General features: G+C 37.1%; 57 protein-coding genes, 1 tRNA gene and 1 riboswitch (2 of these 59 cut by a window edge). Of the genes, 20 read left to right on the top strand and 38 right to left on the bottom strand.

Annotated elements, in window-relative coordinates; genetic code table 11:
• The 11 genes from J5J03_RS18410 to J5J03_RS18360 all read right to left on the bottom strand — a co-directional run.
• Window positions 1-375 carry the 5' end (the start) of a LuxR C-terminal-related transcriptional regulator gene (locus tag J5J03_RS18410; RefSeq protein ID WP_231710823.1) on the bottom strand. 2,244 nt of this gene lie to the left of the window's left edge, so 375 of the gene's 2,619 nt are visible here — the first part of the coding sequence; it begins with the start codon at window positions 373-375; its stop codon lies off the left edge, out of view.
• A 116-nt stretch (window positions 376-491) separates the two neighbouring features.
• A complete protein-coding gene (locus tag J5J03_RS18405; protein WP_208591696.1) occupies window positions 492-1,181 on the bottom strand; it encodes a DUF4386 domain-containing protein in 690 nt (229 codons plus the stop codon).
• A 262-nt stretch (window positions 1,182-1,443) separates the two neighbouring features.
• Window positions 1,444-1,516, bottom strand: a tRNA-Ala gene (locus J5J03_RS18400).
• Window positions 1,517-1,565: 49 nt separating this feature from the next.
• A complete protein-coding gene (locus tag J5J03_RS18395; RefSeq protein ID WP_208591694.1) occupies window positions 1,566-2,342 on the bottom strand; it encodes an ABC transporter permease in 777 nt (258 codons plus the stop codon).
• Window positions 2,342-3,250 (bottom strand): ABC transporter ATP-binding protein, encoded by a 909-nt coding sequence (locus tag J5J03_RS18390; RefSeq protein WP_208591692.1) that lies wholly within the window; start codon window positions 3,248-3,250, stop codon window positions 2,342-2,344. Before J5J03_RS18390 ends, J5J03_RS18395 begins: the two co-directional genes overlap by 1 nt.
• Window positions 3,251-3,436 (bottom strand): PLDc N-terminal domain-containing protein, encoded by a 186-nt coding sequence (locus J5J03_RS18385; RefSeq protein ID WP_208591690.1) that lies wholly within the window; start codon window positions 3,434-3,436, stop codon window positions 3,251-3,253. It lies immediately after the preceding gene.
• Between the two features lie 107 nt (window positions 3,437-3,543).
• Window positions 3,544-4,380, bottom strand: a complete 837-nt coding sequence (locus J5J03_RS18380) for a dimethylarginine dimethylaminohydrolase family protein (RefSeq protein WP_208591688.1) — start codon at window positions 4,378-4,380, stop codon at window positions 3,544-3,546.
• Between the two features lie 495 nt (window positions 4,381-4,875).
• Window positions 4,876-6,171, bottom strand: a complete 1,296-nt coding sequence (locus tag J5J03_RS18375) for a DUF4179 domain-containing protein (RefSeq protein WP_208591687.1) — start codon at window positions 6,169-6,171, stop codon at window positions 4,876-4,878.
• Window positions 6,171-6,677, bottom strand: coding sequence for an RNA polymerase sigma factor (locus tag J5J03_RS18370; RefSeq protein ID WP_208591685.1), 507 nt, complete (start codon window positions 6,675-6,677; stop codon window positions 6,171-6,173). Before J5J03_RS18370 ends, J5J03_RS18375 begins: the two co-directional genes overlap by 1 nt.
• A 226-nt stretch (window positions 6,678-6,903) precedes the next feature.
• Window positions 6,904-7,404, bottom strand: a complete 501-nt coding sequence (locus J5J03_RS18365; RefSeq protein ID WP_208591683.1) for a hypothetical protein — start codon at window positions 7,402-7,404, stop codon at window positions 6,904-6,906.
• Between the two features lie 119 nt (window positions 7,405-7,523).
• On the bottom strand, window positions 7,524-9,650 hold the full coding sequence (locus J5J03_RS18360; RefSeq protein WP_208591681.1) for an ATP-dependent Clp protease ATP-binding subunit: 2,127 nt from the start codon (window positions 9,648-9,650) through the stop codon (window positions 7,524-7,526).
• A gap of 552 nt (window positions 9,651-10,202) precedes the next feature.
• Here J5J03_RS18360 and J5J03_RS18355 point away from each other — a divergent pair.
• Window positions 10,203-11,549 (top strand): hypothetical protein, encoded by a 1,347-nt coding sequence (locus J5J03_RS18355; protein WP_208591679.1) that lies wholly within the window; start codon window positions 10,203-10,205, stop codon window positions 11,547-11,549.
• Here J5J03_RS18355 and J5J03_RS18350 read toward each other — a convergent pair.
• A complete protein-coding gene (locus J5J03_RS18350) occupies window positions 11,546-12,424 on the bottom strand; it encodes a DNA-3-methyladenine glycosylase family protein (RefSeq protein ID WP_231710822.1) in 879 nt (292 codons plus the stop codon). The genes J5J03_RS18355 and J5J03_RS18350 overlap by 4 nt on opposite strands.
• Before the next feature lie 79 nt (window positions 12,425-12,503).
• On the opposite strand from J5J03_RS18350, the gene J5J03_RS18345 reads away from it, so the two are divergent.
• Both J5J03_RS18345 and J5J03_RS18340 read left to right on the top strand, forming a co-directional pair.
• The gene (locus J5J03_RS18345; RefSeq protein ID WP_208591674.1) at window positions 12,504-14,027 is read left to right on the top strand and encodes a Ppx/GppA family phosphatase; all 1,524 of its coding nucleotides are present in this window, start codon (window positions 12,504-12,506) and stop codon (window positions 14,025-14,027) included.
• 96 nt (window positions 14,028-14,123) lie between these two features.
• A complete protein-coding gene (locus J5J03_RS18340; protein WP_208591672.1) occupies window positions 14,124-16,220 on the top strand; it encodes an RNA degradosome polyphosphate kinase in 2,097 nt (698 codons plus the stop codon).
• Between the two features lie 123 nt (window positions 16,221-16,343).
• Here J5J03_RS18340 and pdaA read toward each other — a convergent pair whose 3' ends face one another.
• The 16 genes from pdaA to J5J03_RS18260 all read right to left on the bottom strand — a co-directional run bounded on the left by pdaA (window position 16,344) and on the right by J5J03_RS18260 (window position 30,022).
• Window positions 16,344-17,138: a delta-lactam-biosynthetic de-N-acetylase gene (gene pdaA, locus J5J03_RS18335; RefSeq protein WP_208591670.1), complete on the bottom strand. Its 795-nt coding sequence runs from the start codon at window positions 17,136-17,138 to the stop codon at window positions 16,344-16,346.
• A gap of 56 nt (window positions 17,139-17,194) precedes the next feature.
• Window positions 17,195-18,499 (bottom strand): Na+/H+ antiporter family protein, encoded by a 1,305-nt coding sequence (locus tag J5J03_RS18330; RefSeq protein WP_208591662.1) that lies wholly within the window; start codon window positions 18,497-18,499, stop codon window positions 17,195-17,197.
• Window positions 18,500-18,523: 24 nt separating this feature from the next.
• Window positions 18,524-18,673, bottom strand: a complete 150-nt coding sequence (locus tag J5J03_RS18325) for an SE1561 family protein (RefSeq protein ID WP_208591660.1) — start codon at window positions 18,671-18,673, stop codon at window positions 18,524-18,526.
• A 419-nt stretch (window positions 18,674-19,092) separates the two neighbouring features.
• Window positions 19,093-19,860, bottom strand: coding sequence for a YfkD family protein (locus tag J5J03_RS18320; protein ID WP_208591658.1), 768 nt, complete (start codon window positions 19,858-19,860; stop codon window positions 19,093-19,095).
• 58 nt (window positions 19,861-19,918) lie between these two features.
• The gene (locus J5J03_RS18315; RefSeq protein WP_208591656.1) at window positions 19,919-20,311 is read right to left on the bottom strand and encodes an OsmC family protein; all 393 of its coding nucleotides are present in this window, start codon (window positions 20,309-20,311) and stop codon (window positions 19,919-19,921) included.
• Window positions 20,312-20,336: 25 nt separating this feature from the next.
• The gene (locus tag J5J03_RS18310) at window positions 20,337-20,768 is read right to left on the bottom strand and encodes a GtrA family protein (RefSeq protein WP_208591654.1); all 432 of its coding nucleotides are present in this window, start codon (window positions 20,766-20,768) and stop codon (window positions 20,337-20,339) included.
• The gene (locus tag J5J03_RS18305) at window positions 20,765-21,907 is read right to left on the bottom strand and encodes a glycosyltransferase family 4 protein (RefSeq protein WP_208591652.1); all 1,143 of its coding nucleotides are present in this window, start codon (window positions 21,905-21,907) and stop codon (window positions 20,765-20,767) included. The genes J5J03_RS18310 and J5J03_RS18305 overlap by 4 nt, the downstream gene beginning before the upstream one ends.
• A gap of 30 nt (window positions 21,908-21,937) precedes the next feature.
• Window positions 21,938-23,086 carry an NAD-dependent epimerase/dehydratase family protein gene (locus J5J03_RS18300; protein ID WP_208591650.1) on the bottom strand — a complete coding sequence of 383 codons (1,149 nt, stop codon included), beginning with the start codon at window positions 23,084-23,086 and terminating at the stop codon, window positions 21,938-21,940.
• A gap of 595 nt (window positions 23,087-23,681) precedes the next feature.
• Entirely contained in the window at window positions 23,682-24,350 is a 669-nt protein-coding gene (locus tag J5J03_RS18295) for an amino acid ABC transporter permease (RefSeq protein WP_208591648.1), read from the bottom strand.
• 11 nt (window positions 24,351-24,361) lie between these two features.
• Window positions 24,362-25,249, bottom strand: coding sequence for a transporter substrate-binding domain-containing protein (locus J5J03_RS18290; protein ID WP_208591646.1), 888 nt, complete (start codon window positions 25,247-25,249; stop codon window positions 24,362-24,364).
• Window positions 25,250-25,510: 261 nt separating this feature from the next.
• Window positions 25,511-26,365 (bottom strand): YihY/virulence factor BrkB family protein, encoded by an 855-nt coding sequence (locus tag J5J03_RS18285; RefSeq protein WP_208591644.1) that lies wholly within the window; start codon window positions 26,363-26,365, stop codon window positions 25,511-25,513.
• Window positions 26,358-26,645 carry a hypothetical protein gene (locus J5J03_RS18280; protein ID WP_208591642.1) on the bottom strand — a complete coding sequence of 96 codons (288 nt, stop codon included), beginning with the start codon at window positions 26,643-26,645 and terminating at the stop codon, window positions 26,358-26,360. Before J5J03_RS18280 ends, J5J03_RS18285 begins: the two co-directional genes overlap by 8 nt.
• Before the next feature lie 72 nt (window positions 26,646-26,717).
• Window positions 26,718-27,197, bottom strand: coding sequence for a low molecular weight protein-tyrosine-phosphatase (locus J5J03_RS18275; RefSeq protein ID WP_208591640.1), 480 nt, complete (start codon window positions 27,195-27,197; stop codon window positions 26,718-26,720).
• Window positions 27,198-27,244: 47 nt separating this feature from the next.
• A complete protein-coding gene (locus J5J03_RS18270) occupies window positions 27,245-28,909 on the bottom strand; it encodes a putative bifunctional diguanylate cyclase/phosphodiesterase (RefSeq protein ID WP_208591638.1) in 1,665 nt (554 codons plus the stop codon).
• Between the two features lie 90 nt (window positions 28,910-28,999).
• Window positions 29,000-29,368 (bottom strand): DnaJ family domain-containing protein, encoded by a 369-nt coding sequence (locus J5J03_RS18265; RefSeq protein WP_208591636.1) that lies wholly within the window; start codon window positions 29,366-29,368, stop codon window positions 29,000-29,002.
• 6 nt (window positions 29,369-29,374) lie between these two features.
• Entirely contained in the window at window positions 29,375-30,022 is a 648-nt protein-coding gene (locus J5J03_RS18260; protein WP_208591634.1) for an MOSC domain-containing protein, read from the bottom strand.
• A 138-nt stretch (window positions 30,023-30,160) separates the two neighbouring features.
• Between J5J03_RS18260 and J5J03_RS18255 the strand changes: the two genes are divergently transcribed.
• The 3 genes from J5J03_RS18255 (at window position 30,161) to J5J03_RS18245 (ending at window position 31,973) form a co-directional block, all read left to right on the top strand.
• Entirely contained in the window at window positions 30,161-30,295 is a 135-nt protein-coding gene (locus J5J03_RS18255; protein ID WP_208591632.1) for a YflJ family protein, read from the top strand.
• 394 nt (window positions 30,296-30,689) lie between these two features.
• Window positions 30,690-31,700 (top strand): rod-share determining protein MreBH, encoded by a 1,011-nt coding sequence (gene mreBH / locus J5J03_RS18250; RefSeq protein WP_208591629.1) that lies wholly within the window; start codon window positions 30,690-30,692, stop codon window positions 31,698-31,700.
• A gap of 36 nt (window positions 31,701-31,736) precedes the next feature.
• Entirely contained in the window at window positions 31,737-31,973 is a 237-nt protein-coding gene (locus J5J03_RS18245; RefSeq protein WP_208591627.1) for a DUF2164 domain-containing protein, read from the top strand.
• Window positions 31,974-32,012: 39 nt separating this feature from the next.
• Here J5J03_RS18245 and J5J03_RS18240 read toward each other — a convergent pair whose 3' ends face one another.
• On the bottom strand, window positions 32,013-32,738 hold the full coding sequence (locus J5J03_RS18240; protein WP_208591625.1) for an anti-sigma factor: 726 nt from the start codon (window positions 32,736-32,738) through the stop codon (window positions 32,013-32,015).
• A complete protein-coding gene (locus tag J5J03_RS18235) occupies window positions 32,738-33,298 on the bottom strand; it encodes an RNA polymerase sigma factor (RefSeq protein WP_208591623.1) in 561 nt (186 codons plus the stop codon). Before J5J03_RS18235 ends, J5J03_RS18240 begins: the two co-directional genes overlap by 1 nt.
• 121 nt (window positions 33,299-33,419) lie before the next feature.
• Between J5J03_RS18235 and J5J03_RS18230 the strand changes: the two genes are divergently transcribed.
• Genes J5J03_RS18230 through J5J03_RS18220 form a run of 3 tightly spaced genes read left to right on the top strand, consistent with a single transcriptional unit; the run spans window position 33,420 to window position 36,561 of the window.
• A complete protein-coding gene (locus J5J03_RS18230) occupies window positions 33,420-34,580 on the top strand; it encodes a COG1470 family protein (RefSeq protein WP_208591621.1) in 1,161 nt (386 codons plus the stop codon).
• A 3-nt stretch (window positions 34,581-34,583) separates the two neighbouring features.
• The gene (locus J5J03_RS18225; RefSeq protein ID WP_208591619.1) at window positions 34,584-35,546 is read left to right on the top strand and encodes an ABC transporter ATP-binding protein; all 963 of its coding nucleotides are present in this window, start codon (window positions 34,584-34,586) and stop codon (window positions 35,544-35,546) included.
• A 28-nt stretch (window positions 35,547-35,574) separates the two neighbouring features.
• A complete protein-coding gene (locus tag J5J03_RS18220) occupies window positions 35,575-36,561 on the top strand; it encodes an ABC transporter permease (RefSeq protein WP_231710827.1) in 987 nt (328 codons plus the stop codon).
• Between the two features lie 151 nt (window positions 36,562-36,712).
• Here the strand turns inward: J5J03_RS18220 and J5J03_RS18215 are convergent, their stop codons facing one another.
• From J5J03_RS18215 to J5J03_RS18205, 3 genes are all read right to left on the bottom strand, one after another.
• Window positions 36,713-37,312, bottom strand: a complete 600-nt coding sequence (locus J5J03_RS18215; RefSeq protein ID WP_208591615.1) for a hypothetical protein — start codon at window positions 37,310-37,312, stop codon at window positions 36,713-36,715.
• A 59-nt stretch (window positions 37,313-37,371) separates the two neighbouring features.
• Window positions 37,372-37,824, bottom strand: a complete 453-nt coding sequence (locus tag J5J03_RS18210; protein WP_208591613.1) for an immunoglobulin-like domain-containing protein — start codon at window positions 37,822-37,824, stop codon at window positions 37,372-37,374.
• A 187-nt stretch (window positions 37,825-38,011) separates the two neighbouring features.
• Entirely contained in the window at window positions 38,012-39,628 is a 1,617-nt protein-coding gene (locus J5J03_RS18205) for an RICIN domain-containing protein (protein WP_208591611.1), read from the bottom strand.
• 388 nt (window positions 39,629-40,016) lie between these two features.
• Here J5J03_RS18205 and J5J03_RS18200 point away from each other — a divergent pair, with 388 nt between their 5' ends.
• Window positions 40,017-40,898 (top strand): DMT family transporter, encoded by an 882-nt coding sequence (locus tag J5J03_RS18200; RefSeq protein ID WP_208591601.1) that lies wholly within the window; start codon window positions 40,017-40,019, stop codon window positions 40,896-40,898.
• A gap of 108 nt (window positions 40,899-41,006) precedes the next feature.
• On the opposite strand, the gene J5J03_RS18195 is transcribed toward J5J03_RS18200, so the two are convergent.
• Window positions 41,007-41,777 carry a TIGR01457 family HAD-type hydrolase gene (locus tag J5J03_RS18195; protein ID WP_208591599.1) on the bottom strand — a complete coding sequence of 257 codons (771 nt, stop codon included), beginning with the start codon at window positions 41,775-41,777 and terminating at the stop codon, window positions 41,007-41,009.
• Between the two features lie 252 nt (window positions 41,778-42,029).
• Here J5J03_RS18195 and zwf point away from each other — a divergent pair, with 252 nt between their 5' ends.
• From zwf to J5J03_RS18175, 4 genes are all read left to right on the top strand, one after another.
• A complete protein-coding gene (zwf, locus tag J5J03_RS18190) occupies window positions 42,030-43,511 on the top strand; it encodes a glucose-6-phosphate dehydrogenase (protein ID WP_208591597.1) in 1,482 nt (493 codons plus the stop codon).
• 68 nt (window positions 43,512-43,579) lie between these two features.
• Window positions 43,580-44,209, top strand: coding sequence for a cyclase family protein (locus J5J03_RS18185; RefSeq protein ID WP_208591595.1), 630 nt, complete (start codon window positions 43,580-43,582; stop codon window positions 44,207-44,209).
• A 244-nt stretch (window positions 44,210-44,453) separates the two neighbouring features.
• Window positions 44,454-45,008, top strand: coding sequence for a tyrosine-type recombinase/integrase (locus J5J03_RS18180; protein WP_208591593.1), 555 nt, complete (start codon window positions 44,454-44,456; stop codon window positions 45,006-45,008).
• Between the two features lie 106 nt (window positions 45,009-45,114).
• Window positions 45,115-46,578, top strand: coding sequence for a potassium/proton antiporter (locus tag J5J03_RS18175; RefSeq protein WP_208591589.1), 1,464 nt, complete (start codon window positions 45,115-45,117; stop codon window positions 46,576-46,578).
• A gap of 801 nt (window positions 46,579-47,379) precedes the next feature.
• Here the strand turns inward: J5J03_RS18175 and gndA are convergent.
• Together gndA and J5J03_RS18165 are read right to left on the bottom strand one after the other, a co-directional pair.
• Window positions 47,380-48,801, bottom strand: coding sequence for an NADP-dependent phosphogluconate dehydrogenase (gene gndA, locus J5J03_RS18170; protein ID WP_208591586.1), 1,422 nt, complete (start codon window positions 48,799-48,801; stop codon window positions 47,380-47,382).
• A gap of 172 nt (window positions 48,802-48,973) precedes the next feature.
• The gene (locus J5J03_RS18165; protein ID WP_208591585.1) at window positions 48,974-49,705 is read right to left on the bottom strand and encodes a Cof-type HAD-IIB family hydrolase; all 732 of its coding nucleotides are present in this window, start codon (window positions 49,703-49,705) and stop codon (window positions 48,974-48,976) included.
• Window positions 49,706-49,917: 212 nt separating this feature from the next.
• Between J5J03_RS18165 and J5J03_RS18160 the strand changes: the two genes are divergently transcribed.
• Window positions 49,918-50,190, top strand: a complete 273-nt coding sequence (locus J5J03_RS18160; RefSeq protein WP_153835491.1) for an ACT domain-containing protein — start codon at window positions 49,918-49,920, stop codon at window positions 50,188-50,190.
• A gap of 12 nt (window positions 50,191-50,202) precedes the next feature.
• A complete protein-coding gene (locus J5J03_RS18155) occupies window positions 50,203-51,564 on the top strand; it encodes a PFL family protein (protein ID WP_208591576.1) in 1,362 nt (453 codons plus the stop codon).
• A 157-nt stretch (window positions 51,565-51,721) separates the two neighbouring features.
• On the opposite strand, the gene J5J03_RS18150 is transcribed toward J5J03_RS18155, so the two are convergent.
• The gene (locus J5J03_RS18150; RefSeq protein ID WP_208591574.1) at window positions 51,722-51,931 is read right to left on the bottom strand and encodes a DUF6366 family protein; all 210 of its coding nucleotides are present in this window, start codon (window positions 51,929-51,931) and stop codon (window positions 51,722-51,724) included.
• 344 nt (window positions 51,932-52,275) lie between these two features.
• On the opposite strand from J5J03_RS18150, the gene J5J03_RS18145 reads away from it, so the two are divergent.
• From J5J03_RS18145 to J5J03_RS18130, 4 genes are all read left to right on the top strand, one after another.
• Entirely contained in the window at window positions 52,276-52,944 is a 669-nt protein-coding gene (locus J5J03_RS18145; RefSeq protein WP_208591572.1) for an SIMPL domain-containing protein, read from the top strand.
• A 169-nt stretch (window positions 52,945-53,113) separates the two neighbouring features.
• Window positions 53,114-53,220, top strand: a riboswitch (SAM riboswitch).
• An 89-nt stretch (window positions 53,221-53,309) separates the two neighbouring features.
• The gene (locus J5J03_RS18140) at window positions 53,310-54,335 is read left to right on the top strand and encodes a methionine ABC transporter ATP-binding protein (RefSeq protein ID WP_208591564.1); all 1,026 of its coding nucleotides are present in this window, start codon (window positions 53,310-53,312) and stop codon (window positions 54,333-54,335) included.
• Window positions 54,328-54,996: a methionine ABC transporter permease gene (locus tag J5J03_RS18135; RefSeq protein ID WP_208591554.1), complete on the top strand. Its 669-nt coding sequence runs from the start codon at window positions 54,328-54,330 to the stop codon at window positions 54,994-54,996. Before J5J03_RS18140 ends, J5J03_RS18135 begins: the two co-directional genes overlap by 8 nt.
• A 30-nt stretch (window positions 54,997-55,026) precedes the next feature.
• Window positions 55,027-55,911, top strand: a complete 885-nt coding sequence (locus J5J03_RS18130) for a MetQ/NlpA family ABC transporter substrate-binding protein (protein WP_208591552.1) — start codon at window positions 55,027-55,029, stop codon at window positions 55,909-55,911.
• 84 nt (window positions 55,912-55,995) lie between these two features.
• Here J5J03_RS18130 and J5J03_RS18125 read toward each other — a convergent pair whose 3' ends face one another.
• On the bottom strand, window positions 55,996-57,671 hold the 3' portion of the coding sequence (locus J5J03_RS18125; protein WP_208591550.1) for a methyl-accepting chemotaxis protein. It continues 46 nt past the right edge of the window; only the last 1,676 of its 1,722 coding nucleotides appear in the window; the start codon falls outside the window, past its right edge; it ends in the stop codon at window positions 55,996-55,998.

Raw genomic sequence — 57,671 nt, 5'->3', positions numbered from 1 at the left:
TGGTAAATTGGATATTTCATCAACTATATGAGTCATGATCGTTTCCACTGAAAGTGGCTGTGAAGAATGAACTAATGGAAGGAGTCTCACTCCAATCGACTTTGAGATGCTCTGTAGTGCTAAGATGAGGTAGGTTAAAAAACGATTGGGGGCATTATCTTCTTGGTCTATCGAGAACCAAGAAGTCTCACGTTTGCATGATGTTAGCCATTCGCTGATCAAAGTTGTTTTTCCGAATCCTGCCGGTGCTGAAACCAGTGTTACTTTACGATCAAGGCCTTCACTCAGTATTTCACTCAACCGTGTGCGAGGCACCATATGCTTACGCAGTTTAGGAATATGAAGTTTGGTACCTATTATGCGATCATCCTTCAATTGAACATCACCACATCTTTCGATCGAGCTGCTTTTATCTTAGATTAACTCGAAGAGCGGAAAATTGCAATTAAGTAGCCCTTGCTCACGCAAGGGCCCTGCTTACTGTATCCAAATTAGGATGGGAATCCTTTTCTACCTCTAATAAATAGCCAGATAATCAATAGCAGTTCTCCGATGAAAGTATACATTGATAATTCAAAGCTATAAGTTTCAAAGAGAATCAAGCCAAATGAATCAATGATATATCCTAACGCTGCAATGAGGATTAAAATTCCTAATAATTTTGGAAAATAAATGGACTTAATCATCATGTAACCAAGAACGAGCAAATGGAGACCAAAGATGATAAGAGCAGTATTCCATCCGTTGTTAAACGCATTAAAGTATAACATAGCCTGAGCACTTCGCTCTGCCTCTTCCCATCCAATTAAGAATTCGTCATCGGTCAATATTCTTAATGCGTTATAAAGCTGGTGCACAGCAACTCCAAACATACCTGCATACACAACTCGGAAGCTTGCTGCTAGCAAGGAGAGTGTATCATGAACTGGCTTAAAAACCGTATAGAGTGACCAAGCTACAATGACATCGAGGATCACTACAACGATAAGGCTGGCAATCGCACTGCGAAACACTCCTTCAGAACCCAAAACATTTACTGCTGTTTCTGTCGCTTCGTCAAATACTATTAAACTTTGGAACACAAATAAATAAGCGAAGGGGCCAAGCATGGCCATCATAAGCAAACTGAATGCCGCAATGCTAGCTGCCTTCTTCTGTGACGCTTGTTGTTCTATTATCATATACTCACATCCTTATGTTGTCTTTATTTATAGATTAGTTGACAACACGCTGATGTGTATAGACACTAAAGTGTTTTTTTATTTTCTGGACAACGAAGAAATGTTTACAGGAAAATCCACATACAGAAAAACTAAGACTGATACTATCAACAAGCAAAGTTTATACTTGATGATAGTAAAAGATAACAAACGCTACCTTCTTTCCTCTTATAGGAGATGGAAGGTAGCGTTAAAGCTAATACTAACAAGCATTTTAAATAGATGGAGCATAGCGGGCTCGAACCGCTGACCCTCGCGCTGCCAGCACGATGCTCTCCCAGCTGAGCTAATGCCCCGTATCTCATGATTCTATTATAATAAAAAAAGAGTCCGAATGCACGAACTCTAATCAGCCATTTCTTTCGTTTTTAAAATGAAATTAGATGCGACCAGTAATATGACTGACAATCCTAACGTAATGCCAGCCGCTCCCCATAAATCATTCGGGATTGCTCCTTCTGCCAGCATAGTTGTGATGTGCTCACTAATACTATTTGGAAACCATGGCATCCGGAAAGAAAAAATCTGATTAATCGCTGACATTGCCATAATCGTTATAAGCGACAATGTTAATACAAGTCCAGGTATTTTAACTACCGTATTATAAAGAAAAGTTAATGTCACTACAAAAATCAGCCAAATAAAATAAAACAAAAACAACCCGATGAATTGTGACGCACTTAGATCACCAAATAAAAGATTCACATAGTACCAGCTTGTTAACATACCAATCAAATAAGCTGTAAATACTAATAATAATTTCGCTGCCCATTTTGCAGAGATATAAGTAAAATAACTTACTGGTTTAACTAATACCAATTCAGCCACACCACTTTTTCTTTCACCTGCAATTACAGCCATTGAGATTGCCACAATGACAAGAACACCAAGCATACTAACTTCTGTCAAACTGAACATTATTGCCTCAGTTGGTCCTAATTCCGGTCCTTCAATCACGGTTCCTTCCGGCACACCACCAACCGCATCTAATATTTGCGGCAAATAATAGGTTGACAATGGATCCATAATACAAATGATAATGAACACAAGTGGTACCCAAACCCATTTGAAATTGCGCCAGTCTTCTAATAATTCCTTTTTAAAAATTGTGATCCATTGCATTATTTTTTCACCACTTTCATAAATAAATCTTCCAGTGTTGTCTTACTTAGCGCTAACTTCTCAAGCGGCCAATCCTCTTCTAGTACTTTCGTTAATATTTCTTTCCTGGCTAACTCGATATCTTCTACGACAACATGGACTTCTCCTTTTTCTTGAAAAACATCTTGTACCGATGAAAAAGCTTGGAGCGTTTCCAAATATGTAGCAGAATCACCACGTAATGCGATTTCAAACTTAGCGGATTGATGCCTTTGTCGTAATGCATCAATCGATCCTGATTCGAGTATTTCTCCTTGATGCATTAATAATAAATCATCACAAATTTCCTCTGCGTCTCCTAATATGTGTGTGGAAAAAAGGACCGTTGTTTGTGTTTTTAATTCCTCCATTAATGTTAATACTTCACGACGTCCAATCGGATCTAGTGAGGAAACTGGCTCATCCAGCATAAGTAGTTGTGGACTATGAATCATCGCTTGAGCTATCCCTAGACGTTGCTTCATCCCACCTGAATATTTACCGATTCGTTGATTACGAGATTCATAGATTGCTACTTTTTTGAGGAGTTGATCTGCTTTTTCTGATGCTTCTTGTTTTGTTAAATGTGCGAGCTGACCAACATAAACGAGAAATTCCTTCCCTGTCATCCATGGGTGAAAAACCGGATATTGCGGAAGATAGCCGATATATTTTCGAATATCTTCTCCTTTTTGTGATCCAGAAAAGTTAATGATTCCTGAAGTTGACTTCAACAACCCAGAGAGCATTCTTAATGTTGTTGTTTTACCCGCACCGTTCGGACCGAGCAGTGCAACACATCTGCCTTTTTCTAACTGAAAATCAAGACCTTTCACGATGGTTTTACCTTTAAACGCCTTTGTCAGTTTTTCGACTTCAATTACTGTCATTTAATATTGTCTCCTTCCAACAATAAAGAATAAAATCGGACCAATAAAACTAATTAAAATAATAATTGCTGCCCACATTGGCTTGGGGCCATTTGTTTGTTCTGTTTTTAAGAGGGCTATAATTGCGACAATCATTAATAAAAATTGAATAATAATTAACGGAGCAAGCATCATGAAAACATCCATTGCGTTCACCTCCTATAAGAGATACGTTACTTGTTAGGAAATAGTTTCAGATTATTTGTTAATTTATTGTAATAATAAAAAAAAGCATACCTGTAATGGCATGCTTGTCATGATGATTTCTCTCTCTCAATCGGAAGTGTACAACAGCGGAAGGAACCTCCAGATTTAATGATTTCAGAAAAAGGTACTTCAACCACTTCAAAGCCTTTTTCTGTTAACTGCTTATTCACCTGTTTATTTTCGGGCAATGAAATGATTTTACCCTCTCCGATTGAAAAAACATTGGTACCAAGTGTAAACTGTTCATCATCGCTGACTTCAATTAAATCATATTCATTGTGAAGTATGTTACGTTCCCTTTCATTAAATGCATCATTATAAATAAGTCCTACCTTATCACTGACAATATTAAAACAACAATCCAAATGCAAAATATCTTCACGAATCTCAACAGCAACGACTTCTTTATTTGGTAACTGTCTTTGCAAATCTTCAATCGCTTTTGTTGTGGTGCGAAGGCTTCTCCCTATATACACTTTCTCATTGGCAACAACCACATCCCCACCTTCAATGGAACGTGTCGTCAATGGAGTATAAGGCAAATTCTCATGGTCAAGGAATAGTTGTAAAACATCTATTTCAGGCTTTCTTATATTACGCCCCATCTCGCAAGTAAATAAGGTGTCCCCAGCCGCAAATCCAATATCTCTCGTAAAGACTTGTTCGTTCAGCTTAGAATCTGTCATTAGTTCGATCACTTCAATATTGAACTGCTTCAAAGTTTGGACAAAGCGTTCATGCTGCTCCATTGCGATTTTTACATCAATATTTTCATCTTCATAAAATTTTTGCGTTTCATTGATAACATTTTTGATTTCCATGTATTTGGGCGGACAGACAATCACTCTTTTTAAGCGATCATATTCATTTTGCTGAAAAATCATCGAGAAAAGCGCTCCCTTTTTTATTTATTATTATACCTAATTTATATTCATTCATTCTTAAGAAAAAAGTCTGTTACATGTTCTTACAGGTTCGTTTTACTGTGAAAAAGACCGTGTTAATCTTACTATAACTTAAAAAACAAGGCGGGAGGGTATTACTTTGAATAGTAAAAGAATGCAAAACCCTAACATTTTTACTTGTGTTATCTTGACGTTTAAGCTTATGTTTCAATAAAGTGAGACTATGATCAGGGTGTTCCTTGAAGCGGGGATCTTACAGACGGTTAGCACCGTGATAAATACTTATTAAGGAGGATCTTTTCATGAATCGTCCCAAAAGAAAAAATCCGAACTTGTTCACATGCATCATTTTAACATTTAAAGTCATGTTTCAGTAATCAAATGATTCATTCTTTCATACAGATAAAGTAATATCCTGATAATAAGCACGGTTGGTTCGTCAATAGACTGCCAATCGTGCTTTTTCTTTATAGATTAATTGAGCGGTATTGCCACTTTCTGCTCTATCCAGTTCGGATATCCACTTAATTTAATATCGATAATTCGTTCGTCGGTTTGGATTGCTTTTTTAAAGATACTTGTTTTTTGGTTTGATTGATGACTGAAACTTGATCTGATTTGCTCAATCCTGTTTCCATCCACGTCCAAGATCTCACCGAATGGGTTCATATGATAGTTTTCCATTTTATCCATTGAGATCGAGAGCCAGCCATTTTCATATGTTAGATCATAAAACATATCATATGGGTCATGAAGAATTTGCTCCTTTTCCAAATCAAAACGGAAATAATCTTCATCTCTTTTAACAGCCTGTATTTCAGAGAAAGTGAGCGATAATGATTCTGGCTGTTCAAAATAATTACTTTGCAAATAGACTTCATAGTTCTCATCCTCGATGGTTCCGCTTGCTGTCATACCATTTCGGATACCTGACCATTCTTCTCCTTTTTCATCAACAAGTGTAATATCATCAATAGAAAGTATTCGCATATCATTTTCAGGATCTGCATAGAGATTAACCGTTGTTCGGAGTGGTTGAATCATTACAGAATTTATATGGACCTTCTGACCTACTATCTTAACTGTTTCGTCCACCTGATACTGAATCGATTCTTTGGTATTTTCCGCATGAAAATCAATCGAAATAGTTTCCCTTAATTGATTGCCGACACCATTATCCAATGTTTCGACTCCAACTACTTCTGTTGTAAAGGTAAAGTCATCAAATGGGATCGGATCTTCTGTATAATATTCTATTGTTCCTTGTACTTCATTCTGTGGATGGTAGCTTTTAGAATGGTAAGTAAGTTCCTCTTCTTTATCATCGGTAATTTTACTATTTTCAAGGCGGACGCGTTCAAGGCCTTTATCACTAGAAATCGTATAAAAAAGTACCAGGCCATGCGCATCTCTAATTACTCCATCTAATGTTAATGTCAGATCCCCTTTTGTTACGGACTTATTGATCACTTGAAAGTAGTCATTCTCGATCGCTGCTTTCTGTCCTTTATCAAATTGAACGAGCTCGATCAATTTTTCCATTCCGGGGTACTTCGCTACTTGTGCGGCAAAGGTAGGAGATGCATTAATGATCGTTATAAATGATAGGAAGATAATGGCTACTGTTACAACTGGAGTAATCCCCCACCTTTTCCAAAATTGTTGCTTTGCTGCTTTTTGCATACCTGCCTCAATTGCTTGGTCCAACTCATGATCTCTTACTTCTAAAACATCATATTGCTTTTTCCACTCTTTCAGCTGCTTTTTCATCATAGCTCCCCTCCTTCGTCTACCAATTGACGTTTTAACTTTTCTAATGCACTGTAAACCCTAGTTTTTACAGTACTCTCTAATATCTTTAATTGCTCTGCCAATTCCGGAAATGTCATACCATGGAAATATTTGAAATAAATCAGTTCCTGATCCGCCTTTTTCAAATGATGAATCGCATCTTCAAGCCAAATACTCATCGAATTATCTACTGAGGCTTTGTTTTCAAGCTTGCGGTCATCTGTTAGTCGCTTGGATTTTTTCAAGACATCATTACAGTAATTAATCATGATCCGAATCAGCCATGTTTTGACATAACGAATGTCTCTTAGCTGCTTACGTTTTTTATAAGCACGAAAAGTTACTTCCTGTATCGCTTCTAATGCTTCTTCTTTATTTTTCAAAAAGGCCATCGCAGTGCGAAACAAATCTGCACGGTATGTAGTGATGATGTACACGAACGCATCATTGTTTTTGCGAAAATCCTTTTTGGTGACATCAGTCATTACACTACCCCCTTTTCTTTCTCTATCTTATCTATTAGACGCAGAGAAGTACAAAAAGTTTGGATGGATTAAAATTTTATGGCCACTTTCGGGAGTTTTATGGCCATTTTTCGTGATTATATGGCCACTTTTGAGTACTTTATGGCCACTTTCCATGGTTTTATGGCCACTTCTAATCTTTTTATGGCCACTTTCCGATTATGTAAACAAAAAAATCACCCCACATTTATGCGAGATGATTTTTATTCTTAGTTGTGAAGCTAATATAGATTGTTAAGAGCATACAAAGCAATAAAAGCGAATGAAAGATAACATGGAGTGTATTCGGGACAATTCCATTGATTTCCGGTAAAAATGAGTGTGTATCTCCAAACATTTGCTGGTATCTATCCACTCTTTCTTCTGCTCCATAACCAAAAAAGTATGGAATCCACCAATCTAAAAGTGCTCCAACAAAAATAAAAGATTGATGAATAATTAACCAGAGCCTAATCCAGATTGGATACCTCTTGCCAATAAATATTAATACAATACTTAGTAAGATTAAAATTTGGACAGCACCTATTAAGGTAACAGTCAATATTTCATTGAAACTACGATCGACCGAAATAGCATCAACATCATTAAGTGGACCAAGCGGAACTAAATCTTGAACAATCATAAAAATAAGAATTAAACTCAAGCCTAAGACTAGCAACTTTTCTGCAGTTCGAATTTCTCTTTTCAACTCTTTCCCCCCCACAAGTGTAACTTTAGGCCTAGTAGGAATCTTTTGTAAAAGAGAGGCAATACATTTTAAATAATTTTATCAAAACTTTACGTAAAGAAAAAAGCACTAGCTAAATACTAGCTAGCGCTCTTCTTCACAACGATATCTTCGTTTTCAAATACGATCTCTATTTGTTTTACATCCTCTTCTTCCAAGACAAGGTCTGTGATGCCGTCTTCTACTTTATCCTGGATAACACGACGTAATGGACGTGCACCGAAGCGAGGATCATAGCCTTTATCAGCTAGAAATTTCTTCGCCTCATCACTTACGGTTATTGCAAGATCAGATTCTTCTAATTGTTCGCTTAATTCTGCGATCATAAGGTCTACAATTTCGAGTAGATCTTCTTGCTCTAATTCATTGAATGGAATAATCGCATCAAAACGGTTCAAGAATTCTGGTTTGAAATAGCTGCTTAAGTTTTCTAGTGTTGAAACAGCTTCATTGTTGTCGCTGTTGAAGCCAACCGTAATTTTCTTCACCCCAGTACCAGCATTACTTGTCATGATAATCACAGAGTCTTTAAAACTTACCGTTCTGCCATGACTATCAGTTAGCTGACCATCTTCCATGATTTGCAGGAACATGTTCTGTACATCTGGGTGTGCTTTTTCGATTTCGTCTAATAGAATCAAACTGTAAGGATTGTGACGAACTTTTTCTGTTAATTGTCCTGCTTCTTCATGACCTACATATCCTGGAGGTGAACCGATAATTTTAGATACGGCATGTTTCTCCATATATTCGCTCATATCAAGACGAATCATCGCATCTTTTGTACCGAACAGTTCTTCTGCTAGTGCCTTGGTTAGTTCTGTTTTACCGACACCAGTTGGTCCAACAAAAAGGAAGGAACCAATCGGACGATGTTTAGGTTTCAAACCAGCACGGCTGCGACGAACCGCTTTGGCTACTTTATCAACAGCAACTTGTTGGCCAATTACTTTTTGGCTTAAGTTGTCCGCTAAGTTTTTCATTTTGGATTGTTCGTCTGCCTGGATTTTACGAACCGGGATTCCGGTTTTCTCTTCAATGATTAATTGAATGTCTTCGACTGTTACTTCTGCTTTTGGAGCTTCTTTTGTTTCTGCTAATTTTTTCTCAAGTTTGATCTCTTGATGTCTTAAGTTAGCTGCACGTTCATAGTCTTCTTTTTCAGCAGCCTCCATTTTTTCTTTGCTGATTTCATCAAGACGTTTCTGTAACGCTTCGTGATCTGACTCACTTACATCTAGGTTGAGACGTGCACCTGCTTCATCAATTAAATCAATGGCTTTGTCTGGTAAGAAGCGGTCCTGAATATAACGTTTAGACAATGTAACCGCAGCACGTAAGACTTCATCAGAATAGCTTACTTGATGATATTTTTCATAGCGTTCTTTTAATCCTTGCAGAATTTGCTCTGCTTCATCTAATGATGGCTCTTTGACCATAATTGGCTGGAAACGACGCTCTAATGCTGCGTCCTTTTCAATTTGGCGGTACTCTTTTAATGTCGTCGCACCGATTAATTGTAATTCACCTCGTGCCAATGCTGGTTTTAAGATGTTTCCGGCATCCATTTGAGAACCTTCTGTCGTTCCTGCACCTACAAGCAAGTGAATCTCATCAACAAAAAGGATAACATTTTGACGTTCTTGTAGTTCCGTTACTAATTGTTTCATTCTCTCTTCAAATTGACCGCGTATTCCAGTATTAGCGACTAATGATGCAACATCCAGGATATAAATTTCTTTGTCCAACAGTTTAGTTGGCACGTTTCCTTCTGTTACTTTTAATGCTAATCCTTCTGCGATTGCCGTCTTACCAACACCAGGTTCCCCGATTAAAACTGGGTTATTTTTGTTGCGACGGTTTAAGGTTTCAATGACACGTTTAACCTCTTGGTCACGTCCGATGACGGGATCAATCAATCCTGCTCTTGCAGCGTCTGTTAGGTTTTTGCCTAATTGATCTAGCAGACCATTACCTTTTCCACCCTGTCTTGATTGTGTTTTAGCATGTGCTTGGTTGGAACCATTTGCTCCTCCGGAAAAGAAATTTTCAAAGTCTTGTCCCCCAAACATACCAGATGGATTTTTCATTTGATTTTTTATATCTTGAAAGCATGATTCACAAACATGTAAAGATTCGGTTTGATCATTAAATCGAAGGTTTACATTTATCGTTGCTTGATGAATACCACATTGTTGGCATTTCATTTGTTATTCCTCCTTCAATTTTTTATATAGTGAGACTATGATCAGCGTGGGGGGAATGACCCCACTGATCATTAGCGAAACTTATCAGGGTGTTAGCGTCTGTTAACTCACTCTTATCTTCTTTGTTTTACTTGAAGCTTGAAGTGGTAGGCTTACAGACGTTAAGGTCAATTTTGACTTTGACTATATTTGACCTTTCTTGTCTACTATTATAATCTGACCTTTTTTGACTTTCAAGATCTTTGCTCAAAAAAATTTTAAACAAATAAAAAACAACCCACAAAAGTAGATTGCACGCTTTCTCTATATGTTTTTATATCACAACACCAAAAGGTATAAACACAAGCAATAAAGCTAAGAGTATCGACCATAAAACTTCTTTTATCACAGATATCCTCCTAGTAAGCTTTTCGTTCATCGTATCATATTTCGAGACAACTGCTTATACTTTGCAAGGAAACATTACAAAGAATTTACAATCACAACATTCTTTTGCCTTCAGATTATTTATGCTACACTAGAGGTAACCCGTAAGGAAAAGGAGTTGTTTCATTGATGACAACCATCCAGCTAATGCATAATAAAAAGACAATGCGTTTTGAAGTAGTACAATTGACCGTATATAAACAAGCAAAAATCGTAGAAGCTACCGGTCAAAAAAATCAATCATATTATTTATTTTTTTACAAAGACCGCTATATTAACGCAAAGAAAACGACTTCTATAAGACTACAATCCTTTCTAAAAAATGCTCTCCAATATGGATATACATTCACTGCTGATCATCCATTAACAAAAGCACTGCTCAATGAAGAAAATGCTTATCGCCTTACTTCCAATAATCAAATGGTACAAAAACTAACCAACAAATACAACGAAATAGAAATGCTCTATGTACTGGCGATGTTCGATAACTATGTCAATGAAAAGAAGATCCAGGCACTCTGCAAGAAGACATTTTACAATTACCGAAGGAATGGCCAGTTAAAGAAAGCATTCCGAATTCTTGTCAACTATGGGCAAGTACGCCCAAACGACACGTTCGCCAAAGATATGCTGCATCATTTTGACTTCCAAAAATATAAAGACCAATACCAAAACCTTGATCAACTTACAATAGAATGGTCAGATCCTCTTTATTTAGAATCCGTTTATTTCGAGCAGAATTTCCCTGACACTGTCATAAAATCTATTATCGAGCAATATCATATAGATAATCGAAAATTTGATCAGCTTTGCCTCTTTTACATGAAGTGTTCATCCCTACAAGCAGTAGCAAAAATGGATGAGTTAGCCCAAGAATTGCTTACTAAACAAGATCAAATTCGCTTATGGGAACAATTATTACTAGAATATCCTAAACCAAAAGAAATCATTGAAAAGCTCGTAAAACTGAATGGTTATCAAGCAATTTTAAGGTATTACGTTCACCATAATGAAGCGATTGAAGATCATGACCTGTTCGAAAAGGCTATTGACTCAGTTTCTAGTGAGCAATTAGCAAAGGATTATCAACCTTTATTACAAACTTTACTGACCTTATACAAAGAGGATGCTGCACAACTGGAGAGAGTTCTCCATTTAACCATCAAAAAGCTGTTACAGCATCTGCCTTTAAATGAAATCATCACATCACTACAAGATACAGAGCTACCAATTATGCAGAAACTAAAGAAAATGAAAAAGTTAACAGATAATCCAGACCAGCAATTTGCCTTAGGTGAAATCTACTTTGATCTGGAACAGTATGACCAAGCAATTGCTTGTTTCGAATGGGAAATGGAATTAACGCCAGATGACCCTGCACCAATTCAATACCTTTACAAAAGCTATTTAGCAAAAGGAGATAAGGAACAAGCAAACACCTATAAACAATTAATGGTCAACATACCTTCTTAGCCCTCTTCAATACTGCGCCATAACGTCATGGCAGCGTAAGAACGGTAAGGTTTCCAAGCTTGATTCCATTCATCAAGCTTGGCTGCAGTTGGCTTAGTTTCCAGGCCAAAATAAAGTTTTAATGCATTTTGAATGCCAATATCACTTGATGGAAAAAGGTCCTGTCTACCCAGTGAGAACATCAACCAATTTTGTACAGTCCATGCGCCAATTCCGCGGATTTTGGTTAATTGTTGCATCACTTCTTGATCGCTTTTGTCATAAAATGACGTTAGATTGAGCTCTTTTGCGACGATTTTCTTCGCGGTATCAATGACATATTCTGCTTTTCGCCTACTAAATTGCATATCTTGCAGCTCCTGATAAGGAATGATTGCTACCTTATCAGGTGTCGGATAAAACCAGACACCGTCTATTTGCTCGCCATAGGTTGTCACAAATCTTGCGGTTAACGTTTGGGCAAACGCCATATTTAGTTGCTGATGAATAATCGTTTTAACCAAATTACTAAATGGATCAAATTCTCGAATCAATGGTGTTGCTGGATAGGCTTCAAACAAGCCTGCTAAATCAGTTTCGGTAAAAAACTGCTGAATCATTTGTAAATCCTGATCCCAAGCAAATATATCAGCTATTTGGACAAGCAACTCATTCTTCCTTGCTGTGTCTTGTCCTTCTATTAAAAAGCTTGGTTTTGCTGTTGTGCCAGTTGCTGTCACGGTTACCACATGTTTTTCCTGATCGGTTCTTAATGGCACTAACACAGATCGCTTCTTGAAATCGACATAATTCAACTTATCCATCTCTAACCGAAATAGAAGATAATCAAAATCATAAGGCATTCCAAGTTCTATTTTTTCTTGCCACACTAGCATAACTCCTTCCAATATTTCAGAGTTTTCACTCTATTATGGTACAATATAGAAAAATTCACAACAATAATAGGGTGATAACATGCAAAAACAATATTACGCCATCATCGACATAGGTTCTAACACAATGCGACTAGTAATCTATTTAAGAGAAAAAGGCGGCAGATTAAAAGAAGTAGAAAATGTCAAAGCAGTTGCCAGACTACGTACATTTTTGGAAACAGATAATACGTTAAATTCGGCTGGTATCAAACGATTAATTACGACACTTCAGAGCTTTCAAGATGTATTAGCAACATATGAGTTACAAGAGACCGTTTGTGTCGCGACTGCGACGATCAGACAGGCAGAGAATCAAGAGGATATTTTGATCCAAGTAGAAAAACAAACAAGCATGACAATGCGGATTTTATCAGAAGAAGAGGAAGCCTATTACGGCTATTTAGCAGTTGTCAATTCCACCTCTATTGAAACAGGCATTACCGTTGATATTGGTGGTGGCAGTACGGAGGTTACTTATTTTGAAAATCGAGAATTAATTGAGTCACATAGTTTTCCCTTTGGTGCTTTAACCTTAAAAGAATTCTTTGCTAAGGAAATTCCTACTCGCGAGGAATTGCAAGCATTGCGAGATTATTTAGCAGATCAATTTACCACATTACCATGGTTACGTAATCGGGAAGTCCCATTGATAGCTATCGGGGGAAGTGCTCGGAACCTTGTGCAAATCGATCAAAACCTGAAGGATTATCCGCTTGCCGGCCTCCATCAATACAAAATGTATGATACGGACATCATCCATGTTAGTAACTATTTAACGTCACTTAAGCCAGAAAAGTTACCAAAAGTTGAAGGATTATCAAAAGACCGGGCAGATATTATTATACCTGCAATTGAAGTGTTCCACAGTTTATATAAAATGATTCAGGCAGACTGTTTTATTTTAAGTCGAAAAGGTCTGCGTGACGGTATCTTCTATGAGCAACTATCAAAGGAGATGGGATCTATCCTTTTTCCAAATGTGTTAGAGGATAGTATTCAAGAGCTGATCAATGATTTTGACCTAGATCCAAAACAAATTTTACACGTCCAATATCTTACACGTATACTTTTTGATTATTTAAAAGAAAATGGTCTTCTGCATTTAACGAAAAAAGATTGGACATTATTAAAAAGAGCAAGCTATTTATGCCATCTCGGAGAATATATCGATGCTGAATCAAGTGCACAGCACACCTTTTACTTACTAGCTAATCGAACAATCGATGGGTTAATGCACAAGGACCGCCTGCAACTGGCATTAATTGCTTCCTATAAAAACAAAACGATATTTAAACAATTTATCAAGCCTTATAAAAAATGGTTTCTAAAAGAAGAACAAAAAAAGCTGCGTCATTTAGGAGCGCTATTGAAATTTAGTTATTGTTTAGATGCTACCAAGCGTCAGGTTGTCAAACAAATGACTTGTGACAACAACAATGATACCTTGACGATAACGTTACATTGTGATGGTGACACAAAGCCTGAAGAGTATCAATCTGAGAAACAAAAGAAACATGTGGAGAAGGCGATTAAAAAAGATGTTGAGTTGAAATTTGTATTGTAAAGCATGAATTTACAAAATATTTACATTTCATTAACAAAATATTAGTTGTGAAACGTTATGATAATGGTAGAGATTGTCGAAAAAGGATGATGATTGATGTCAACTGTCAAACAAGAGAAGAATTTAGAACTACCAGCTTATTATAACAACCGTGAATTAAGTTGGCTTTCCTTTAATAAACGAGTACTTGAAGAAGCAGATGATGAAACGAATCCTTTATTAGAGAGATTACGTTTCCTTGCCATCTTTTCTTCTAATTTAGATGAATTTTTCATGGTACGAGTTGCCGGTTTAAAAGACCAAGTAAAAGCCGGTTTCAATCGCCCGGATAATAAATCTGGATTAACGCCGAAACAACAATTATCGAGAATTTCTAGCTTTAACCATGAACTTGTTGAACAACAATATGATTTATATAAAGAGCTATTACCAAAGCTAAAGAAAGAACGAATTTACATTGTAGATATGGAGGACTTAAACTCGCAAGAAATCAATCGATTGGAGAATTACTTTGAGGAAGAAATTTTCCCGGTATTAACTCCAATGGCGATTGATGCGTATCGAGCTTTCCCGATGTTATTAAATAAATCGATAAACCTCGCTGTACAGATTGAAGATGTTTATGATTTGGAGCATCAGCAAATAAAAACTGCGATTGTTCAAGTTCCCGCTTTATTGGACCGATTCATTGCAATCGGTGATAATCAACAATATATACTGCTAGAGGATTTGATTCGTTATTTTATTCATAAATTTTTCACTGGTTATCAAGTACTGTCTACCACCACTTTTCGTATCACACGAAATGCTGATATGACCATTCATGAAGAAGGTGCGCGTGACCTTTTGAAAGAAATTGAGAAGGAATTAAAGAAAAGAAAATGGGGAGCTGCTGTCCGCTTAGAGGTAGATGCACGTGAAAATAACCCCGATATGGTTGAATTTCTACTTCATGTGCTTGAGATTCATAAAAAAGACTTATATATCATCAATGGACCGCTTGACCTGACATTTTTACAGGATTTCTATGGTCATGTAAAAAAAGAATACGAGCATTTAGTATATGAAACGTTAATCCCTCAACCTGCCCAGGATATTCATGAGGATGAAAATGTCTTTGAGGCTGTGAGAAAAAGAGATTTATTTTTACACCATCCATATGAATCATTTGAGCCAATTGTGGATTTAATTCGTGATGCCGCGGATGACCCAGAAGTATTAGCGATTAAGCAAACATTGTATCGTGTCAGTGGTGGTTCCCCGATCATAGCAGGATTAAAACGAGCTGCCGAAAACGGAAAACAAGTTACCGTTCTAGTCGAATTAAAGGCACGGTTTGATGAAGAAAATAATGTCCAATGGGCAAAGGAATTAGAAAAAGCAGGCTGTCATGTTATTTATGGTATGATTTCATTAAAAACACACAGCAAAATCACACTTATTGTCCGTAAGACAGCAGGAGGAATTGAACGCATTGTTCATCTGGGAACAGGTAATTACAATGACCAAACGGCGAAATTTTATACCGATATGTCCTATCTCACGACTAAACGAAAATTCGGTGTAGATGCGACTAATTTTTTCAATTATTTAAGTGGTTATACCGAGAAGCCGACTTACCATCATTTATCGATGTCACCGTTTGATATCCGCAACGATCTCATGAATTATATTGATAAGGAAATCGAATTTCATAAACGTCATGGAAATGGCCGGATTATCGCTAAGATGAATTCCTTAACGGATAAACCATTGATTCAAAAATTTTATCAAGCGTCTCAGGCTGGAGTAAAAATCAATCTAATCATTCGAGGGATTTGCTGTTTACGTCCGGGAATCTCTGGTGTCAGTGATAATATCCAGGTTCAAAGTGTTGTAGGCAGGTTTTTAGAACATAGTCGTATTTACTATTTCCATCATAATGGGGAAGAGAAAATATTCTTATCTTCTGCTGATTTAATGACAAGAAACATGGTCAAACGTGTGGAATTAATGTTCCCGATTTTTGAAGGAAGAATCAAATCAAGAATTCTTTCCATTCTTGACATTACGCTGAAGGACACTGCCAAGGCAAGAGTCCAAGCACATGATGGTAGTTATTCACGTGTCAGATATCAAACAAGCGGTACTTTACTGGATAGCCAACTAATGTTATTCGATATGGCCTATAATGTGTTAGAAGATGAGGAATAAACGAACCCCCGTTTGGATAAATCAAACGGGGGTCGTTTAAAATCGGGCACTTTTTTTCATATATCGGGCGCTTTCTGTCGTATATCGGGCACTTTTGAATGGATATCGGGCGCTTTTTCCCCTTTATCGGGCACTTTTAGTGAATCCGATTAGTTCCTCAGGAAGCAACTGTTTTAACATGAGATCATCTAAACTTTTGAATTGGTATCCTTGTTCGCGCAAGTCTTCAATCAAATGTTCCAATGCATCAGCATTATCCTGAGAGACTGTGTGCATCAAGATGATTGCTCCTGGATGAATCTGATTCATCACTTGTTCGTAGGCATGCTTCCATCCTTTTTCTGATCCTTTGTTCCAATCGACAAAAGCCAGAGACCAAAATATATGGGTATAGCCTAGTTCATTTGCCCAGCTTAAGGAATCTTCGTTGAATGTTCCACTTGGAGCACGTATATATTGGACCACAGCTTCATCATCTATTTTTTTAATGTTCTTGGTTAATTTCGTAACATCTTTGGTAAACGTCTCCTTCGATACCTCTGTAAAGTCAAGGTGATCGTAAGAATGGTTACCAATGATATGACCATCTGCCAACATACGACGAACTAGTTCAGGTTGATCATCGACATAATGACCAGTTAAGAAAAAGGTTGCTGGTACTTCTTTTTCTTTCAATACATTTAAAATTTGCTCGGTGAAACCAGCTTCATAACCATTATCAAACGTTAAATAAACATGTTTATCACCAGATGGATCCATGTAATAGCTTTGATGCTTTTCTAATATTTGCTTGTACATACCTACGTCCGGCGGTTGTTGATTGGAACCTTTTTTATATCCCCAACCATAGCTGACAGCTCCTATTTCCATAGGGATAACCAGCAAGAACAACATCACCATTACGATTATTTTTTTCATATGATCACCTTTTTTATTTTTAGTTTAAGTAAAAATGATGTTCATATCCTATGATTTTATAAAATAATGCTGGCAATCCATCCAAATAAAAACAACGGAATATTAAAGTGGATAAAGGTTGGTACACATGTATCCCAGATATGGTGGTGTTTCCCGTCAGCACTTAATCCGGATGTCGGACCTAATGTACTATCACTGGCAGGGCTACCAGCATCCCCTAACGCGCCTGCGGTTCCGATCAATACGGCTATTGCCATTGGCGAGAATCCCGCTGCCATACAAATCGGAACATAAAGTGCAGCGATAATCGGGATCGTACCGAAGGAAGAACCTATGCCTAATGTGATTACTAAACCAACTAATAATAAAATAAAGGCGATAATGGCCTGGTGTTCTGCTAAAATATCAGAAGATGATGCTACTAAGGAATCTACAGCACCTGTTTTCTTCAGAATCTCTCCAAAACCAGCTGAAATAAGCATAACAAACGCAATGGTCCCCATCATACTGACCCCTTGCTGTACAAATGTATCTCCCTCACGTAATGGCACAGCAAATAGTAATACCATTAAAATAATCCCTGTCAGTGCTCCAATCACAAGACTTTCGGTAAAAATTTGTACAACTAATGCAACTAATATGGCTACAAGTGTTAAGCCGTGTTTATAATTAAATGTTACTTTTTCCTGAACATCACTTGTTACACTTTCAAACGCTAACCATTTCTTTGCTTCTCGAGGTTTGCGATACGTAATAAATACTGCTATCAATAAACCGATAACCATACCAATACCAGGTAATAGCATAGATAGAGCACTTTCCTTAATCGTAATATCTACACCATTACTGCTCATTCCCTTTTGTAGCGTTTGGTGAAAAACAAGGCCAAACCCTACTGGAATCATGATGTATGGTGCTTTAAGACCAAATGTCAAAGCAGTTGCTACTGCACGACGGTCCAATTGCATTTGATCAAATAATTTTAATAATGGTGGTATTAAAATCGGAATAAATGCGATATGTACCGGTACAATATTTTGTGAGAATGATGCAATTCCAGCGATAACTAATACAAGCATTGTTTTCTTACCTGTAAGTACTTTAATTAACGATTGTACCAATATCGAAGTAATCCCGGTATAACTGATCATAGTCGCGAAAACACCAAGCAGAATATAACTTAATGCCGTTTCTGCCTGTTCCCCCATCCCTTCAATTAACATTGTAACTGTATCCTGAATACTCATCCCTGCCATCAGCCCAGCTACTACCGCAGCGATAATAATCGCAAAAATAACATGAACTCTTAACAAACTTAGGGCAAGCATGACAATAACTGAAACGACAACTACCCATTCCATACTGTTTCCCTCTCCCTCTTTTTCTTAACCAAGATCTTTTTCTATTTTTTCGATCATCTGAATTAGTTGATCAACATCTTTAATTGACGTCTGTTCTGGATCCAAATGATCTAAACGTTCCATAAACTGCTCGAGCTGCATGCGAAGCTCTTTTATTTTCTCTCCGTTGCTCACAACAACACCCCTTTCCAACTTCCCCTACTCATCCTAATTGAAAAAAACAAACATGTCTAGCACTTTTTTAATAAGAAAAGCGTAGGGTGCTAGGAGCTAGACAAACACCCGAATTTTATACCTCCTCTCCTTAAGTAAGACTTCCATCACTGCTGCTTAGTTATCTTCCCACTCAGCCTTCAAGTTGAAGTGGAGGCATGAAGGATGTTCATTATCATTAAATCCTCAGTTGTACACATAAGGCGCTAACTGTTAGTATCATTTTGAAAGTTTGTGACTGCTAGGAGAAGCTCCGGAAAAATGTTTCGCTTTCCACTGGCATGACTTCAGCTAATTTATTGAAGAAAATTATTTTTCACCTTAAAACAAATAGAAATGCATGCATCCCTCATTTTTACGAGAAATGCATGCAATATACGTTATTTCGTCTCAAATGTAAAAGTGAGATGATTCGCAATCGGAATATGTGCCCCTATTTCCTGTTTAGTGACATTTTTAATAACAAGTTTCTTTTTTGATCCCTTTAATTCAAGGTATACTTCACCTAGTATGACTTGTCCTTCATCCTTCACTACGGGCATATTGGCTTTTAAAATTCCGGTTTTCGAAGGCGGAACAGTATATGTTTTACTAAGCTTTGTTTCCTTTCCAACTACTGCATGAAAGGTAAGAGGAAGGTCGTGCTGATCTCTTGCTTTTTGTAAAATCATTTGTTTAATCTGATCGGTTTGGTCGACTTTGGCTGTCAATGCGCCTTCTACGTGCTTTTCTTCTATTTGATAATAGAAAATTTCCTCATTCTTCTCACCATTAATATTATTCACTTCATTCGTATTTACTGTTTGAAAATCCCAATTAATCTTAGAAGATTCTGATTGATACGATAAAGGCCAATGTCCAAGATACACGTTAGCACGATAGCCAAAAGCAATTGGCGATGGATTAATGGTTGATTCATTCAATGATTTGATTAACAGTGGATTATCTATCTCAACATTAACATCCTCTAAGAGTTCCTTTACTAATTTACTCGGTTCGATCGATGTATCTTCTTCCGACATTTGTTTATAGCTGTTTTCATTTTCGATTGATACGAGATCATCTTGCTTTTCTTCTTTGGACTCTGCAATTAGCGGGATTGTTAACATCATTAAACATAAAATTACAGAAAGACCGAGTTTCTCCATTATTTGTTTCCGCTCCTTTTTTCCCTTAGTGTTACAAAAGGAGCGAAAACTATGCAAGCTAATTACTTAAATTCACGATTTCAAGTGTTTCTGTAATTTTCACACTATCTTCAATCGTCCGAATCATCGAACAATTCTTTCGGGCAATTTCCATGCTTTTTTCGATTTGATCTTTTTTCAGACCCACACCTTTTACAACAAACTGAAGATGAATTGATGTAATCTTGTTTGCTTCATCTGGTGATCTTTCGGTCTCTGCTGAAATCTTTAAATCATCAATCGTAATTCTTTTTTTATCCAATACTTTGCGAAATACCGAAGCACTACACCCTGCAACAGAAGCGACCATTAATTGGAACGGGCGGTAGCCCAATTCTTCATTTCCTGATATGTCTAATTCTCCGAATGGTAAAATGGTTCGAACGCCACCTTCTGATAAATAAAAATCCATCTGAATTCCTCCTTTAGTGTAGTATTCATTGTTTGTAATCTTTAAATACCATATACTTGATCATAAAAAAACTGGCTAAAGAGGATAAACCCATTGCTAAGGCTTTGGAAAGATTATATCGCCACCAATTTGGTATTTCCATTATAGCAAATAAGGAATTAGCCCCCAAGAAAACTAGGTTACTAATTCCTAAACTAATTAGTGCTTGGACAAAAAAAGCAATACGTTGATAAGAACTACCCTTTGAAGTGCGGTTGAAGGTAATGGAAGCATTCCAAATATAACTATTTAAGATTGCCAGGCAATAAGAGATACTATTGTATAAGAGAAGCATGGCAGATTTGTCAGTATGGAATAGCAATAACAGTAAGTTAAGCACACCTATGTCAATCAGCGCATTACTGACACCTATAATACTAAATTGAAAAAATTGAAAACGACCACTTTTTCGTTTCATGAACATTCCTTCTTATCGTAGTCTTTATGGTGTGAATCAATTACTTGTTGATAAAAAGCTAACGCCTGCTGTGACTGATCATCCCATCCCATTTCATGAATATCCTGCCAAGCTTTTTCCGCAAGCCTATTACGCAATGCTTCATTTTCTAGTCGTAATACCGTTTCTTTAAAGCTGTCCAGACGTTGAGGGTTATATAATAAGCCGTGTTTTTCATGTTCGATTTGCTCACGTGTTGGCCCGCTGTCCGCTGCAACAATTGGTAACCCTGATGCCATAGCTTCCATTAGTACTAATCCTAACGTTTCAGTTGTTGATGGAAATACAAACACATCACTAGAAGCATAGGCTTGCGCTAACTCTTCACCATGCATAAATCCGGTAAATACAGTATTTGTTCCTTGAAAATGTTGTTCCAATTCTGCTCGGTGAGGTCCATCACCTACAATCGCTAATACGAATTGGTCAGATTGTTCTAAAACTGTTCGGATCTTTTCTATTTCTTTTTCTGGTGCAAGTCTGCCAACATATAATAATAGCGTTTTATCATCGATTCCATTTGTTAATCGCGTCCGCATCTCCAGATCCGACTTCTTTGGATGAAAAAGGCTCGTGTCTACACCGCGTTTCCATACATGTACATTACGAAAATGCTGTTGGTCTAATTCTTGTTTCACGACATTTGATGTACAGAGGTTAATCGAAGCCTGATTATGTAATTTCCGAAAATACCACCAGAGAAACCCTTTAAATATTGATAAATGATAATACTCAGCGTACTTGGGGACCTGTGTGTGATACGACGCTATTAACGGATAGCCAAGTTTTTTGGCAAAGTGAACACCTGTGGCGCCAAGTAGCGCCGGATTGACTACGTGAATAACATCCGGATCGCATTCTATGATTAGCTTTTTCACGCGTTGGCTAGGTAAGGCAAAAGCTTTCGATCGATAAAACGGCAATTTACGAGCTGGTAACCCGATTACTTTTGCCCCTTCGAATTCATTTACTCCTAAATCCGGCGCAATTACCGTCACCTGATGTCCATTTTTTAAAAAATAGCGTATACTATTCGTTAACCTTGTTACCACACCATCTGTAGAGGGCAGAAATGTTTCCGTGATGATGAGTATGTGCATTACTAGATCACCCTTATTCTTCTAGTTCGATTATTTCCATTTCACTTGTGGAAAGATATTATTTTCGATAACTCGATCTTTATATGTTATTACAGCTCGTAAAATTTCTCTTATTACATTTTCGTCAAGAAGATAAGGTTCTAATCCAAGATCTTTTAATTTTGTATTGGCTGCTTGGAAAAAATGTTCTTCAAGCTCAACTCGTGGATTTTCTAAATGTGCTATATTTGTTTCAAAGCCTTCTTCTTGAGCAACTTTTTGAACTTTTTCTGCTAGATCTCCTACCGAGAACTGTTCAGTAAATTGATTGAATACGCGGAATTCACCGTGGTCTGCCGGGTTTTCCGCTGCTATCTCGATACAACGGACTGTATCCTTAATATTTAGAAATCCTCTCGTTTGTCCACCTTTTCCATACACTGTTAAATCTTGTCCAACTGTTGCCTGAATAATAAAGCGGTTTAAGGCAGTACCGAATACACCATCATAATCTAAACGATTAGTTAGGACAGGATCTAATTTTGTTTCGTCTGTTTCTAAGCCGTACACAATACCTTGGTTTAAGTCTGTTGCTCGAATCCCCCAGATTTTGCAGGCGAACATGATATTATGACTATCATGCACTTTCGATAAATGATAGAAAGAACCTGGCTGTTTTGGGAATGGTAAGGTATCTTTCCTTCCTTTATGTTCTATTTCGATATATCCTTCTTCAATTGGGATATTAGGTGTACCATATTCCCCAAGCGTACCTAATTTAATTAAATGACAATCCGGAACAATTTCCTTAATACCAAATAGTACATTTAATGTTCCAGTCACATTGTTTTCTTGTGTGTAGACTGCATGTTCTCTATCAATCATAGAGTATGGTGCAGAGCGTTGTTCGGCAAAATGAACAAATGCATCTGGTAGTTCTTGTTTTAACACTTCTTTCAAAAAGTCGTAGTGTGTTAAATCACCTTCATATAGATTGATTTGTTTACCAGTTAATTCTTGCCATTTTGCTACTCGCTCTTCTAAGGAAGCGATAGGTGTTAATGAATTGGAGTGCAGTTCATTATCAATTTTCCTTCTTACATAGTTATCAATAATTGAAACTTCATGTCCTTGTTTGGATAAATAGAGAGCAGTTGGCCATCCACAGAAGCCATCTCCTCCTGCCACAATAATTTTCATTCTTCTCCCACCTTCTCTTCTATAACATTAAAAATAAAAAACCTATAATTATATATATTAACATTCATTCAATATCATGAGGTAGTTTATTCTGAATTTTTACATAGTTTTTACTATTTTTAATCGCATGACCACCTTTAGTTTTCACATAAATCGATACTACCGTTTTTCCCTTCCTTTTACCTTTGTTCTATATAAAGAATACGATTCCCTGGTTTCCTATCTATTGTCCTCGAACAGGGGGCAATTCGAACATCTTGAATTGGGTGTGTATTTACAGAACGTGTATACTTTCTTTTTAAAAAAGGCTTGGGACAAAAGAGTAATTAGACAGGAAAAATCCGAACATTAATATCTAAGTACACATAACACTTCATATTTCGCTTTCACCTAAATGTCATAAGTCAACACCTGCTCAAAGCTTGCATTCGCAGTGCATCCTATACCGTGACGGCTTTTAGCTAACTGTGTGAAGAAGAACACTTCACACAGTAGATCTTCAGCTCACGTGCTCGTCATGAGGAGTCTGCGAATTTTGTCTACGCTTAGTCCAGATTGTTCGGATTCTCGTTCTACCTATTTAATTATGTCCCTCTTAGGGCTTCATAAATTTGCTGAATTTGTTTTCTAAACGTTCTTGAAAAACCGATATTAGGATACAAACCGGCCAGTAAATAAGTGCGACCAGTACATACATAGTCAATGAATCGAAGGAACGTCCTCCGGCAATTTGTGCCTTTTGAAAAAGCTCCGGCACGGTGATGACTGCTGCTAAGGATGTTGCCTTAACTAAATCTAAGAAGACATTTGTTAATGGTGGTAACGCAATTCGCGTACTTTGAGGTAAGATAATTTTCATTAAAGATTGCCAATAGCCAAAACCTAATGCCTTTGCAGATTCCCACTGACCTTTTGGCACACTATTAATAGACGATCGAATAACTTCCGCAATGTAGGCGGCACTGTTTAAACCAAAACCTAATATTGCTGCCATAATTGCTGGCATTTTCAAGTCGATCATTGGTAAGCCATAATATAAAATAAATAAAAAAACAAGAATTGGTGTCCCACGCATGAACGATATATAGACTCTGGCAGGATAACGTAAAAGAGTCATATCCGAGCTTCGTCCTAAGGATATAAATAATCCTAACACAAGCCCTAATCCCATACTTGCGAACGACACAATCAATGTCATCGGTAAACCACTTAAAATCAGTGGTAAGTTCTCTATCGCTAATTGGACATCAAAAAAATTTCCCATGGTATCACACCTTACAGATCAAGACCCTCAATTTCTTCGATCTCTTCCTCTGGTTTTTGTGAAGCATCTTCTTGATAAAACTCTATCGCTAATTCGCTTAAAGTTCCGTCCTCTCTCATTTCTGCTAGTGTTTCATTTATTTTTTGCTGCAATGTTTCTGCTTCTAAATCCATTACTACAGCTTGTTCTGTTGGATGGAACTTCAAATCCGGATGCAGGTGAATATCGAATTCAGGAAAGCCACCCACACCAAACTTTGATAAATAATAATCATTGACAATCACGTCTGTATTGCCATTATTCACATCACGTAAATAGGCTTCATTTGGTGCATTTCCATAAGTAACCACTTCTGCACCAAAATGTTCAGCGATCTGACTGTAAATCGTTGTCGCTCCACCACCAGCACGTTTACCTTCTAGGTCTTCCAAGCTCTCTATTCCTGAATTATCATCTTCTCGTACAACCATTGTCGAATAAGAATATTTATATGGTTCTGAAAAAGCAAATTGTTTTTTTCGATTATCTGTTGCTTCAATATCATTCACAGCTACATCAATTCTACCACTTTCAACCGCTGGCAACATACTGTCAATTCCCATTATTTCAAACCTAACCTCTAAGTCGAGACGCTCTGCTATTTCTTTCATAATTTCGACATCGTAACCTGTCAAGTTGTCATTTTCGTCATATGTAGAAGCACCAATTAAAGTACCTGATGTGCCTGCTACAATCTCACCTTTCTCCTGAATCTCGTCCCATTTTTCTGATTTAAGTTCTTCCGTAGCGTTCGTATTGTCGATCGCGTCGGAGGCTGTCTGATTCTCGTCACCTTCTCCACATGCAACAAGCAAACTAATAACAGTTACTAAACTAAATGATAGCAATAATTTCCTCATAAAAAACGCACCCCTTTATACTTGTTATATTATTTTTCTCTATTAAAAGATAACAGTTTATTTTTATTATTTCAATATTTTTAATATCTGTTTCATATATTTTTATATAACTGTTATATTCCATTTTTTTCAATATATTTAATGGAATTTGTGCTTGTGTAGCAAAACAAATAGGACTGCTCACTGTCAGTTCACGATTCACTTAATTGCAACCGATTAACTAACTTCAGTGAAACAGTCCTATCTTTCAATGAAGGATATTCAACTTGGATTTACTCTGTTCCTTTCCCTGTTTTCGATTTGTGCGTTAATTTCGCCTCCAGTGATGATAATCATTCCTGAGAGGTAGAACCAGATCATCAGAATAATCACTCCCCCGAGGCTGCCATATGTAGCTGAGTAGTTGCCCATCGATGTTACGTAGTAGGAGAAGGCGAGTGATGTTAATTGCCAACAAATAGTAGCAAATATGGCTCCAATGTAGATATGCTTAAAATAGACACGCTTACTTGGTGCCATTCGGTATAACATCGTTAAAACAATAAAGAAAATAATCGAGGAAATTACCCATCTTAAGGTGTTCCATATATCTAAGAACCCTTGTGATAATCCGAACAATGAAAAGAGGTACACTCCAATCATTTTTCCGAAAATCGGTAACAAAAAGGCGACAGAAATGACAAGCAGCATCGCGATTGTTAATATAATCGATATCCCTCTCATTACAATAAACGAACGTTCTTCCTCAATATTATAAGCTTTATTAAACGAGCGTACTAATGCGTTAATCCCATTTGATGCAGACCAAAGCGTACCGATAATCCCGATCGATAATAAGCCACCATTACGGTTGTTCATGATTTGTACAAGGTTATCATTTAACATGGTTACGATTTGCTCTGGTGCATACGTGGATATAAAATTCATGACGTTAATTTCATCAAATGGTAAATAACCAATTAATGTTATAAGGAAAATCATAAAAGGAAATAACGATAGCAGAAAAAAATAAGACAATTGCGCCGCTAAACCCGGGACATCGTCTCTCGTTATTCGCTCTATCAATTGCTTGATAAAACGAACTGAACGATTATTAGCAAATTGATTCTTAACCATTGTTGTCTCGTTTGTCTACTTTTTCTGTCAGTTCTTGCAATTGATGAAGCATGTTTAATGCAGAGGTTAGTCCTGTAGCAAGCTGTTCAGAACATTTGGCATAGTTTAGATTTAATTGATGGATTGCATTTGCTGGATTCTTAGCATAATAGGCCGCCTTGTTGCCACAAACCTGTAATTTCCTTGTCACATATGATCGCGTTTCTCGATCACTCAATGTAATAAGCCCTCCAACAACTGCTCCAGTAAGTATACCTTTGATTAATCTTTCTTTTCCCATGACTCTCAACCCCTCTGATCTTAGTTTTTCATGGCGCTAACCATCATGGGGTAAGCCCCCTTGATGAATGTCTCATTTTATGTCTAAATCATGCTTATTGGAAATGTACGCAAATAATTGCTCACAGCCTTCTTTCACTAACTCATACGTGTAATCAAAGTTTTTGGTGAAATATGGATCTGGTACATTTTGTTCTTTCGGTTGATCCACAAAATCCATCAATTTTTTTACAGTCACACCAGTTGTTTGATACGAAAATTGTGATAAATCATCCATATTTTGCTGATCCATTGCAATGACATAATCAAATTCTTCTACATCATTTGCTTGAATTTGTCTCGCTTGTTGTCCATGATACGAAATATTTAATTCATCTAGCTTTGCTCTTGTTCCTTGATGTGGAGGATTACCTATATGCCAATCGCCTAATCCTGCTGAATCAATTACAAACTGATCCTCTACTCCCTTTTCCTTGACGATATGACGAAATACCGCTTCGGCCATTGGAGATCTGCAAATATTTCCTAAACAAATAAACAATACTTTAATCATATAATACCACCTCAACTATATCTTAATCTTATTTTCTTCAAGAAGTCCTATGAAAATGCTAACAATTTCTCTTCAATTAAATCCGCCTCAAGCGGTTTACTATAAAAATACCCTTGATAATAATCACATTTCTCATTTCTAATAAAAGAAAGTATTCGTTCACCTTCTACACCTTCCGCTACTACCTTCAAACCAAACGTATGCCCTAATTGAATCATTGCTTTTATAATTTCCGCACTGCCAGATTCTTCAAACAATTCCTTAATAAAAGATTGATCTATTTTCAAATAATTAATCGGAAACTTTTGTAAGTATCCCATCGAGGAATAACCGGTACCGAAGTCATCAATCGATAAAGAGACACCCATAGAACGTAATTCATTCATCATTTCAATACATTCTTCGGTATTTTGCATTACACTATTCTCCGTAATCTCTATTTCTAAATAATTAGGATCCATGCCAGTTTCCTTAATAACTTGTTTGACTCGAGACAGAAAATCCGGGTTCTGCAGTTCGACTGCAGAAATATTGACTGCAACCATTACAGGATTCGCTCCACTCTCATGCCATCTTACGAATTGCTTACACGCTTCTCGTAACACCCATTCCCCGATTTGATCGATCATACCTATTTCTTCAGCAATCGGGATAAAAAGAGATGGCGGTATTTTGCCTTTTTTCCCATGTTCCCAACGAATCAATGCTTCTACTCCAACAATCTCATTAGTATGCACATCCACTTTTGGTTGATAGGACAGCGTAAATTCGTTAAATTTGAATGCTTTACGAATATCTGATTCTAACAATATCAATTCATTATATTGTTCACTCATTTTATTCGTATATTCACTAATACGGTTGCCACCTTGGACTTTACCATAATGAACAGCTACACTTGCCCGATTGATATAGTCCTCTGTTTTGCAAGCTTTTTCGTTCACACAACATACCCCAATCGTCGCTGTCATATAAAAATCATGCTTGGAGATAATAATTGGTTGTCTGACAACCTGTAAAATCTGCTCTGCAAATGCTTTTATATCTGGTACTTCTTGGTCAATGACAATAACAAACTCATCTCCACCCAAGCGATAGACCGGACACCTTTCCGATACAGCTTCCTTTAGACGATCTGCTATTAAAGTGATTACCTGATCACCAGCAAATTGTCCTAATGTATCATTCACATTCTTTAACCGATCCAGATCACAAATCATGATTGCTTTCGGTTTTTCATTATAATTATTATGTATATTTCTGTCTAAATCATCAAGTAACTTTTGTCGATTAGGAAGCTTTGTAAGGATGTCGTGAGTTGCCATAAATTCAATTTGTTGTTCAGATTTTTCAAATGACGTAATGTCAATAGTAGTCCCTACTACCTCAATCACTTCGCCATCTTTCGTAACGGGGGATAACATGGTGTATAAATAATGATTATGAAAATGGTGTCTAAACGTGATTTCTTTACCTGTAAATGCCTGGGTTAGCTTACTTTTCTGTACTGATATAAATTCCAAGGTGAATTCCTGACCAGTAGCTGTCATTATTTCCGGCAATTCCAACTGCTCTTTCAACTTCCCCGATAGAAATGAACAATAGAATTGCCCTTCCCGCCTTCTAATTACGAACATAAGGTTCATGTTATGATGTAATATTCTTAATAAATCATCGTTAGTACCTGAATATAGATTGTTTTCGCGTGGCATAATAGTCACCTTTGTTTTTTATTTTCTTCTAGTATACGTGAAAAGGTTACATGAAAAAAGTACTATCTCCTAACTTTTCTACATTTTCCCTTAAAATAACCGATTAATTTTACTGCTATATCTTTTGTATGCGGAAGATTGTTTCATATTTCTTTTGTCTAGGAGCATTTGAAATTGTAATTCTTTTTCTGAAATTCGTTTCTCGAGACGTTGTTTATCCTTATCACCTGTACAATATTTCAGCAAATCTCGTAATGACGCTAACTCTTTGTTTATTTGTACTTCTTCAGGCAGATATCCGCTATTTTTCATGATACGATAACTCATTCGTAATTCTGCTGGGACATGTTCTAGCGGGTCTTTCTTTAGTGGTTTTCCCTTTCCTTCTATCTGATCAAACTCGCCATCTTTCATTGCTTGTTTAATTCGTTCTTCTGCAAGTTGTGAAAATACGTCCATCTTGTATCATCCTAACTTTTCGATTCGTTTCGTTAAACTTCTTTTGACATTGGCTGCTAAAGCATCTATTTGAAGGTATTGTTCCATTCGTTCTCTATTTTTCCGGTCATGAAATAAACAATCAAATACGTCAACTGGTGTTACCTGTTGCGGATCTTCCTTCACTTTAATTAATCGGTCTGTTGGTTTTACTATTCCTTCTTGGAGCACACGGAAGTAAAATCCACTGTAGCCCGTTTTCGTTACGACAGCTGGCATCTCCTGAATACCATGAACTTTAGCTATTTTATAACACGGCTGTCTTGGCTGTGAAACTTGAATTTCTGTCTCGCCAAGCTGAAAAATGTCTCCAATATATAAATCCTGCTCTGTTAAACCATTAATTGTTATATTCTCACCAAAGGCCGGATATGAAAAACTTCGCTGATACTTATCTTCCCAATATCGATAATGAACTTTCGGATACATTAATAACGCTTTTTCTTCTCCGCCATGGTTTTTAAGGTCCGCTTGTCCATCATTCTCAAAACCTGTAACCGTTAAATAGTTGGGTTGATGCGTAGGTGTTTTCTTAAAGCCTGTATTGATTTCCTGGCCATCTAAATGATGGACAGTTGGTTTCCCCACATTTAAGGATTCGATTACATATGACACATCCAAAACTCCCTTTTCAACATACTTATTATTATTATACTAAAAATTTCTAGAAAGAATTAATAATAAACTCTTTTCAATGAATTTTACAGATGATAGAATGGCACCTGCAATATTAATGGTAAGGGGTGTTGAGTGATGCATGTAGGAAGTAAAGGCTGGTACGTAGAAAAATTGAAGGAAAAAGGTGTGCGCTATATTGAAGGTAGAAAAGTTGAAAAATTTAAAGCACATGTCCTTGCTAATTTATTAGACGAAAAAGAAAATAATTAATATATTAACAGGTCGAGCGATCGACCTGTTTTTTGTTGTGTTGCGCACAGAGACGATGGGGCTTACAAAAGTGATTGCGGACATTCGTTCCGTTATTTGTGACAAAAGAGCTCTTTTTAGGACGCACTCGGACATCTATTCCGCTATTCATTGATAATCATACTAATTCAAGCCAAAATGAACCAAATAAAGGATTCAATGTCCGCTAACACCGAAAAATGGCTGGTATTTCATCAAATAACGAACCAAATGTCCGCTCAAAAAACGTTAGCAGCAAGACAGCTTTTCTCTTGTAACAAAAATGTCAAAATCCTCCATGCCATCTACGGTCATAATTCCTTACGAAAAACAGAATAACTATAGAAAGAGATTATACTTAATTGGAGGTAACATCATGTTTTCAAATACAGAAATTGGAATAGATTTAGGAACAGCAAATATTCTTATATATACAAAAAGTAAAGGCATCATCTTAAATGAGCCATCCGTCGTTGCGGTCGATACCAGAACAAACCAAGTGGTAGCAGTCGGTAATGAAGCCAAAAATATGATCGGGAAAACACCTAGAAACATTGTCCCTATCCGTCCATTAAAAGACGGGGTCATCGCCGATTTTGATATGACGACGCAAATGCTTAAGGCTTTCTTGAAGAAAGTCAGTAAAAAGGCTGGTGTATCTACACGTAAACCAAGTGTTGTTGTTTGTACACCATCAGGAAGTACCGCTGTGGAACGAAGAGCAATTGATAATGCGGTGAAAAGCTTTGGTGCTAAAGAAGTTCACCTTATTGAAGAGCCGGTAGCAGCAGCAATTGGTGCTGATTTACCAGTAGCAGAGCCACAAGCTAGTATGATTGTAGATATTGGTGGTGGCACGAGTGAAGTAGGTATTATTTCATTTGGTGGTGTTGTTGCAAGTAGGTCTGTTCGTGTTGGCGGTGACCATATGGATGAAGAGATTATTCAATATATTAAACGTCAGCACAATGTTCTAATCGGGGAAAGTACAGCTGAAAAAGTAAAAATGGAAATCGGTTATGCACACAAGGACCATCCTGAAGAAGAAATGGATGTCAGAGGCCGTGATCTCGTAACAGGTTTACCAAAAGTAATTAGGTTACGCTCTTCTGAGGTTCATGATGCCTTTAAGGAAGTATTAGAATCCATTTTACATGCGATTACGGAGACACTTGAAAGCTGCCCACCGGAATTAAGTGGTGATATTGTCGATCAAGGTATTACGATTACTGGTGGTGGTGCATTATTAAGAGGAATGCAGCAATGGCTATCCAACGAAATCAATGATGTACCTGTACACCTTGCTGATAATCCATTGGAATCTGTGGCAGTTGGTACAGGACGTTCCTTACAAATGATTCAGAAATTGCAAAAAGCAGTTAAATAGTCTGGTATAATGAGGAAAAACGAAAGGAGTTTTTCCATGCAGACACCTTTTTCCTTACCAAAAGAAAAACGGGATGAAATGATTATTGCGATCCAGGATTATTTTGCTGCTGAACGGCAGGAAGAATTGGGCAATTTAGAGGCCGGATTCATACTAGATTTTTTCATGGTAGAGATGGCACCTTTCTTTTATAACCAAGGAGTGAAAGACGCACATCAGTTTTTAAGTGAGAAATTAGAAGATGTGTTTGAGATTGAGAAAGTCAAAAAATAGTTAGCTTCTGTTCACGAGAATTTTATCTCGTGAACAGACTTATTTTTCAATATCTACATAGAATGTTTCTGGTCCTGTTGGTTGATGGCTGCCTCCCGGTGGTTCGACGCTTCCTTTCATAAAGCGGAAATCTGATAAGTCTTCTACTCGATATAACACCCGGGCTGATCCATTTTCAACCATAATAAGATCACCGTTAATGTTTCCATTCTTATCGATTATCCAAATCTGATAATCATTATTATAAAAATTGGTTAACCCTTCCATCTCTAATAAAATTTCCTGTGTTTGCGGGTTAATCCAGACCATTCCTTCCATATCAGCGAAATCTTCATAGGGCTTAATCGGCTGACTGTCGACAACCGGATTATTCATAAACACTTGATCACTTATGATATCTTGATTTTGATATACTTCATAATCAGGTTCCACCGTCTGCTTTATTTTCAAAAAGTCTGACAAACTAAAGAACAGAATCACTACAATCATTACACCGGCTAATCCGAACAAAGGCGTTTTCCATTTGACCTGTCGTTGCTTAGGAGATCGATCCGCAAGTAGTGATTGATCAATTTTTTCCTTTAACTGGGCTGAAGGTTGAAGATCTTCATCTATTTCTAATGTTTCCTGCCAAAAAGCTAATGTATGCTGACACTTCACACAACCATCTACATGACGTTGAATGTCTTGAGCTTCTGATTCTGATAGCTGATCTTCCAGATAATCAACTAACTTTTCTTCCGATATATGTTTATCCTTCACCATTACTTGTCACCTCCACCAGAACCGATCCAACGCAATAATGATTTTTGTTTTTTTAAATTTTGTAAACCATAACGAATCGATGATTTCACTGAACCTAGTGGACGATTGGTTTTTAAGGCAATCTCTTTTTGAGTGAATTGGTCATAATACATATGATAAATGGCCTGTTGCTGTGGTAAAGGAAGCTTAAGAAGTGCTGCCCGCAGTATATCTTTCTCCATTTTCTCTATTACAAATTGATCTGCTGCCGGACTGGCATTGGTAATGATATCTTCCAGCTTATCGGCTAACACCTCAGGTTTTTTCCGTAACCTGTCGATCGCTCTCGATCTAGTTTTCACCGCAACCCAGGCTTTAATACTGCCTCTGGAAGCTTGATATTGATCACACCTTTGATAGATTTCAATAAATACTTCCTGAGTAATATCTTCTGCTTCCGGGCGATTCGCTAACACTTTATACGCAATTTGAAAAATATATTGATGATATCGTTGATAGAATTCGTCAAATGCCTCTTGATTACCTGCACGCATGTGTTCCAACAACAAATAATCATCCACATGTACTGCCCCTTCCCTTTTTAATTTCTATTTTACAAATTTTTTTGAAAATGACAAATCCAAAATCTTTTTTCCTCCGTATCACTTGATGAATAACCAATAAACATAAGGGGGAATTAAAATGCTTCGCAAAAAATTAGCGCTCTCGTTAACTATTTTATTAGGCTTATTACTTTTCACTCCGCTTAGCAGCGTGTTTGCTGCTGGTGGTCTAACGTTGTACACACCTTACACAGGACTATCTGTTACACCTGGTGAAACATTAACGTATGATGTCACGGTTATTAATGACAATTCTTCCATTCAGAATGTGTCTTTTGATGTGAATGGTCTGCCGGAGGGATGGGATTATGCAATCACAGCCGGCGGGAATGATATTAGTCAACTCTCGATCCGTGGAAATAATGAGCAGGATCTTTCTCTAGAAGTAACGGTTCCGCTTGAAATCGAAAAAGATGCTTACTCGTTCGAACTCGTCGCTGATGGTGAAGGTGATGCTTATGCAGAATTACCATTTGTCACAAGGGTTACAGAGGAAGGAACGTTTAATTCTGAGTTTAGTTCTGATCAACCGAATATGGAAGGACATGCGGATGCCACCTTCTCTTATTCTGCCACATTACGTAACCGGACAGCAGATGAACAGACCTATGCTTTATCAGCGGGAACAGGTGAAGGCTGGGGAGTTCAATTTCAAGCTGATGGTAACAATGTAACTTCTGTAACATTGGAACCGAACGGATCAAAGGATATCACAGTCGAAGTAACGCCTCCAACAGATGTGAAAGCAGATACCTATGAAATACCAGTTCGTGCCACCAATAGTTCAACATCATCTGACCTTACACTGGAGGCGGTTATTACCGGCTCTTATGAAATAGCTGTATCCACACCTGATGGAAACTTAAGTGCAGATGTTACAGCAGGAAACAATCGAACCATTGATCTCGTGGTAGAGAATACCGGAACTGCAACACTAAATGATATTTCCATTTCTGCCTCCACTCCGCCAAATTGGGAATCTGAATTTGACGAGAGCTCCATTGCGACGTTGAAGGCGGGTGAATCGAAAACAGTGAAGGCAACATTAACAGCTCCAGATGATGCCATTGCCGGTGATTATGTCACTACCTTTACAGCAGAAACATCTGAAGCTTCTTCTGACGCGGATTTCCGTGTATCCGTCGAAACATCGACGTTATGGGGAATTATTAGTGTATTAATCATCTTAGCAGTAGTAGGCGGACTATACTTGATTATTAGAAAATACGGGAGGAGATAATCAATGGTTGAACCGATTATTCAACTCGATCGTATCTCCAAAAAATATGATCAACAATATGCAGTCAATGAGCTGACATTATCAATTGAAAAAGGAGAAATATTTGGTCTGTTAGGTCCTAACGGTGCAGGAAAGTCAACTACTATTCTGATGATGTTAGGATTAAGTGAACCGACAAGCGGTAGTGTCAAAGTATGTGGAATGAACTCAACAACCAATCCACTCGCTGTTAAGAAAAGAGTCGGTTATTTACCTGATGATCTTGGTTTTTATGAACATATGACAGGCTATGAAAATTTACTTTTCACTGCTAGTTTAAACGCCATTCCTCGTACTATCGCAGAAGAACGGGCAAGGGATTTATTAGCAAAAGTCGGGCTTAAAGAATCAGGCGACAAAAAGGCTGGCAAATATTCACGTGGTATGCGCCAGCGCTTGGGCTTGGCTGATGTATTAATGAAAAATCCTGAAGTTATCATTCTAGATGAACCTACACTCGGTATTGATCCTGAAGGTGTTCGCGAATTACTTGCATTAATTAAACGGCTAAACCGAGAGGAAGGAATTACGGTACTTCTTTCCTCTCACCAGCTCCATCAGGTGCAACAAATTTGTGATCGTGTTGGTATTTTTGTTAAAGGAAAATTACTTGCGGAAGGTAATGTTGAAGGTTTAGCGAAACAATTATTTTTGGAAGATTCATTTGTTATCTATGCCAAGGCTAATCCAGTTGATAACAAATTAAATGAACAATTACAGGATATAGACGGAGTTAATCGAGTTGTGGAAACCGATGAACAATTAGAAATCTATGCCGAAACAGATATTTCTTCTGCAGTAGCTAGAACCGTTGTAGAAGCTGGCTCTGATTTATATTACATCAGAAAGAAAAATTATGGTTTAGATGAAATCTATCATCGTTATTTTGAAGGGAGTGGCGCAGATGGTAAAGCTTCAAGCGCTTAAAAAGTGGATACCTGACATAAGCTTAGATATGCGGTCAAACAATAATGACAATCTCCAAGCATTTAAAGCACTTGTTCGTAAGGAGTTTACCGATTATATTACTAGCTGGCGTATCATCATTATGCTAGCTTTAATTGTGCTGACTTGTGTTGGTTCTCTCTATACTGCAATTACTTCGATTCAGGATGCAATAGATACCAATGAGGATGCCAAAGAAATCGCCAAAAGCTCCTTTCTTTTCTTAAAATTATTTACGATTTCTGATGGTACGTTACCATCTTTTATTACCTTTGTTTCTTTTTTAGGTCCACTTCTAGGGATTGCACTTGGCTTTGATGCGATTAATTCTGAACGTAACAAAGGAACATTGAGCCGGCTTATTTCACAGCCTATCCCTCGTGACTATGTACTAAATGCAAAGTTTACAGCAGCCTTATTGATAAATACGGTACTTTTTGTCGCGTTAGGATTTATGGTAATGGCACTTGGGATCTTGATCCTTGGCATTCCTCCGACTGGCGAGGAATTTTTGCGGATTCTTTGCTTTCTTGTTTTATGTATTGCCTATATTGCCTTTTGGCTAAATCTAGGAATTCTTTTTTCGGTTCGCTTTAAACAACCAGCAACTTCTGCATTAGCAGCGATTGCTATCTGGATTTTCTTTAACATTTTTTATCAGATGATTGTGGAATTGTTATCGAAGTCGATTTTAAATCCCGAAAGCATCGCAAGCACGGCTGATGCTATTAGCAGACAGGGTATAGTCCTTAATCTAATGAGGCTTTCACCAAACTACCTGTTCACGGAATCAACGACAACACTTTTGTCACCGTCAGTTCGGAGTCTTGGACCATTAACCGTTGAACAAACAACAGGAGCAATTGCCGGACCATTGCCATTAAGTCAAAGCTTAATGTTAATTTGGCCACAACTAACAGGACTAATCGCCGCAACATTGATCTGTTTTGCGATTTCCTATTTATTGTTTATGCGCCAGGAGATTAGATCAAAATAAAACAGTGTACGGTTAAAACCAGTGAGCGATCATACTCACTGGTTTTTTATCGGGCACTTTTTTAATAATATCGGGCGCTTTCCATGTTTTATCGGGCACTTTTTTGATGATATCGGGCACTTATCGTAGTATATCGGGCACTTTTTTTAATTTATCGGGCACTTTCACTAGATTCTTCTACTTTTACCTTTAATAATAATACCAAATCACTTTGTTCTATCATTCTGTTTACTACCTCTTCATCTTGTAGATCCATTGTGTGGAGCGCATTTCTATTGGTTTCTCTATAACCAGCAAGCAGTTTGATTTCTCCTAGCTTTAACTCTACTTCGTCATCACCAATGGCATAATCCCATGTAGTACCAGTTTTTTCTTCTCCCAAGATTATCGATCGCTGTACATTTGCTCCAGGTGAATAAAGATGAGCTATTGTATCTTCTGTGTCAGACTCTATCATTCCGAAACCTACATTACCTTCTTCCACTTTATTTGGACTGTCATAGTAGGATAATTCTATTAACGGTTTATCGTCTTTTTCACCATCTTCATATTTTTCTACCCAAAGAGTTACACTCCTCTGATCTGCATCTGGTAAATAAAAGTTAAAATCGAATATATTCCCTAAATTTAAGTCAGTAAATGTGTTCTCATATTCCGAATCTGCATTCACCGAAATAGTAGGTACCTCAGATTGATCGTTAGAACAACTAGCACAAACCCCAAGCAATATAATGAACATCATCATTTTCAAAAATTGAATTGTAACCCCTCCGTCATAAAAAGAATATACGTTTCTATTATTTCTCTTAGTTATTCGATTTCAAATTCTGTTGCTAAAGTTATTTCCTCGCTTATTGGTTTTACTACTCGATATTTTCCGGGAGAAAGATTATGTTTTAAATGATTAGTGGCAATGGTTTGGGTATATGATTCATTTGGTTTTACCATAATGCCGATCGTTTGAATTTCTGTATCATCTTTAAACGGCATTTGATACCAGGAGCCGTCTATGTATCTTTCCATATAATATATAAGACCGAAATTTAAATTAGAAGCACTATTGTTCGTTATCTCTAGTGTTATCTGGTCCACTTTTTTTGAATATTTATTTTTATCTAGTTTCATTTCATAATTGTCTTGTTCAATTATTTCACCATAATCAGACTTTAGTAAATCATCTGTTAAATCCTTGTTACAACCCGTTAGTAAAATCAATACGAACAATAATATATAAACTAAACTTTGAACATATTTAACTTTCATCATAAACTCCTTTGGGTTAGCTATTCCATTTATTATAACATCATATTTACTATTCACCTCCCTTAAACATCGAGTGATTTGCACCTTACTAAATTCTTTCTCCCCTTCTTTTTTCATTTTTACAATTACTAAAATATACAAAATAGCTAACCACTTTTGAGATTAGTGATTAGCTATTTTCTGTTTACTAGTTTACCTGTTCAATATTCCATTGCTGATTAGCACCTTTATTATCACTCCACTGGATCACGTTCCCTCCATCTTCACTTGACTTTGCTTCTACTTCAAGTGCTTTCCCACTATTACGATTAATAAATCTTAAGTAGCCATCACGATTTTGAATAATTGACCATTGTTGATTTATCCCATTTAAGTTCGACCACTGTACTATGTTTGCTCCGTTAGCAGTTGAGAAATCATAGACGTCTAGCGCCTTCCCACTATTTTGATTTATAATATTGTAATACCCATCACCATTCCGAGCAATTGACCAATTCTGGCACGAACAACCATTTGCACTCCATTGTTGAATATTTGCTCCATCACTTGTACTTGCATTAGTCACTTCTAAAAGCTTCCCACTATTTCTATTTACTATTTGATAAGAAGAATTAGAATCAAAGGATTCTGAATTAAATTTGCTATTTCCTGAAATCGTATTGTTACTCCCAGCCTCATTGCTTACTAACGCGCCATCTGTATCTATCTTATTGTTAGTGATTTCGTTATAATCAGAATCACCTGTAAGGCGAATTCCTGGATTGTTGTAACCTGAATGGGTTGACATCAAATTATCTGAGATCGTATTACTACTTCCAGGAGCAAGGCGTATCATTGATTCAGGATTTAGTGACGTGTTATTTTGGACAATCGTATTATTAGTAAAGGTATTGTCATTAGCCTGAATTAAAATGCCATGAATTCTTGAATCAATAACCGTGTTTCCAGTTATTGTATTATTATTCGCACCTGTTAAAACAAAAATTCCTCTTGGATAACTTTGAATCACGTTATCTTCTACTATATTGTATGCCCCACCATTAGGTATCCTAATCCCGCCATAGCTATCTTGCTGTTGTTGGGTATTTATTACTTGGTTGCTTCTAACAGTTGTATAAGTAGCACGTGATAAATTAATTCCACTCCCACCCGTTGAATTCGTGATTAAGTTGTTAGTGATTTCTACATTAGTAAATTCACCAACCGGATAGTTTTCATCTCCTGTTGCAATCGAGTGACCACTTGTTTGGTCAAACACACTATTCGTAATAACAGAATCTCTCATTCTTCTTAATATGGCACCATTTGTAGCATCTTTAATTTCGATCCCGTCTAATCTTAAATTACTAACCTCTGCATCAATATTCATTCCACCTACTTGACTTAGTCCCTGCGAAGATCGATTCGCTCTGTCAGCATCAAATGTTATATCTGAAACGGTTACATTTAAGTTAACGGAATTGGAATGTAGAATAGGATTTCCTACTACATAATTAGCACGGGTACCCATTTTTTTAATGATAGTTTGTCCTCTTCCATCACCAACCAAGTTAACTCCCGCATGGAAACGAAGTGCTTCATCTACATAATAGGTACCAGCCGGAATATAAACGGTTCCTTCTTCACCTTGGTCATAGAAATAGCGCATAGCGTCGTGAAGTGCTTCTGTTTGAGATGAATTATCCCCTGGCGTTACACCAAAATCAGTTGCGTTTACAGTTTCCGCGTGAACACTAATGTTAACAAATCCGATTGACAATATGCTTATTAACACCAAAAAACTTATCATTTTACAAAATTTCAATGTTAACAGCTCCTTTATTTAATTTTCTAATATGTCACAAAATTATAGAAGTTAATTTTCAACTGTTTCATTCAATAAGTAACGATACTACTTACAAACAATAAGTCAGTAGAAGTTTTTTCAGAATTGTTGAGGTAGTGTTTAAGATTAGCAAAAAGAGGACATAGAGTACGATTTTAAATTCTTATCAATTCACCTACTTTCTATAAGGTATTATTTTGAATTTAGCACATGTTATTTTCTCCATCAATAAGACATTTTTGCCGAAATAGTACATTATTGCCTAACTCCAACTTATGATATTTATCGGCGGTATTCCAATGATATTAGGAACTCCCTTCCTTCTCCTATCAAAAAATGTTATGCTCCTTCTGTTGGAGGTGAAAACATGAAGGCTTATCTTCTTTTAATATTAGCAGCGATTTTTTATGCAGGTAATCTAATTGTCGGGAAGCCTGTTGCACAGGAAATACCTCCGATTACATTGTCTTTGTTCCGCTATCTTATTGCATTGGTAATTATTTTCCCGTTTGGTTATCGGGAGTGGAAAAATAATAAGGAATTATGGAAAAAGGAATGGAAAGCGATTCTCGCATTATCTGCTACAGGACTTGTATTATTTAATATTTTCATATATTTAGCATTAAACTATACTACATCAATCAATGCTGGGATTGTCGAGGCAACCGCCCCCATTTTCACTTTAATTCTTACCTTTTTACTATTTAATGAACGTTTCTCACAAAAGCAATTGATTGGCGTATTGATTTCCTTATTTGGTGTCTTTTTTGTGATTACCAAAGGTTCATTAGAAGTTATTATGAGTTTACAATTTAATAGTGGGGATCTGATTATGATTCTTGCCATGATTACGTGGGCGTTTTATTCCATCTTTATCAAACAACATACCTGGAAATTCCCTACTTATGGTGCTCTACTTGTTATGACAGTTGTCGCTATTATCATGTTCTTCCCATTAATGACAATCGAAATCGATCAAATCCAAACAATCAACTGGTCGTGGGAGGTTATCTCTGGTCTCTTCTATTTGGGGATATTTCCTTCACTTGTGGCATTGATTGCTTATAACAAAGGGATTGCAGCAATCGGACCATCACGAGCAGCTGTCTTTCTTAATCTCATCCCTGTCTTTACGATGATCGGTGCCGTGATCTTTTTAGGGGAACAGCTTACCTGGATTCAACTTATCGGAGCGTTATTCGTTATCTTTGGAGTCCTAATCACAAATCGAGTGAAAGAAAACAAATGAGCCGTCGCTACAACGGCTCATTCTTTTTATCACGGTGCTAAATATCTGTTAGCCTCTCACTCGAAGCTTCATGTAACACAAGGATGGGTTAAAATCCCAGTCTCATTTTTATTCATCAAACGTCCATTCTGCTAAGCTATCAATAGTAAATGTTGGCTGTTTTTCAATTGATTTGAGATCTTCTTTTGTAGTTACACCGGTATGTACTAGCAACGAATCAATCCCTGCGTTAATCCCTGCCAGAATATCTGTCGCATAATTATCGCCAACCATTAAGGTCTCATCTTTTGCAGTACCCAAAACTTCAAGCGCCTGGTCAACAATAATCGACTCTGGTTTCCCAATAAATTTAGGCTCGACACCTGTCGTCACCGATAATACAGAAATTAATGAACCAGCACCAGGTAAAAATCCTCGTTCTGTTGGCAGTGCTACATCACCATTTGTTGCTACAAATTTTGCACCTGCACGGATATTAAGCGCACCTTTAGCTAATTTCTCATAATTAATTGTGCGGTCCAATCCCATTACAACAAAATCTGCCCCTTCCTCAACGATTTCCAAGCCACACTCTTCTAGGGCCATATGTAGTCCTTCTTCACCAATTGGATAGACCTTCGTATCTGCTTTTTGATCTTTTAGATAGCTTGCGGTTGCCATACTCGTTGTAAAAACGTGCTCTGTCGTACTCGGCACTCCCATATTCACTAATTTTTCCGATACATCACTCGGATGTTTCGTCGAATTATTCGTTAAAAAAAGATATGGTAAACCTCTATGGTCTAGCTCCTTAACAAAATCAATCGCTTCGATTATTTTTTCTGTTCCTTTATAGACTGTCCCATCAAGATCGATTAAAAATCCTTTATATTTTTGCATGATATCCTCCTGAATTTTTTGAAAATTCCATGTATTTCATTTGTCATTTTCACAATACATGATAGTATATATTTATGACAATAAAGACTTAGCAGTTATTTGTATGTTATCATGTTAAATAATTTAACAGAAGTATTTAACATGATAAAATATTTAAGTATGCTGTTACTTTAGTGAATTACATAGTTAAGCATATCGTGACACATATGCGCTTAACTCGTAAATAAACAAGTAGAAAGGTAGTTAAAGTTAATGACAACGAATAACCCAAAAGCAGTAATTGTGATTTTTGGTGCAACAGGGGATCTAGCAAACAGAAAACTTTATCCTTCCATTTACAGACTTTACCGAAATGGAAAGTTATCCGATAACTTTGCCGTAATTGGTGTTGCAAGACGTCCATGGACAAATGACGTATTCCGTGACAAAGTAAAAGAATCAATCGATAATTTTGATGATCCTCATATTGACAAAGATGAATTCGCAAGTCACTTCCACTACAATCCATTTGATATCCAAGACCTTGAACATTATCAAGAATTGGAAGCATTAATTAACGAATTAGATGCTAAGCATGAAACAAATGGTAATCGCCTATTCTATTTCTCTATGGCGCCTAATTTCTTCGGAACACTTGCAGCGAACCTTAAGTCAGAAGGTTTAACAACAACACAAGGATGGACTCGTCTTGTTATCGAAAAACCGTTTGGTCATGATTATCAATCAGCAAAAGAGCTAAATGACCAAATTCGTGAAGCATTTACAGAGGATCAAATTTACCGTATTGACCATTACCTTGGTAAAGAAATGGTCCAAAATATCGAAGTGATCCGTTTTGCCAATGCCTTATTTGAACCATTATGGAATAATCAGTATATTTCTAATATCCAAATCACATCAAGTGAAGTTCTAGGTGTAGAAGAGCGTGGACGTTATTATGATGGTGCAGGCGCATTAAAAGATATGGTGCAAAACCATATGTTGCAAATGCTTGCGCTGATTGCAATGGATCCACCAATTAAATTAACACCTGAAGAAATTCGCGGCGAAAAAGTAAAAGTATTACGTGCTTTACGTAAGTTAAATGAAAACGAAGTGGATGATTACTTTGTTCGCGGTCAATATGACAAAGGGATTGTAAATGGCGAGGAATTACCGGCATACCGTGAAGGTAACGGTGTAGATCCTGAGTCTAATACCGATACTTTTGTTGCAGCGAAATTAATGATCGATAACTTCCGTTGGGCAGGGGTTCCATTCTACATTCGCACAGGAAAACGGATGAAACGTAAATCAACGGAAATCGTAGTAGAATTTAAAGATTTACCAATGAACCTATACTATGATAAAGAACATGAAACCAAATCAAACCTTTTAGTGATTCATGTACAGCCTGATGAAGGGATTACGTTACATGTTAATGCGAAGAAAGGCGACTATAATGCGTCTTCTACACCAATCACATTAAGCTATGATAATAACTCAGAAGATAAAATGAATACACCGGAAGCTTATGAGACGTTATTACATGACTGTATGCGCGGTGATTCTACTAACTTTACCCACTGGGATGAGGTTGCATTATCATGGCAGTTTGTTGATGTAATAGCAAGCGCATGGTCGAAGAAAAAAGCAGACTTCCCTAATTATACATCAGGATCAAATGGCCCAGAAGAAGCAGACCTTCTATTAAATAAAGATGGTTTCGAATGGTGGGACGTTAAGTCTGAATAAAAATTCAAAGCAATCAATCAATGCAACGTTGGTTGATTGCTTTTTCATATCAATGAGGAGGGATTTAGATGAAATTTTATGATATCTCGATGGATGTCTACCCTAACATGCAAGTCTGGGAGGATATAGAAAGTAATAAACCCGTTTTCGATAGACAAACAAGTGGTCATGTTACCGCAACTACCGCTACACTTGGATTGCACACTGGCACCCATATCGATGCACCATTACACATGATTAATAATGCCGATACCTTTGAAACGATCCAATTAGAACGACTTGTACGAAAAGTGAAAGTGCTCGATTTGGAAGACAGTAAAGATGGGATTACTCGATCAGATTTGGAAGCGCATACGATTGAACAGGGTGATTTCCTTTTATGTAAAACGAAAAATTCCTATTATTCTAGTGAGCATTTTGACTTTAACTTTATATATTTAAAAGAAGATGGTGCAGATTACTTAGTGGAAAAAGAAATTGAAGGTATCGGTATTGATACATTAGGAATTGAGCGAAGCCAAGACGGTAATCCCACTCATCGAAAATTGTTTCGTGATGACATCATTATAGTGGAGGGTCTGCGATTAAAAGATATTGAACCTGGGGAGTATTTTATGGTAGCAGCACCTTTAAAATTAGTTGGAACCGAAGCAGCGCCAGCGAGAGTGTTGCTGTTTGATCAATGGCCAAATGCTTAATTTTAGCTTGGAGGTTCTTACGGACACTTGATGCTAATTTGATACATTTTGGTCCGTAAGATCGATTTTTACGGACAATTCTATCTGATATAGTCTTTCTCTGTCCGTTAGATCCGTTCTTGCGGACAGTTTTTCATGTACTTTCAATTAGTTGTCCGTAAAGTACTTATTGATGCAAATTATTTTATATGTTACATAACCCGTGATATAATTTATATTAAGTAACCTAAATGGAGCGATGATAATGGAATTTGTAATGCCTATCAAGGATGTAAATCATATTAAAAAATTAAAAGCCTATCTAAAAAAACGCTCTTTTCGTGACTACCTGTTATTTGTATTTGAAATTAATACAGGTCTTCGTATCAACGAACTATTAGCAATTAAAGTGGAACAAGTGTGGGATGGTAAAACACCAAGGGAATTTATTCAATCCACCAGTGATAAAACTTCCTCTATTTATTTAAACACAAAAATCCGTTCTGCTATAAAGCAATATATGCTCCATTCCACTCTATCTTCTGAAGACTACTTATTTATAACGAAAAATGGAACGTCCCCTATTACACGTCAGCAGGCATACCGTATCATCAATAAGGCGGCACGAGAAATTGGCATTGATGATAAGATAGGAACCCATACATTACGAAAAACATTCGGTTATCACGCATATAAAAAAGGAATAGCTATCTCGCTCATAAGGGATATTTATGGTCATTCCTCTACATCAGAAACACTTCACTATATTGGAATGGATAAAAAAGAGTCTACAACGATTAAAGTAGATGTAAATTTATAAAATAAGACTATGATCAAGGTGTTAGCGTCTGTTACTCCACTTAGATTTCTGATGTGTGTGGTCTTACAGACAATTACATTGTGATAAACAAAAAGGGGAATTGCCTATGATAGGTGACTTATTTACGACAGAATACTTTATTTTAACGATAGGGTTATTGTTTATTATTGGCGTTATAACGACTAAATTCTCCAGTAGAATTGGCGTACCTGTGCTAATACTATACATTGCTATTGGTATGCTATTTGGCAGTGATGGCCTTAATTTTATTTATTTTAGTGATTATAACCTTACCCAACTAATTGGGATGTTAGCACTTGTTATTATCCTATTTGAAGGTGGTCTTCAGACAGAATGGAAGAATATCCGCCCAGTAATTGGTCCCTCTATCTCATTAGCGACATTAGGAGTGCTAATTACCTCAGTAGTAGTTGCAATTGCTGCGAAATTCATTCTGGATGTCACTTGGTTAGAAGGCTTTTTGTTTGGTGCAATCGTTGGTTCCACTGATGCAGCAGCAGTTTTTGCTGTTCTAAAAGGTCAAAATATTAAGCAAAGAATTGGATCGACATTAGAAGCTGAGTCAGGGTCTAATGATCCGATGGCGATGATCCTAACTATATCTTTCATCGAATTGATCACGAATGAACAAGCATCTTACTTTTCTCTAATCGGTACGTTTTTTTGGCAAATGTTAGTTGGTGTTTTAATCGGTCTTCTAATGGGATTTATAGCAGTTTATTCCATCAATAAAATAAATCTAGATTCAAGTGGATTATACCCGGTATTTGGCCTGGCATTTGCGTTATTAACATTTAGTTTTTCTGATCTTATACAGGCTAGTGGCCTATTAGCTGTCTATGTATTAGCCGTGTATATTGGAAATGCAGAAATAGCTTATCGCCATTCGATTTTCCGTTTTAATGAAGGGATTGCATGGATTGCACAAATTCTGATGTTTACGATATTAGGACTTCTTGTTTTTCCAAATGATTTATTTTCATTCGATATTATTTGGCAAGGACTAGTTATTTCCCTAATCTTAATTTTATTGGCTCGCCCTATTGCTGTTTTTATCAGTACGATAAAGCAAAGTTATAGTTTCAAAGAAAAGATCTTTCTATCGTGGGCAGGTTTAAAGGGTGCAGTTCCTATCGTATTAGCCACCTTCCCGATGGTAGCAGAATTAGATAATGGACAGCTATTTTTTAATGTTGTATTCTTCGTTGTCCTACTATCCGCTTTAATCCAAGGTTCTACGATCTCAATTGTTGCTGAAAAACTCGGATTATCTGGACGCAGTCGTGCGGAACCGATGCACAGCATAGAGCTCATTTCGATTGGAAAAGCAAATGCAGAAATGGTTGAATATGAGGTGCGTGACGAAGTAAATTTGGTAGGTGAACAATTAGTAGATATTGATTTTCCTCAAGATGCTTTAATAAGTGCAATTATAAGAAATAATGAATTGGTTGCCCCAACTGGTGACACCACCATAAAAAAAGGTGATATTCTATTTATTTTAGTATCTAAAAAGAACAAGACACAATTGAAGAAATTATTAAGGTAAGAAAAGCGCAGAGCGCCCGTCTAGAAACGTAGCGGATGGAACGAATCAACTGAGATAAAGGAATCACGGTGAGTTTACGAACCAATGATGACTTTCACCTAAAGGCATAAGTGCGACTAAGCCTCTGGTTTCACCAATCGGCAAGTCTTCTTTATCGTAGGGCAATTCGTGAAGTCGCCTAGTTTCTGGGCGCTCGGAGCTAGACATCTGCGCAAAATTTATACTTTCCTATCTTACAAGTCTTACAAGAAAAACTAGGAAAGCCCAAAGTAGTTATTTTGACATAAATAATAGGCGTAACAACCGCTCCGGCTGCCCCTTTCCCTTTCCGTGGGGTTTGTCCTTCAGCTAACTTTTTTGAGCAAAACTCGCTCAAAAAAGTGGATCTTCAGGTCAAACGATTCCCACAGGAGTGGAAGGGGGCGGCCTACGCTATTATCAGGCTCTACAACGCTAGCATGAAGTAACACAGCTGCTTTTATACTCATGGATAGCGGTCCATTGTAAAAAAAGCAACCTATTACTTATCACAATAGTTGTTGCATCTCTTATAGCGGAGACTAATTACGTAGACTCCTGCGGGAATAGCGCGAGCCGAAAATCCACTTTGCAAAGTGTTTTTCTTTGCAAAGTTAGTTGAGGCCGTGCCCGCGGAAAGCGAAGTAATTAGTCGGAGCGTTTTCAACCACCAAAAAATATGTCAAAATAACTACTTCGTTAAACACGGTCATCGAGCTGATTATATACTTTCTTACCTTTTAAGAAAAACCTCTTGCTTTTAAGCAAGAGGTTTTCTCAATATTAATCTTCTAACCACTCTGTATGGAACACGCCTTCTTTGTCGTTACGTTGATACGTATGAGCACCGAAGTAGTCGCGTTGTGCTTGTAGTAAGTTTGCTGGCAATGTTTCTGTACGATAGCTGTCATAGTAAGCTAATGCACTTGCAAAGCCTGGTACTGGAATACCACGTTCCATTGCGATAGAAAGTACTTTACGTAGTGATGTTTGATAGCTTTCCACGATCTCTTTGAAATACGGATCAAGTAGTAAGTTCGCAAGTCCTGGATCACGATCATATGCTTCTTTAATTTTTTGCAGGAATTGTGCACGAATGATACATCCACCACGGAAGATCATCGAGATATCACCATAGCGCAAGTTCCAGTCATTTTCTTCAGAAGCTGCACGCATTTGCGCGAAACCTTGTGCATAAGAAACAATTTTACTCATATAAAGTGCTTTACGGATTGCTTCAATAAGCTCATCTTTGTCACCTTCATATGGCTTGTCTCCAGCTGACGGACCTTGTAATACTTTGCTTGCTGCCACACGTTCTTCTTTCATGGCAGAGATGAAACGTGCAAAAACAGATTCAGTGATCACCGGTAATGGTACACCTAAGTCTAGAGAGCTTTGACTTGTCCATTTACCTGTACCTTTTTGACCAGCGGTATCAAGGATCACATCTACCATTGGTTTACCTGTCTCTTTATCTTTCTTCTTGAAGATATCTGTGGTAATTTCAATAAGGTAACTGTCTAATTCCCCTTTGTTCCATTCGCCAAATACTTCATGTAATTCTTCCGCACTTAATCCAAGTACATGCTTCATAATGAAGTATGCTTCACAAATTAACTGCATATCGCCATACTCGATACCGTTGTGTACCATTTTGACATAATGACCAGCACCATTTGGTCCGATGTACGTTACACAAGGATCACCGTTAACTTTTGCAGATATTGCTTCAAAAATTGGTGCTACTTTATCATAAGCTTCTTTTTGTCCTCCTGGCATAATAGAAGGTCCTTTAAGTGCTCCTTCTTCCCCACCAGATACACCAGTTCCAATAAAGTGGATACCGGACTCGTCTAACTCTGCGTTACGACGCATAGTATCTTTAAAGAATGTATTACCACCATCGATTAAGATATCTCCTTCATCTAGAAGTGGTTTTAATGAAGCAATCGTTGCATCTGTTGCCGGGCCTGCTTGTACCATCAACATGATCTTACGAGGTTTTTCTAAAGAATCTACAAATTCTTCGATCGTTTCTGCTCCAACAAAGTTTTTACCTTTTGCTTCATTATTTAAAAAGTCTTCTGTTTTTTGATAAGTTCTGTTAAATACTGCTACAGTGTAACCTCTGCTTTCCACGTTAAGCGCAAGGTTTTTACCCATAACAGCAAGACCTATCACACCAAATTGTTGTTTTGCCATTCTCTTATTCGCTCCTTTTTTTGTCACTATGTATTATTCCATTGTCTATTTTAGCATGAAATCGAATATTACTGTAGTGATCTGAAAAATTCACTCCATATAATAAGTTATTATATTGACACACCCTCTGCAAGTATTAGCTATTAATTTTCTGAAAATTTATACATTAAACTTACAGTACCCATTTCTCAATAGCTCTTGCTACACCGTCTTGATCGTTTGCTGCCGTTTCTGAGTCAGCCACTTTTTTAACTTCTTCCTGGGCATTTCCCATTGCAATTCCTAACCCTGCTTGTTTGATCATTTTAATATCATTCAAACTGTCACCCATCGCCATTACTTGCGACATATTAATTCCTAACCGCTCACATACGACTTCAATTGCTGCTGCTTTATTAACACCAATAGCATTCACTTCAATATTTGTCGGACTGGAATTACTTAATTCAATTTCTTCCCAGCTTTCAATTGTCTCCATGATCTTCCCTTTTGTTTGCGGATCTTTTGTATCAAATCCAAATTTTAACCACTCATGTGCTAAAATATCCTCTGGTACTTCTCCACGCCATATTTGATCTGTTGAAGAAAGCCATGCCCATGTTTGATGTTCTTCTTTTAATGCTACAAGCTTCTCAATGACTCGTGCATCAAGCGTTTGACGGGCAATCAATTCTCCAGTCATTGTCCAGATTTCACTACCATTTACCGTTATCAGATAATGGATATCCAATTCTTTTGCAATATCAGAGCTTGTTTGATAATGTCTTCCTGTAGAAATAATCACTTCTACACCTTTTTCCCGTGCTTTTTTAATTGCTTCTTTGTTCGTTTCCGAGACTCGATGGTCATTGCCTAACAAGGTTCCATCCATATCTAGAGCAATAAGTTGTATATCCTTTTTCATTTGTAAGCTCCTCTCATCGTGCATTCTCTTCTATTTTATGCGATGCTGTATAATTTAGCAAAAAAGGATACTTGGGGTATAATAAAGTGAGTAGATGATCAGTGGAGGTTTGAGCCTCACTGGACATTAGGGAAACTTATCGGGGTGTGAAGTGGTCTTACAGACGATTAGCACGATGGTAAAAAGTAACAATAAAAAATGAGGTGACATAAATGCAAAAACGAGCAGTTGTCAGTGTAGTTGGCAAAGACCAGGTAGGGATTATTGCCAAGGTAACCACTGTAATATCAGATAATAATATCAATATATTAGATATTAGTCAGACGATTTTAGAAGGCTTTTTTACGATGATCATGCTAATTGAAATCAATGATCCAAGTAATCTTGAAACGTTACAAGAAAAATTTAAGCCTGTCGAGCAAGAATTAGGTTTAAAAATCAATATTCAACTAGAAGATGTCTTTCAAGCAATGCATCGTGTCTAAGGAGGGTAACAGATGCCAATAGCTTTTACCGAAATTCAAGAAACAATACGAATGGTAGAGATGGAACACCTTGATATTCGTACAGTGACAATGGGAATCAGCTTGCGTGATTGTGCTGATCACGATTTTGAAAAAGTCAAACAAAAGGTATATGATAAGATCACAAGTTATGCGAAAGACTTAAAATCAACGGCAAATCAGGTAGCAAAAGAATATGGTGTACCGATTATTAATAAACGAATCGCGATTTCTCCTGCTGCTGAACTATTAGGTAACGCAACAAAAGAACAAGCAATTGAACTTGCCGAAACGTTAGATAAGGCAGCGCAAACTTTAGATGTTGACTTTATTGGTGGCTTTTCAGCCTTAGTACATAAAGGAATTTCTAAAGGGGATCAAATACTACTTGATGCGTTACCTGAAGCTTTAAGTAAAACAGAGCGTGTTTGTTCTTCGATTTCAGTAGCAACAACTAGAACAGGGATTAATATGGATGCTGTCCGCCAAATGGGACAGATCATTCACGACACAGCTAAATCAACACAAGATAACAATAGTATCGGCTGCGCTAAACTCGTTGTCTTCTGTAACCCTGTTGAAGATAATCCATTTATGGCAGGAGCTTTTCATGGGGCCGGTGAAGGTGAAGCAGTCCTAAGTGTTGGGGTGAGTGGACCAGGTGTAGTCCTTCATGCCTTGCAACGTTACCCTGATGCTGATTTGGGTGAAGTCTCCGACGTGATTAAGAAGACAGCTTTTAAAATAACGAGAGCTGGCGAAATAATCGGACGTGTTGTCGCGGAACGCTTAAATGTCCCTTTTGGGATTATGGACCTTTCGCTAGCACCTACTAACGCGATGAATGATAGTGTTGCCGAAATATTAGAAGAAATTGGATTGGAACGTGTCGGAACACACGGTACGATCGCAGCCTTAGCATTGATGAATGATGCTGTTAAAAAAGGTGGTGCGATGGCAAGTTCCTATGTGGGCGGGTTAAGCGGTGCTTTTATTCCAGTTAGTGAGGATAACGGCATGATCCGTGGAATTGAAGAAGGAGCCTTAAACCTTTCCAAATTAGAAGCGATGACATGCGTCTGTTCAGTTGGTTTAGATATGATCGCATTAGAGGGAAAAGCTAGTCCTGAGACATTGGCCGCCATTATTGCAGATGAGGCTGCCATTGGAATGATCAATAAAAAAACTACGGCAGTACGGGTAATTCCTGTAATTGGTAAAGAAGAAGGAGAAACAGTCGAATTCGGTGGCTTACTTGGTCGTGCCCCGATTATAGGTGTGAACCAGTTTTCTTCTGATAAATTAATACAACGAGGTGGCAGAATTCCGGCTCCATTACAATCGTTGATTAATTAAAAGCCTGACAGTCTATTACGCAAAGAAAATACCACGTGAAATTGCACACCAAAAACTGCACCTCTGATTGTTAGATAGTTTCCAACAATTAAGGTGCAGTTCAATTTTAATCCAAGCGTTTTATTATTATTTCATATTCAACTAAAAGTACCTTTTATTAGCGAAAGAAGACAGAGTATATGATAAAACCTAATATTAATACAATAATTAGAATTCCGGTACCTTTCCAACCTAATCCTCCAACTAAATCAACAAGACTTCCGTTACTTCCTCTATTAAAGGAATCATTCAAATTACCGCCTGGATTTCCTTTCCATTCTTCTTGCCTAAACCTCTCTCTTCTATTTTCAGGAGTTTCTTTATTCAATGAAAAACACCCCCATTTCGAATATTACCATTTATCTTATTGGGCTCATTTAATAAATCTGCTATATTGTGTACTGATCAACATAAATATAGTTTAACATAATTTTAGCCAAGAAGTCTCCATCTCCAACAGTAGCTACGTGGAGAGTAGTTCACCATCAAATAATTTATCCATTATGTTAAATATTTGTTTGTTTGATACAGGTTAGCCTTCATATGCTATGTGGTATCCATAACTGCACTGACGAGTTTTTCGATTATCTTTTTTCCGTAGGAGAATGAATGTAAGCACTATATTACGAATAGAGTAGAAGTAAAAGTTGTTACTAAAATGAGGTGACTTGCATGTATTATGCCAACTCTTATACAAGATCCGACTCACAAGTAAGAGAAAATGGTCATTCAATACTAGTAATAGGCAATGGTATGGTATCCGTTGAACCAGATCAAGCTTTAGTTATCCTAGGTGTTAAAACAGAAAACGTAAACCTCCAAAAAGCCCAGGATGACAATGCCGAGATGACAAATAATGTTATTCAGGCACTGCTTCAAGAGAATATTCCTCAAAATCATATTAAAACACACGATTACCGAATAGATATAAATTATGATTACAAGGAAGGCATTGAAATTTTTAGAGGGTATCGCGTAACTAATTTGCTACAGGTTACCATTACACCAATTAGTAAGGTCGGCAGCATTATTGATATTGCGGTTGATCAAGGAGCAAATATCGTTCGTAACATTCAATTAACCACTGCTAATCAAGATCGATATTATCAAAGTGCGCTCAGACGTGCCGTGGAAAACACCCAGGTGAAAGCCTCCCTTATTGCACAAGAGCTGGGTGTAACCGTTAGTTCTGTGCCGTATTCTTTAAAAGAAATTTCTAAGTTTGAAGACAGAGAGTCTCGTCCAGTAGTATTAGGTATATCCACTGACAGTGCTACCACCCCAATTGAACCAGGAGAGCTGGATATTCAAGCTAAAGTTGAAGCAGAGTTTCGTTATTAGAACACTTATACTTTGCCAAAGTCTCTTTATTCCATCTCCTTACCTCGTCTTTATCACGGCGCTAACCATGACAACACTCCTATTTTCTGAATAGTTTTACTTTTTCAAAAAGAATTGACGATTGTCATCCGTAATGATATTATATTGGTTATGAATTTGTATATGATAGCTCTTATCAAGAGTGGTGGAGGGAATGGCCCTATGAAACCCGGCAACCGTCAGTTAAAGCTGATAGGTGCTAATTCCATCAAAGCGTTTTGCTTTGAAAGATAAGAGGACAACGAATAATTATCCTTTCTGTCCTCTTAGTTCAGAAAGGATTTTTTATTGTGTTTGTGGCACAATAAACGAAGGAGAGTGAAAAAATGATTCGCATTAAAAACTTATCGAAACTTTACCAGACAAAGAAACAACAAGTGCAAGCTGTCGATAATGTTTCACTTAATATAGAACAAGGCGAAATCTTTGGTGTTATTGGTTATAGTGGTGCTGGTAAAAGTACTTTTGTTCGATTAATTAACCGATTAGAGGAGCCAACTAATGGTTCGGTTGTCATCCATGAAAAAGATATTACCAAAATGTCAACGAACCAATTACGTAAAAAACGCCAAAAAATCGGTATGATTTTTCAGCATTTTAACTTGCTATGGTCTCGAACCGTTTTCGATAACATTGCATTTCCACTTGAAATCGCTGGTGTATCGAAAGCAGAGCGGAAAGAGAAAGTACAAGAGTTAATTAACCTTGTTGGCCTTACAGGGAAAGAGAATGTTTACCCTTCTCAATTAAGTGGTGGACAGAAGCAACGTGTAGGGATTGCTCGAGCACTTGCCAATGATCCTGAGGTATTACTTTGTGATGAGGCGACTTCAGCTCTAGATCCTGAAACAACCGACGATATCCTAGATTTGTTAGTTTCTATTAATAAAAAGTTAAACCTAACTGTTATATTAATTACACATGAAATGCACGTTATTCAAAAAATTTGTCACCGTGTTGCTGTAATGGAAAATGGTAATGTTGTGGAAACTGGTGATGTTCTAGATGTTTTCGTAAAACCACAATCGAAAACGACAAAACGATTTGTACAGCAACTCCATCCTTTAGAATACGAAAAAGAAAATTTAGTAGACTTTATTAATGACAAGGAAGATAGCGAGGTTGTCAAATTACATTTTATAGGGAATAATGCGAAACGTGCAGTTATAAGTGAAGTAGCTAAAAAATTTGATGTAGAAATAAACATTTTACAAGGATCAATTGCACCTACACAGGAAGGGGCTTATGGCACCCTCTATGTTGAGATAAATGGTGATAAAAACATTTTAGAAGAGACCATTTCTTTTCTAAGAGGCACCGGAGTGGAAGTTGAGGTGTTAAGACATGTTTGAACAACTATTTCCAAATGTAGTGATGGATGATATGTGGCAAGCTACATGGGAAACACTATACATGACCATTTTTGCTGGTATTGGTACCTTTGTTCTTGGGATTATACTTGGATTATTGCTTTTCCTAACTGACCAAGGTAACCTATGGCAAAATAGATTAATAAACTTTATTACGGCAACTATTGTTAACGTATTTCGAGCAATACCATTTATTATTTTAATTTTATTACTTTTCCCTTTCACCGATTTCTTAATTGGTACAATTCGTGGTTGGAAGGCTGCATTGCCTGCTTTAATTATTGGATCAGCTCCTTTCTATGCACGTCTTGTCGAAATAGGTTTGAAGGAAGTGGATAAAGGGGTTATCGAGGCTGCGAAATCTATGGGAGCAAAAGGTTACACGATTATTTTCAAAGTATTATTGCCTGAATCGATGCCAGCGATTATTTCTGGGATTACCGTTACATTAATTGCCTTAATCAGCTATACAGCTATGGCAGGTGTAATTGGTGCTGGTGGATTAGGTGACCTTGCTTATATGAAAGGTTTCCAACGCTGGGATTTTGATGTAGTATTTCTCTGTACTGTGTTTATTGTAGTTATCGTATTTGTTGTTCAATTTATTGGGGATTTCCTATCCAGAGTGATAGATAAAAGATAAAATTTAAAATTTAAGAAGGGATGATCTATTGTGAAAAAACTAGTTATTTTTTTACTTACAGCATTATTGTCTTTAGCACTTGTAGCATGTGGTACAGCTGACAATGAAGAAGGTGCAGAGGACACTAGCAATGGTGAAGACAACACAGAAGAAACAAACGATGAAGGTGAAACGGAAGAATTAACAGAGTTAGTCGTTGGAGCGACAGCAGTTCCTCACTCTGAAGTACTTGAAAAAGCCGCACCATTATTAGAAGAACAAGGTATCGAGATTCAAATTGAAACATATCAAGAATATGTACTACCAAATCAAGACTTAGATGGTGGATTATTAGATGCTAACTATTACCAACATACACCATTCTTAGAAACTGAAAAAGAAGAAAAAGGTTATGACTTTGCAAGTCTTGGTGGAGTTCACATTGAACCAATTGGAATTTATTCTAAAAACGTGGAAACTGTAGAGGATATTGAAGAAGGAACAACTATTATTATGAGTCGTAATGTTCCAGACCATGGTCGTATTTTATTGCTGTTGCAAGAAGAAGGGCTTATTACGCTTGACGAAAATGTTGATCCAACGGAAGCAACAGTTGAAGATATTGTAGAAAACCCATTAAACTTGGAGTTTGACACAAGTATTGAACCAGCGCTTTTAACGCAAAATTATGAAAGAGAAGAAGATGCAATTGTAGCAATCAACACGAATTATGCGATTGAACATGGGTTAGTACCAACTGAAGATGCAATTATTCTTGAAAGTCCTGACTCACCATATGCTAATTTAATCGTTGTTCGTTCTGAAGATAAAGATAATGAAGCACTTCAAACATTAGTAGATGTACTGCGTTCTGAAGAAATCCAAACATTTATGGAAGAAGAATACGGCGGAGCAATCATTCCCGTATCAGAATAATTAAAAAAACCACCTAGTTTGAAAACAACTAGGTGGTTTTTCTACTTCATGTCCATAAAAGTGAAACCATTTAAAGCTATTAACTTATAATTTAAACTTCTTGACTAACTGATTCAAGTCTTGCGATAGTTGTGATAAGTGATCTGCATTACTTGCAATTTCCTGCATCGATGCTGATTGTTCTTCTGCTGTTGCTGAGCTTTCTTCAATACCTGCTGCTACTTCTTCGGATGTTGAAGCGATATCAGTACTTGCATCACTTACTTGTTCGCTAGATGATTGAATATCGTTCAGATTGACACTTATGTTATGGATTCTTCCTATCATCTCTTTCATTTGTGATTGGATCGTTTGGAAGCTTTGATGACTTTCCTGAATCCGTTGATTTCCTGTTTCAACGATGGAGTAGCCTCCTTCTAGCACACCTGCAACATCCTTTGTTTCTGACTGCAATCCACTGATTATATCTGTTATTTCTGTAACGGAACTACTTACTTGTTCAGCTAATTTTCTTACTTCATCCGCTACTACAGCAAACCCTTTCCCAGAATCACCTGCACGTGCTGCTTCGATTGCTGCGTTTAACGCTAATAGGTTTGTTTGTTCAGCAATGTCTTGAATCACGTCAATTAATGTAGAAATTTTACTCGATTGTTGTTCCAAACTTTCCACTTTAGACAATGACGTTTGCATCATTGCCGTAATCTCTTGCATTTGTTCTACAGATAGATTTAACTTAGTACCACTTTCAGAGGATAACTCTAATACTTCATTGGAAGATACCTGAAGTACTTTACCTTCTTCTGAAGATGCTTCAATTTTTCGATGAAGGGATTCAATAGACGTTGAAATATCACTTGATGCGCTCGCCTGCTCTTCAGCCCCATTTGACATTTCCTCCATTGTTCTAGCAATTTGTTGAGAACCCAGATTCACTTCATCTGATGCTTGTGATAATTCCTTGCTTTGTCCATTTACCTCTAAAGATATCTCTTGGATATGGCGTACCATTGTTTTCAATTCATCAATCATTCGGTTCGTACTTCTAGCAAGACTTCCTATTTCATCTTTACGAGTATCATCAAGTGAATCGATTTGTAAATTACCATCTGCCACTTGTTCATTGACATCAACAAGCTCAGTAATCGGCTTTGTAACTTGACGAATAAGAATAAAGCTCAACACAAATAATATAAGGATAAATATTAGCATGATGACACCTGAAAAAATAACAATATAATGCGTTGTTGTTTCTATTTCTTTCAAAATTTCTTCTGATGTTTGTTCTACCTCTTGCTGCAGTAAATCTATTTCATTTCGTGTCTCATCAAATTCTGCTCTCATATTTCCTATGAGACTGCTGAGCGAAGCAGTATCCTCCGCATGAAAAATAGATGCTGTCATCTCTCGCCAGCTATCGAATCCACGGTGAAAACTAGATAGATGCTCATCAACAACGGATTGATCAATTTGCTCATCATTCCGGAGAATTTCTTCTGCTACCTGCATTCTTTCTTCTACTTGCTGAGCATTCTCTTCAAAAACTGCTATATATTCCTCTTGATTTTCTTCATCTAGGATAGCGGTAAAAAGAGCTTGATCTGCTTGATAGAAATCCCTGTCAGCATTCAATAAATAAAATGTCGGTTCATAAAGATTATCGTAAAGCTGTTGTTCTAATTGATCACTTACTGATAAAATAGTATTAATAAATAAAGCACTGCTGGCTACAATGACTAGTACTGCTAAAGTAACAATAG

It is taken from the genome of Gracilibacillus suaedae (assembly GCF_017599345.1).
Classification (GTDB): domain Bacteria; phylum Bacillota; class Bacilli; order Bacillales; family Amphibacillaceae; genus Gracilibacillus; species Gracilibacillus suaedae.
The sequence above is the reverse complement of the archived record's forward strand: the minus strand, read 5'-3'. Positions and strand labels throughout refer to the sequence as shown.

Bases quoted from the DNA above. Each gene is read 5' to 3' on its own strand.
- J5J03_RS18405 (WP_208591696.1), bottom strand. From the start codon at position 1,181: ATGATAATAGAACAACAAGCGTCACAGAAGAAGGCAGCTAGCATTGCG.
- J5J03_RS18395 (WP_208591694.1), bottom strand. From the start codon at position 2,342: ATGCAATGGATCACAATTTTTAAAAAGGAATTATTAGAAGACTGGCGC.
- J5J03_RS18390 (WP_208591692.1), bottom strand. From the start codon at position 3,250: ATGACAGTAATTGAAGTCGAAAAACTGACAAAGGCGTTTAAAGGTAAA.
- J5J03_RS18385 (WP_208591690.1), bottom strand. From the start codon at position 3,436: ATGGATGTTTTCATGATGCTTGCTCCGTTAATTATTATTCAATTTTTA.
- J5J03_RS18380 (WP_208591688.1), bottom strand. From the start codon at position 4,380: ATGATTTTTCAGCAAAATGAATATGATCGCTTAAAAAGAGTGATTGTC.
- J5J03_RS18375 (WP_208591687.1), bottom strand. From the start codon at position 6,171: ATGAAAAAGCAGCTGAAAGAGTGGAAAAAGCAATATGATGTTTTAGAA.
- J5J03_RS18370 (WP_208591685.1), bottom strand. From the start codon at position 6,677: ATGACTGATGTCACCAAAAAGGATTTTCGCAAAAACAATGATGCGTTC.
- J5J03_RS18360 (WP_208591681.1), bottom strand. From the start codon at position 9,650: ATGAAATGCCAACAATGTGGTATTCATCAAGCAACGATAAATGTAAAC.
- J5J03_RS18350 (WP_231710822.1), bottom strand. From the start codon at position 12,424: ATGCTAGTGTGGCAAGAAAAAATAGAACTTGGAATGCCTTATGATTTT.
- J5J03_RS18345 (WP_208591674.1), top strand. From the start codon at position 12,504: ATGCAAAAACAATATTACGCCATCATCGACATAGGTTCTAACACAATG.
- J5J03_RS18340 (WP_208591672.1), top strand. From the start codon at position 14,124: ATGTCAACTGTCAAACAAGAGAAGAATTTAGAACTACCAGCTTATTAT.
- pdaA (WP_208591670.1), bottom strand. From the start codon at position 17,138: ATGAAAAAAATAATCGTAATGGTGATGTTGTTCTTGCTGGTTATCCCT.
- J5J03_RS18330 (WP_208591662.1), bottom strand. From the start codon at position 18,499: ATGGAATGGGTAGTTGTCGTTTCAGTTATTGTCATGCTTGCCCTAAGT.
- J5J03_RS18320 (WP_208591658.1), bottom strand. From the start codon at position 19,860: ATGGAGAAACTCGGTCTTTCTGTAATTTTATGTTTAATGATGTTAACA.
- J5J03_RS18315 (WP_208591656.1), bottom strand. From the start codon at position 20,311: ATGGATTTTTATTTATCAGAAGGTGGCGTTCGAACCATTTTACCATTC.
- J5J03_RS18310 (WP_208591654.1), bottom strand. From the start codon at position 20,768: ATGAAACGAAAAAGTGGTCGTTTTCAATTTTTTCAATTTAGTATTATA.
- J5J03_RS18305 (WP_208591652.1), bottom strand. From the start codon at position 21,907: ATGCACATACTCATCATCACGGAAACATTTCTGCCCTCTACAGATGGT.
- J5J03_RS18300 (WP_208591650.1), bottom strand. From the start codon at position 23,086: ATGAAAATTATTGTGGCAGGAGGAGATGGCTTCTGTGGATGGCCAACT.
- J5J03_RS18295 (WP_208591648.1), bottom strand. From the start codon at position 24,350: ATGGGAAATTTTTTTGATGTCCAATTAGCGATAGAGAACTTACCACTG.
- J5J03_RS18290 (WP_208591646.1), bottom strand. From the start codon at position 25,249: ATGAGGAAATTATTGCTATCATTTAGTTTAGTAACTGTTATTAGTTTG.
- J5J03_RS18285 (WP_208591644.1), bottom strand. From the start codon at position 26,365: ATGGTTAAGAATCAATTTGCTAATAATCGTTCAGTTCGTTTTATCAAG.
- J5J03_RS18280 (WP_208591642.1), bottom strand. From the start codon at position 26,645: ATGGGAAAAGAAAGATTAATCAAAGGTATACTTACTGGAGCAGTTGTT.
- J5J03_RS18275 (WP_208591640.1), bottom strand. From the start codon at position 27,197: ATGATTAAAGTATTGTTTATTTGTTTAGGAAATATTTGCAGATCTCCA.
- J5J03_RS18270 (WP_208591638.1), bottom strand. From the start codon at position 28,909: ATGCCACGCGAAAACAATCTATATTCAGGTACTAACGATGATTTATTA.
- J5J03_RS18265 (WP_208591636.1), bottom strand. From the start codon at position 29,368: ATGGACGTATTTTCACAACTTGCAGAAGAACGAATTAAACAAGCAATG.
- J5J03_RS18255 (WP_208591632.1), top strand. From the start codon at position 30,161: ATGCATGTAGGAAGTAAAGGCTGGTACGTAGAAAAATTGAAGGAAAAA.
- mreBH (WP_208591629.1), top strand. From the start codon at position 30,690: ATGTTTTCAAATACAGAAATTGGAATAGATTTAGGAACAGCAAATATT.
- J5J03_RS18245 (WP_208591627.1), top strand. From the start codon at position 31,737: ATGCAGACACCTTTTTCCTTACCAAAAGAAAAACGGGATGAAATGATT.
- J5J03_RS18240 (WP_208591625.1), bottom strand. From the start codon at position 32,738: ATGGTGAAGGATAAACATATATCGGAAGAAAAGTTAGTTGATTATCTG.
- J5J03_RS18230 (WP_208591621.1), top strand. From the start codon at position 33,420: ATGCTTCGCAAAAAATTAGCGCTCTCGTTAACTATTTTATTAGGCTTA.
- J5J03_RS18225 (WP_208591619.1), top strand. From the start codon at position 34,584: ATGGTTGAACCGATTATTCAACTCGATCGTATCTCCAAAAAATATGAT.
- J5J03_RS18220 (WP_231710827.1), top strand. From the start codon at position 35,575: ATGCGGTCAAACAATAATGACAATCTCCAAGCATTTAAAGCACTTGTT.
- J5J03_RS18210 (WP_208591613.1), bottom strand. From the start codon at position 37,824: ATGAAAGTTAAATATGTTCAAAGTTTAGTTTATATATTATTGTTCGTA.
- J5J03_RS18200 (WP_208591601.1), top strand. From the start codon at position 40,017: ATGAAGGCTTATCTTCTTTTAATATTAGCAGCGATTTTTTATGCAGGT.
- J5J03_RS18195 (WP_208591599.1), bottom strand. From the start codon at position 41,777: ATGCAAAAATATAAAGGATTTTTAATCGATCTTGATGGGACAGTCTAT.
- zwf (WP_208591597.1), top strand. From the start codon at position 42,030: ATGACAACGAATAACCCAAAAGCAGTAATTGTGATTTTTGGTGCAACA.
- J5J03_RS18185 (WP_208591595.1), top strand. From the start codon at position 43,580: ATGAAATTTTATGATATCTCGATGGATGTCTACCCTAACATGCAAGTC.
- J5J03_RS18180 (WP_208591593.1), top strand. From the start codon at position 44,454: ATGGAATTTGTAATGCCTATCAAGGATGTAAATCATATTAAAAAATTA.
- J5J03_RS18175 (WP_208591589.1), top strand. From the start codon at position 45,115: ATGATAGGTGACTTATTTACGACAGAATACTTTATTTTAACGATAGGG.
- gndA (WP_208591586.1), bottom strand. From the start codon at position 48,801: ATGGCAAAACAACAATTTGGTGTGATAGGTCTTGCTGTTATGGGTAAA.
- J5J03_RS18165 (WP_208591585.1), bottom strand. From the start codon at position 49,705: ATGAAAAAGGATATACAACTTATTGCTCTAGATATGGATGGAACCTTG.
- J5J03_RS18160 (WP_153835491.1), top strand. From the start codon at position 49,918: ATGCAAAAACGAGCAGTTGTCAGTGTAGTTGGCAAAGACCAGGTAGGG.
- J5J03_RS18155 (WP_208591576.1), top strand. From the start codon at position 50,203: ATGCCAATAGCTTTTACCGAAATTCAAGAAACAATACGAATGGTAGAG.
- J5J03_RS18145 (WP_208591572.1), top strand. From the start codon at position 52,276: ATGTATTATGCCAACTCTTATACAAGATCCGACTCACAAGTAAGAGAA.
- J5J03_RS18140 (WP_208591564.1), top strand. From the start codon at position 53,310: ATGATTCGCATTAAAAACTTATCGAAACTTTACCAGACAAAGAAACAA.
- J5J03_RS18135 (WP_208591554.1), top strand. From the start codon at position 54,328: ATGTTTGAACAACTATTTCCAAATGTAGTGATGGATGATATGTGGCAA.